The 57,367-nt window shown below is 66.5% G+C and carries 48 protein-coding genes and 1 other RNA gene (1 of these 49 cut by a window edge); 12 read left to right on the forward strand and 37 right to left on the reverse strand.

All coding sequences use genetic code 11. The features are described 5' to 3' along the window. From ACLQ7E_RS08315 to ACLQ7E_RS08330, 4 genes are all read right to left on the reverse strand, one after another. Positions 1-4,410, reverse strand: a 4,410-nt coding sequence (locus tag ACLQ7E_RS08315) for an NAD-glutamate dehydrogenase (protein WP_411732110.1), incomplete at its 3' end; no start/stop codon positions are given. 105 nt (positions 4,411-4,515) lie between these two features. Continuing rightward, a complete protein-coding gene (locus ACLQ7E_RS08320) occupies positions 4,516-5,766 on the reverse strand; it encodes a CpaE family protein (protein WP_411732111.1) in 1,251 nt (416 codons plus the stop codon). Further along, a complete protein-coding gene (locus ACLQ7E_RS08325; protein ID WP_411732112.1) occupies positions 5,763-6,419 on the reverse strand; it encodes an SAF domain-containing protein in 657 nt (218 codons plus the stop codon). The genes ACLQ7E_RS08320 and ACLQ7E_RS08325 overlap by 4 nt, the downstream gene beginning before the upstream one ends. 191 nt (positions 6,420-6,610) lie before the next feature. After that, on the reverse strand, positions 6,611-7,156 hold the full coding sequence (locus ACLQ7E_RS08330; RefSeq protein WP_411732113.1) for a hypothetical protein: 546 nt from the start codon (positions 7,154-7,156) through the stop codon (positions 6,611-6,613). A gap of 120 nt (positions 7,157-7,276) precedes the next feature. On the opposite strand from ACLQ7E_RS08330, the gene ACLQ7E_RS08335 reads away from it, so the two are divergent. Next, positions 7,277-8,062, forward strand: a complete 786-nt coding sequence (locus ACLQ7E_RS08335) for a LysM peptidoglycan-binding domain-containing protein (protein WP_411732114.1) — start codon at positions 7,277-7,279, stop codon at positions 8,060-8,062. A 61-nt stretch (positions 8,063-8,123) separates the two neighbouring features. After that, positions 8,124-8,807, forward strand: a complete 684-nt coding sequence (locus tag ACLQ7E_RS08340; protein ID WP_411732115.1) for an Rv3235 family protein — start codon at positions 8,124-8,126, stop codon at positions 8,805-8,807. Here the strand turns inward: ACLQ7E_RS08340 and secA are convergent. From secA to mtrA, 7 genes are all read right to left on the reverse strand, one after another. Continuing rightward, entirely contained in the window at positions 8,804-11,527 is a 2,724-nt protein-coding gene (gene secA / locus ACLQ7E_RS08345; RefSeq protein WP_411732116.1) for a preprotein translocase subunit SecA, read from the reverse strand. The genes ACLQ7E_RS08340 and secA overlap by 4 nt on opposite strands. Before the next feature lie 77 nt (positions 11,528-11,604). Continuing rightward, on the reverse strand, positions 11,605-12,825 hold the full coding sequence (locus ACLQ7E_RS08350; protein ID WP_411732117.1) for a winged helix-turn-helix domain-containing protein: 1,221 nt from the start codon (positions 12,823-12,825) through the stop codon (positions 11,605-11,607). A gap of 24 nt (positions 12,826-12,849) precedes the next feature. Next, positions 12,850-13,560 (reverse strand): ribosome hibernation-promoting factor, HPF/YfiA family, encoded by a 711-nt coding sequence (gene hpf / locus ACLQ7E_RS08355; protein WP_411732118.1) that lies wholly within the window; start codon positions 13,558-13,560, stop codon positions 12,850-12,852. Between the two features lie 151 nt (positions 13,561-13,711). After that, a complete protein-coding gene (locus ACLQ7E_RS08360) occupies positions 13,712-14,593 on the reverse strand; it encodes a ComF family protein (protein ID WP_411732119.1) in 882 nt (293 codons plus the stop codon). Positions 14,594-14,673: 80 nt separating this feature from the next. Next, positions 14,674-16,389, reverse strand: coding sequence for an LpqB family beta-propeller domain-containing protein (locus ACLQ7E_RS08365; protein WP_411732120.1), 1,716 nt, complete (start codon positions 16,387-16,389; stop codon positions 14,674-14,676). Beyond that, positions 16,382-18,193, reverse strand: a complete 1,812-nt coding sequence (mtrB, locus tag ACLQ7E_RS08370; RefSeq protein WP_411732121.1) for an MtrAB system histidine kinase MtrB — start codon at positions 18,191-18,193, stop codon at positions 16,382-16,384. Before mtrB ends, ACLQ7E_RS08365 begins: the two co-directional genes overlap by 8 nt. A 20-nt stretch (positions 18,194-18,213) precedes the next feature. Continuing rightward, the gene (gene mtrA, locus ACLQ7E_RS08375; protein ID WP_411732122.1) at positions 18,214-18,891 is read right to left on the reverse strand and encodes an MtrAB system response regulator MtrA; all 678 of its coding nucleotides are present in this window, start codon (positions 18,889-18,891) and stop codon (positions 18,214-18,216) included. A 220-nt stretch (positions 18,892-19,111) separates the two neighbouring features. Between mtrA and ACLQ7E_RS08380 the strand changes: the two genes are divergently transcribed. Next, entirely contained in the window at positions 19,112-20,284 is a 1,173-nt protein-coding gene (locus ACLQ7E_RS08380) for a hypothetical protein (protein ID WP_411732123.1), read from the forward strand. Here ACLQ7E_RS08380 and ACLQ7E_RS08385 read toward each other — a convergent pair. The 6 genes from ACLQ7E_RS08385 to ACLQ7E_RS08410 form a co-directional block, all read right to left on the reverse strand. Then, positions 20,281-21,336 carry a hypothetical protein gene (locus ACLQ7E_RS08385; protein ID WP_411732124.1) on the reverse strand — a complete coding sequence of 352 codons (1,056 nt, stop codon included), beginning with the start codon at positions 21,334-21,336 and terminating at the stop codon, positions 20,281-20,283. The two genes, ACLQ7E_RS08380 and ACLQ7E_RS08385, sit on opposite strands and share 4 nt — an antisense overlap. A 12-nt stretch (positions 21,337-21,348) precedes the next feature. Then, the gene (locus ACLQ7E_RS08390; protein ID WP_411732125.1) at positions 21,349-21,741 is read right to left on the reverse strand and encodes a chorismate mutase; all 393 of its coding nucleotides are present in this window, start codon (positions 21,739-21,741) and stop codon (positions 21,349-21,351) included. 187 nt (positions 21,742-21,928) lie between these two features. Then, positions 21,929-23,611 carry a dipeptide ABC transporter ATP-binding protein gene (locus tag ACLQ7E_RS08395; RefSeq protein ID WP_411732126.1) on the reverse strand — a complete coding sequence of 561 codons (1,683 nt, stop codon included), beginning with the start codon at positions 23,609-23,611 and terminating at the stop codon, positions 21,929-21,931. Continuing rightward, positions 23,608-24,582, reverse strand: a complete 975-nt coding sequence (locus ACLQ7E_RS08400; RefSeq protein WP_411732127.1) for an ABC transporter permease — start codon at positions 24,580-24,582, stop codon at positions 23,608-23,610. The genes ACLQ7E_RS08395 and ACLQ7E_RS08400 overlap by 4 nt, the downstream gene beginning before the upstream one ends. Positions 24,583-24,584: 2 nt before the next feature. Next, the gene (locus tag ACLQ7E_RS08405) at positions 24,585-25,670 is read right to left on the reverse strand and encodes an ABC transporter permease (RefSeq protein WP_411732207.1); all 1,086 of its coding nucleotides are present in this window, start codon (positions 25,668-25,670) and stop codon (positions 24,585-24,587) included. Between the two features lie 133 nt (positions 25,671-25,803). Next, positions 25,804-27,438, reverse strand: a complete 1,635-nt coding sequence (locus ACLQ7E_RS08410; protein ID WP_411732128.1) for an ABC transporter substrate-binding protein — start codon at positions 27,436-27,438, stop codon at positions 25,804-25,806. Between the two features lie 225 nt (positions 27,439-27,663). On the opposite strand from ACLQ7E_RS08410, the gene ACLQ7E_RS08415 reads away from it, so the two are divergent. Further along, positions 27,664-28,029 (forward strand): hypothetical protein, encoded by a 366-nt coding sequence (locus ACLQ7E_RS08415; protein ID WP_411732129.1) that lies wholly within the window; start codon positions 27,664-27,666, stop codon positions 28,027-28,029. Between the two features lie 238 nt (positions 28,030-28,267). Here the strand turns inward: ACLQ7E_RS08415 and ACLQ7E_RS08420 are convergent, their stop codons facing one another. The 4 genes from ACLQ7E_RS08420 to ACLQ7E_RS08435 form a co-directional block, all read right to left on the reverse strand. Then, the gene (locus ACLQ7E_RS08420) at positions 28,268-28,894 is read right to left on the reverse strand and encodes a dihydrofolate reductase family protein (RefSeq protein ID WP_411732130.1); all 627 of its coding nucleotides are present in this window, start codon (positions 28,892-28,894) and stop codon (positions 28,268-28,270) included. 697 nt (positions 28,895-29,591) lie between these two features. Beyond that, complete coding sequence (gene mnmA, locus ACLQ7E_RS08425) at positions 29,592-30,728, reverse strand: tRNA 2-thiouridine(34) synthase MnmA (RefSeq protein WP_411732131.1); 1,137 nt, start codon at positions 30,726-30,728, stop codon at positions 29,592-29,594. Next, entirely contained in the window at positions 30,725-31,960 is a 1,236-nt protein-coding gene (locus ACLQ7E_RS08430; protein WP_411732132.1) for a cysteine desulfurase family protein, read from the reverse strand. Before ACLQ7E_RS08430 ends, mnmA begins: the two co-directional genes overlap by 4 nt. Before the next feature lie 85 nt (positions 31,961-32,045). Continuing rightward, positions 32,046-32,957, reverse strand: coding sequence for a hypothetical protein (locus tag ACLQ7E_RS08435; protein WP_411732133.1), 912 nt, complete (start codon positions 32,955-32,957; stop codon positions 32,046-32,048). Positions 32,958-33,115: 158 nt separating this feature from the next. Here ACLQ7E_RS08435 and folP point away from each other — a divergent pair, with 158 nt between their 5' ends. The 5 genes from folP (at position 33,116) to ACLQ7E_RS08460 (ending at position 37,132) form a co-directional block, all read left to right on the forward strand. Then, complete coding sequence (gene folP / locus ACLQ7E_RS08440) at positions 33,116-34,099, forward strand: dihydropteroate synthase (protein ID WP_411732134.1); 984 nt, start codon at positions 33,116-33,118, stop codon at positions 34,097-34,099. After that, positions 34,099-34,890, forward strand: a complete 792-nt coding sequence (locus ACLQ7E_RS08445) for a dihydrofolate reductase family protein (RefSeq protein WP_411732135.1) — start codon at positions 34,099-34,101, stop codon at positions 34,888-34,890. Before folP ends, ACLQ7E_RS08445 begins: the two co-directional genes overlap by 1 nt. Before the next feature lie 58 nt (positions 34,891-34,948). Continuing rightward, on the forward strand, positions 34,949-35,890 hold the full coding sequence (locus ACLQ7E_RS08450) for a J domain-containing protein (protein ID WP_411732136.1): 942 nt from the start codon (positions 34,949-34,951) through the stop codon (positions 35,888-35,890). A 95-nt stretch (positions 35,891-35,985) separates the two neighbouring features. Further along, complete coding sequence (locus tag ACLQ7E_RS08455; protein WP_411732137.1) at positions 35,986-36,456, forward strand: tRNA (cytidine(34)-2'-O)-methyltransferase; 471 nt, start codon at positions 35,986-35,988, stop codon at positions 36,454-36,456. A gap of 118 nt (positions 36,457-36,574) precedes the next feature. Next, positions 36,575-37,132 (forward strand): anti-sigma factor domain-containing protein, encoded by a 558-nt coding sequence (locus ACLQ7E_RS08460; protein WP_411732138.1) that lies wholly within the window; start codon positions 36,575-36,577, stop codon positions 37,130-37,132. Between the two features lie 88 nt (positions 37,133-37,220). On the opposite strand, the gene ACLQ7E_RS08465 is transcribed toward ACLQ7E_RS08460, so the two are convergent. The 4 genes from ACLQ7E_RS08465 to ACLQ7E_RS08480 form a co-directional block, all read right to left on the reverse strand. Next, positions 37,221-37,976 carry a PIG-L deacetylase family protein gene (locus tag ACLQ7E_RS08465; protein WP_411732139.1) on the reverse strand — a complete coding sequence of 252 codons (756 nt, stop codon included), beginning with the start codon at positions 37,974-37,976 and terminating at the stop codon, positions 37,221-37,223. Positions 37,977-37,982: 6 nt separating this feature from the next. Continuing rightward, positions 37,983-38,936: an electron transfer flavoprotein subunit alpha/FixB family protein gene (locus tag ACLQ7E_RS08470; protein WP_411732140.1), complete on the reverse strand. Its 954-nt coding sequence runs from the start codon at positions 38,934-38,936 to the stop codon at positions 37,983-37,985. Between the two features lie 19 nt (positions 38,937-38,955). After that, positions 38,956-39,777, reverse strand: coding sequence for an electron transfer flavoprotein subunit beta/FixA family protein (locus tag ACLQ7E_RS08475; RefSeq protein ID WP_411732141.1), 822 nt, complete (start codon positions 39,775-39,777; stop codon positions 38,956-38,958). A 321-nt stretch (positions 39,778-40,098) separates the two neighbouring features. Next, complete coding sequence (locus ACLQ7E_RS08480) at positions 40,099-41,757, reverse strand: trypsin-like peptidase domain-containing protein (protein WP_411732142.1); 1,659 nt, start codon at positions 41,755-41,757, stop codon at positions 40,099-40,101. 272 nt (positions 41,758-42,029) lie between these two features. Between ACLQ7E_RS08480 and ACLQ7E_RS08485 the strand changes: the two genes are divergently transcribed. From ACLQ7E_RS08485 to ACLQ7E_RS08495, 3 genes are all read left to right on the forward strand, one after another. Continuing rightward, positions 42,030-44,093 (forward strand): TPM domain-containing protein, encoded by a 2,064-nt coding sequence (locus tag ACLQ7E_RS08485; protein ID WP_411732143.1) that lies wholly within the window; start codon positions 42,030-42,032, stop codon positions 44,091-44,093. Between the two features lie 155 nt (positions 44,094-44,248). Further along, entirely contained in the window at positions 44,249-44,995 is a 747-nt protein-coding gene (locus ACLQ7E_RS08490) for a PspA/IM30 family protein (RefSeq protein ID WP_411732144.1), read from the forward strand. Between the two features lie 303 nt (positions 44,996-45,298). Beyond that, entirely contained in the window at positions 45,299-47,074 is a 1,776-nt protein-coding gene (locus tag ACLQ7E_RS08495; protein WP_411732145.1) for a DUF222 domain-containing protein, read from the forward strand. Between the two features lie 92 nt (positions 47,075-47,166). Here ACLQ7E_RS08495 and ssrA read toward each other — a convergent pair. The 12 genes from ssrA to ACLQ7E_RS08555 all read right to left on the reverse strand — a co-directional run. Beyond that, positions 47,167-47,537: a transfer-messenger RNA gene (gene ssrA, locus ACLQ7E_RS08500) on the reverse strand. 154 nt (positions 47,538-47,691) lie between these two features. Beyond that, positions 47,692-48,174 carry an SsrA-binding protein SmpB gene (smpB, locus tag ACLQ7E_RS08505; RefSeq protein ID WP_411732146.1) on the reverse strand — a complete coding sequence of 161 codons (483 nt, stop codon included), beginning with the start codon at positions 48,172-48,174 and terminating at the stop codon, positions 47,692-47,694. 56 nt (positions 48,175-48,230) lie between these two features. After that, positions 48,231-49,685 (reverse strand): peptidoglycan DD-metalloendopeptidase family protein, encoded by a 1,455-nt coding sequence (locus ACLQ7E_RS08510; RefSeq protein ID WP_411732147.1) that lies wholly within the window; start codon positions 49,683-49,685, stop codon positions 48,231-48,233. Positions 49,686-49,738: 53 nt separating this feature from the next. Beyond that, positions 49,739-50,653 (reverse strand): permease-like cell division protein FtsX, encoded by a 915-nt coding sequence (gene ftsX / locus ACLQ7E_RS08515; RefSeq protein WP_411732148.1) that lies wholly within the window; start codon positions 50,651-50,653, stop codon positions 49,739-49,741. Beyond that, on the reverse strand, positions 50,650-51,477 hold the full coding sequence (gene ftsE / locus ACLQ7E_RS08520) for a cell division ATP-binding protein FtsE (protein ID WP_411732208.1): 828 nt from the start codon (positions 51,475-51,477) through the stop codon (positions 50,650-50,652). The genes ftsX and ftsE overlap by 4 nt, the downstream gene beginning before the upstream one ends. A 297-nt stretch (positions 51,478-51,774) precedes the next feature. Then, a complete protein-coding gene (locus ACLQ7E_RS08525) occupies positions 51,775-52,401 on the reverse strand; it encodes a CoA transferase subunit B (protein ID WP_411732149.1) in 627 nt (208 codons plus the stop codon). A gap of 3 nt (positions 52,402-52,404) precedes the next feature. Beyond that, entirely contained in the window at positions 52,405-53,211 is an 807-nt protein-coding gene (locus ACLQ7E_RS08530; RefSeq protein ID WP_411732150.1) for a CoA transferase subunit A, read from the reverse strand. Between the two features lie 281 nt (positions 53,212-53,492). Then, on the reverse strand, positions 53,493-54,608 hold the full coding sequence (prfB, locus tag ACLQ7E_RS08535) for a peptide chain release factor 2 (RefSeq protein WP_411732151.1): 1,116 nt from the start codon (positions 54,606-54,608) through the stop codon (positions 53,493-53,495). Between the two features lie 173 nt (positions 54,609-54,781). Further along, positions 54,782-55,168, reverse strand: a complete 387-nt coding sequence (locus ACLQ7E_RS08540) for a hypothetical protein (RefSeq protein WP_411732152.1) — start codon at positions 55,166-55,168, stop codon at positions 54,782-54,784. A 19-nt stretch (positions 55,169-55,187) separates the two neighbouring features. Further along, entirely contained in the window at positions 55,188-56,624 is a 1,437-nt protein-coding gene (locus tag ACLQ7E_RS08545) for a recombinase family protein (RefSeq protein WP_411732153.1), read from the reverse strand. Between the two features lie 89 nt (positions 56,625-56,713). After that, entirely contained in the window at positions 56,714-57,118 is a 405-nt protein-coding gene (locus ACLQ7E_RS08550; RefSeq protein WP_411732154.1) for an ImmA/IrrE family metallo-endopeptidase, read from the reverse strand. A gap of 65 nt (positions 57,119-57,183) precedes the next feature. Continuing rightward, positions 57,184-57,367: the 3' end of a helix-turn-helix domain-containing protein gene (locus ACLQ7E_RS08555; protein WP_411732155.1), read on the reverse strand. It continues 383 nt past the right edge of the window; 184 of the gene's 567 nt are visible here — the last part of the coding sequence; its start codon lies beyond the right edge, outside the window; the stop codon is at positions 57,184-57,186.

Here is a 57,367-nt window from a genome sequence, read left to right on the forward strand (position 1 = left end):
TTGCGCCCCCCCCCCGGGGGGGCGGGGGGGGGCCCCCCCCCCCCCCGGGGGGCCGGGGCCCCCCCGGCCGCCCCCGCGCTCGGCGTCCACCCCGCGCAGCAACGAGCCGACCTGCGGGCGCAACGACTGCACGGTCGGTGCAAGCTTGGCCACGGCGCCGTCGACCGGCTCCTCGCGGTCCACGTGGTGGATGTACCAGCGGGTGGCACGGTCCAGCAGCCGGCGCAGGTCCAGGTGCAGGCGGCACCAGTGCTGCGCGTCGAAGGAAGCTGGCAGCTCGTTGATGGCAGCGATCTGCTCGTCGAAGGAGTAGATCTCACGCAGCGCCACGAAGGCCTTGGCGACCTGCGCCTCGTCGGCGCCCGTCTCCTCCATGACCCGGAACGCGTAGGTGGTGCCGCCGATGTTGACCATGTCGTTGGCCACCACCGTGGCGATGATCTCGCGGCGCAGCGGGTGGTTAGCCAGCTCCGCGCCGAAGCGCTCGGCGAGCTGGGTCGGGAAGTAGTTGCGCAACGTGGCCGCGAAGTGCGGGTCATCGGGCAGGTCGGACGCCGCCAACGCCCCTGCCAGCTGGATCTTCGCGTACGCCACCAGCACCGACAGCTCGGGGGTGGTCAGCGAACCGCCGGCGGACAGCCGGTCCTCGAGCACCTCGGTGGAGGGCAGGAATTCCAGGTCCCGGTCCAGCTCCGCATGTTCCTCCAGCCAGTCCATGAGCCGTTCGTAGGCAGGGGACATGGCCGCCAGTTCCTGCTTGTCGTTGAGCAGCAGCACGTTCTGGTCGAAGTTGGTCTTCAGCACCAGGCGGGAGACCTCGTCGGTCATCGAGTGCAGGAATTCGGCACGCTCACCGGCCCCCAGCTTGCCGGCAACGACCATGCGGTCCACGAAGATCTTGATGTTGACCTCGTGGTCCGAGCAGTCCACGCCGGCGGAGTTGTCGATGGCGTCGGTGTTCAGGATGACCCCGTGCAGCGCCGCCTCGATGCGCCCGCGCTGGGTCAGGCCCAGGTTTCCGCCCTCGCCGATGACGCGGGCGCGGACCTGTGCCCCGTCCACGCGGATGGCGTCGTTGGCGCGGTCCCCCACCTCGGCGTGCGACTCGTCCGAGGCCTTGACGTAGGTGCCGATGCCGCCGTTGTAGAGCAGGTCCACCGGTGCGCCGAGGATGGCCTTGAGCAGTTCGTTCGGGGCCATGGAGCTGACCGTGGTGCCCAGGCCCAGCACCTGGCGCACCTCGGGGGAAATCGGGATGGACTTCAGCGCTCGGGAGTACACCCCGCCGCCGGCGGAGATCAGGTCCTTGTTGTAGTCGGCCCAGGAGGAGCGGGGCAGCTCGAAGAGCCGCTGGCGCTCGTCGAACGAGGTTCCCGGCTCCGGGCTGGGGTCCAGGAAGATGTCGCGGTGGTCGAAGGCTGCCAGCAGCTTGATGGTGCGGGTGCGCTGCATGCCGTTGCCGAACACGTCCCCGGACATGTCGCCCACGCCGACGGCGGTGAACTCCTGGGTCTGGGTGTCGACGCCGAACTCGGTGAAGTGGCGCTTGACCGATTCCCAGGCGCCGCGGGCGGTGATGCCCATGGCCTTGTGGTCGTAACCCACCGAGCCGCCGGAGGCGAAGGCGTCGCCCAGCCAGTGGCCGCGGTCGGCGGAGATCGCGTTGGCGATGTCCGAGAAGGCCGCGGTGCCCTTGTCGGCGGCGACCACCAGGTAGGTGTCGTCCCCGTCCAGGCGCACCACGTTGGCCGGCGGCACGACCCGCTCGCCGTTTTCGTCGGCGACCAGGTTGTCGGTGATTTCCAGCAGCGAGCGGATGAAGATGCGGTAGGCGGCCTTGCCCTCTTCCAGCCAGCCGCCGCGGTCCACGACGGGGTTGGGCAGTTGCTTCGCGTAGAAGCCGCCCTTGGCGCCGGTCGGCACGATCACCGCGTTCTTCACCATCTGGGCCTTGACCAGGCCCAGCACCTCGGTGCGGAAGTCCTCGCGGCGGTCACTCCAGCGCAGGCCGCCGCGGGCGACCTCGCCGAAGCGCAGGTGTACGCCCTCGAGGCGCGGGGAGCAGACCCAGATCTCGTACTTGGGGCGCGGGAACGGCGCGTCGGTGATCTTCCCGGGCATCAGCTTGAAGGCCAGCGCGGTCGGATCGTTGTAGTAGTTGGTGCGCAGCGTGGCCTCGATGAGGTTCACGAAGCGGCGCAGCAGCTTGTCGGCATCCAGCGTCGGCACCTTTTCCAGGGCCTCGGCAAGCACCGCGTGGGCGGCCTCGATCGCCCAGGCGGATTCCTCGGCACCCAGGGCCGGGTCGAACGTGCCCTCGAAGAGCGCGATGATCCCGTGGGTGACCTCCGGGTTGCCCACCAGGGCGTCGGACATGAAGGTGTAGGAGTTCGAGATGCCCAGCTGGTGCAGGTACCGCGAGTAGGCGCGCAGCAGCGCGACCTGCCGCCAGGACACGCCCTCGAGCAGCACCAGGCGGTTCATGTGGTCGGACTCGGCCTCCCCGGTGACGATGGCGCTGTAGGCCTGGGCGAGCAGCGGCTCGGCCTCCATCGGGTCGATCCCGGCGGGGAACTTCAGGCCGAGGTCGTAGAGGTAGCGTTCATCGGCGCGGGAGGGACTGACGGCGAAGGGACGCTCGTCAATGACCTCCAGACCCAGGTCCTGCAGCACCGGCAGGATCCGCGAGAGCGAGAGCGGGGCGGTGAGGTAGAGCTTCATCCGCGCGTTGATTTCGGAGTCCTCGTCAACCTCGGGTACGTAGAACCTCACCACCGGCCCGGCATGGCCGGGCTGTTCGTACACGCCGAAGCGCTCGATGTCCGCCAGTGCGTCCTCGACCTCGAACTCGACGCGGTAGGCGGCCGGGAAGGCCTCGGCCCAGCTGGCGGCCAGTTCGGTGCCCTGCTCGGGACCGTAGCGTTCATTGGCGGCCACGGCGATTCCCTCGGACCAGGAGCGCACGGCGGCGACGAGGCGCGTTTCCAGCGCCGCGCGGTCCACCACCGGGGTCAGCCCGTGGCGCTGCAGGCGGATCCGGTAGAACAGCCGGACCAGCGAGGATTCGCTCATGCGCGTCTCGAAGTCCATGGACTCGGCATTGAAGGCAGCGCCGAGCTCCTTCTCGATGCGCAGGCGCACGCCGGTGGTGAAGCGGTCGCGCGGCAGGTAGACCAGCGCGGACATGAAGCGCCCGTACACGTCGGGGCGCAGGAAGAGCGAGGTGCGGCGGCGTTCCTGCAGGCGCAGGATGCCCAGCACCGTGGTGGTGAGGTCCGCCACGGAGATCTGGAAGAGCTCGTCGCGCGGGTAGGTCTCCATGATGGTGACGATGTCCTTGCCGGAGTGCGAATCGGGGGCGAACCCGGCGCGCTTGAGCACGGCCTCGACCTTCTCGCGGACCACCGGGACGCTGCGCACAGAGGAAGTGTAGACGCTGGAGGCGAAGAGCCCGATGAATCGGCGTTCGCCGTTGACGTTGCCCTCGGCGTCGAAGCGCTTGACACCCACGTAGTCCAGGTAGATCCCGCGGTGCACGGTGGAGCGGGAGTTGGCCTTGGTGATCACCAGTGCACGCTTGTCGCGGGCCATGGCCCGGCCGCGCTTGGTCAGGTGCTGGAGGCCGCTTACCGGGACCGCATTGCGCATCAGCCCCAAGCCCGATTCGAATTGCAGGCGCAGCACGTCTTCGTTGTTTTCGTTGATCAGGTCGTATTCGCGGTATCCCAGGAAGGTGAAGTTCCCGTCATCCAGCCAGTGCAGCAGGTCAATGGCGGCACCCAGGTCGGGAATGTCGCCCGCGCCGGTGACGGCGGAGAGCGAGTCGGCGATCTCATGGACCTTGTTGCGCATCGGCACCCAGTCCTCCACGGCTGCCCGCACGTCCTTCAGGATGCGCTCGAGCCCGGAGACCAGCGCGGAGACGGCCTCGTCGCTCGGGTCCCCGCCCAGTTCCACGGAAATCCACGATTCGATGGCGGTGTCGCGGTTTTCGGCGACCAGTGCGGAGATCGAAGGCATGGCGGCGGTGTCGCCGCTGGCCAGGTGGCTGTTTGCGGAAACGGTGTGGAAGTTGGTGACGTGTCCGTCGGAAGCGTCGCGGGCCACGAGGAACGTGGGGTGCACGACCACGTTGATGGCGAGTTTTTCCCGCACGATTTCAGCGGTGACCGAGTCGACCAGGAACGGCATGTCGTCGGTGACCACGTAAGCCATGGTCGTTCCTGCATGTCGGGTAACCGCAACGCGGGCCGTCTTCGGTTCCCGCTTCCAGCCTACGGCCAGGTGGGCCCCCACCCGCGATTCAAGTTTCTGCGGCGAGTATGCCGCCGCGTCCTCAGCTGCCAACTGCCCGTAGTAGGTACTTACCAAATCGGGCGTGAGTGTCTCAGCGATGAAAGTTTCGGACATGCTGGACTCCGACGAGTTCAAAAGAACGCCTCCGTGGATCGAGTGTGCGTTTCGCGCCGTTGCGAACCGCTTGTGTTACAACACTATCCCGCCAGGTTACGAACGTCACATCGAAGGCGTGAAGCGGCGCAAGATGGGCGCCTTGGCCTTGATCCGGTGTCCGGCCAGGGCCGCGATCGCCACCCGAAGTCCGGAATGCGGGGCGATTTCTGCTAGGGCGCTGCCTCCCAATAGGGCGGCGTCGACCGCCGCGGGGTCGTGGGGCAGGTACCCCGCGACGGGGACCTCGGGCCCGAAGCGCGCCCACGTCTCGGCCAGCGCCTGGCGCGGGGAGGCACCCACGTTGGCCGCGGAAACCTTGTTGAAGAGCACCTTCACCGCCAGCTCCCCCAGCACCTCGTGCATTTCCTCCAGCGCCCGGATCAGTCGCGGCACCCCGATGCTGTCCGCCGCGCCCACCGCGTAGATCTCATCGGCGATGCGCAGCATCGCAGCGGTGACGCCGTTGCGTTGCGGTGCCGCCGTGTCGAAGGAAAGTTCCTCGTCGAGCTCCAGGGCGGCCGCGACGTCGATGACGATCGTGTCGCAGCCCTCCTGCAGCGCCAACACCGCACGCCGCAACGCGGTCGGGCGCAGCTCCGGCCAGCGGCTGGCGCGCGGCAGCCCGGTGGCCACGCGCATGCGGGCCCCGGCGATCACCACCGGCGCACAGATGCGTTCCAGCTTCGTGGCATCGAACCTGCCCGAATCCACGGTGCGGCAGATCTGGGCGATACCCGCGGCCTCGTCGAGCAGGCCCAGCTGCACCGCCTGGCTGGCTCCGTACGTGTCGGCATCCAGCAGCACCACCTCTTGCTCGCCCAGTGCGCATTCCACGGCATAGTTCAGCGCCAGCAGGGACCGTCCCGGGGATCCGACAGGGCCCCAGAAGACCACGACGCGGGCGCGCTTCTGGGTTGCCCGGTTCGCCGGTTCGCTCGCCTGGGCCTGATTCGGGCCGCGCTCGCGGTGTCCCAGCTCGGCGCGGGCCCGGCCGACCAGGATGCCCAGCTCGGCCGCAGGGGTGTCGGTCGCGGCCACGTAGGCGCCGGCGGCACCCAGCCGCTTGCCCTGTGCCGCGTCGTCGCAGAGCACCACCACCGGCACGCCGCGCTCGATCATCGCATCGATGTCCTGGGTTTCCACCTCTTCCGGCGGCCCGGCCAGGATCACGGCATCGGCCAGCCCGGTTTCGCAAAGCGCAATCACCTCGGTGATCTCGGCGCAGCTGCGGGCCACGGTGAGCACGCCGCGGTGGCTCTCCAGCCGGTCCACCACGGTGCCGTCGTCCCCGTGCACCACCACGGAAATGTTCATGATGCACTGGCCCCGGGGTTGAAGACCACGGTGATGCGGGCGTCGTTGGCCATGGCCTCGAGCAGATCGGCCAGCCCGGTGTCCACCACCAGGATCTCGACCAGGGTTCCGGCCGTGCCGCCGAATCCTGTGGCGCGTTCGGTGCGAGCGGTGACTTCCGCTGCGGGAAGCAGCAGGGTGGGCGGGGCGTAGGCGTTGGCTGAGCGGTCCTTGAGGGACACCCAGACATCGACATGGGCCCCGGAGGTGATGGCCGAGGGCAGGGCATCGGGCAGGTCCATGGACACCGGGCGGCGGTTGGTGCCGTCGTCCAGGCCCAGCGCGCTGCGCGGAAGCAGTTGACCGGCGCGGATCAGGGAATTCGCCCTCTTCCCGGCCAGCAGGCCCGCGTCCGCAGGCACATAGCCCGCCTCCAGCGCGTCAAGCTTCACGTTGACGACGTTGAGTTTCTCCGCGGTGATTTCCTCACCCAGGGAAATGTCCGACTTGGCCGAATACATGGGCGTGGTGCGGTCCATGGAACTGGTCAGGGCAACCACCCCGACGCAGGAGGCCAGCACGATGAGGATGCCCAGCAGCAACCGGGGGTCCTTCCAGCTCGGTTTGCCCAGCCGGCTTGCCGCCACGGCCACCTGATCGTGCGCCTTGTCCATGTCCAAATGCCCCCTCCGCCGCCCATCCCCGCACGTGGTGATCCGTCTGTTGCCCGGCTCGCACGATTGATGGAATGCTCCAACCACGGGACCACTGGTCCCTTTCCGATCCTTGGGGGCCACCCTACGCCGCGTCGGCGACCGGTGAACAGGGGGCGCGCAACAATGGTGGATAACTACCCGGCGGACCTTCACTCCTCGCGGCGCACCCGGGCCAGCGCAGCGAAGGGAATCACGGTCCGGCCCAGCAGCACGGTGGACCGGCGGAATTCGTCGCGTGAATGCAGCGCCACCTCGAGGAAGTCCTGGCCCACCTGATCCAGGGTTCCGCTGGCCAACAGCTGGCCGTCGACCCCGCCAATGCTGATCCTGGCGCGATCGCGCACCAGCACGCGCAGCGCCTGGGCGAATCCGACCCGGCGCTCCCCCGGCGGGGACCCGCTTCCAGCCTCGAGTGCTGTCCACCAGGCCAACGCCTGGATGGGGATAAGCTCCTCGCTGCCGCCGTGGTGGAGCACCAGCCAGTCCTTGCCGATGCCCGCCAGCCGTCCGCCGATGCGTTCCGCCCCGAGCAGCTGCACATCGATGCGCGTGTCCAGGTGCCGGGCCAGTCGCTGCATCAGGGTCTCTCGGGCACGTTCGATCCGCACGAATTCCTGGATTTCACTGTTCTGGTTGCGGGCTTCATCGGCCTCGAATTGCGCTTCAAGATCCGCAAAAAGCGATTCCCATCTCATGAGCACACCCTAGATGCTCAAAAGTTTCCCGCCTACCCCCTAGATTCCTCAATCATGAAGTGTCATCATGCTGTTACAAACAACAACAAATGACATCAAACAGTATCCAAGGAGACCAACATGCGCCCCCAAGACGTCCGCGACGCCCTGTCCGTCACCGGCGTCGTCGCCCTGTCGCTGGGCATGCTTGGCGCAAGCATGGGCATCTGGCGCTCGCTGGAAACGCGCTCCTTCACCGAAACCATGCTCGATGCACGGTCTCTGGAACAACTCACGGGACTGGCCCTGGGCCTGCTGGGAGGGCTGATCCTCGCCTGGCTGCTGGCGTGCCTCGGGCTGGCCGTGGTCGCCCGCCTGGCCTCCGCCCGCGGCCACCGACGCCAGGCAGTGACCCTCGCCGGCCTCGTTCCCGGATTCGTTGCCCGGCTGGCACTGGCGGGCCTGGGCGGATCCATTGTGCTTGCAGCCGGTTCCGTCGGCGCCGGACCCGCCAGCGCCGGCGTCGCCGTTGCCGCCCCCACGCTGCCGCAACCGGACCGGGAGGTTGCTCCTGACGCCGGCCTGGTCCACGAGGCCGAGGCACGGCCTCCCGGATCCGTGGACCCGGCCGGCGTCGAGACGGAATTGCTAAGCCCCGGATGGGTCCCCCACCGCGTTCCGCTGCCGATGCAACGACTCGTCGGGGGCGGCAACACACGCACGGCCGCCGAAGTGGTGGTGCGCCCCGGCGACAGCCTCTGGGCCATTGCCGCCCGGAACCTGCCGGCCGACGCCACCGCCGAGGAAATCTCCGCCGCCTGGCCGCGCTGGTACGCAACCAACCGCCGACTCATTGGCCCGGACCCCAACCGGCTGGACGTCGGCATGGTGCTCGAGGCACCGCGAACCGCGCCGCTGCGGTCCTGACCCGCAGGCCCGCCAACCACCCCTCCGACCTTTTGCACCATCCGCCCACCAGGAGCCCACCATGTCCCTCACAGCGATCATGCCGTCCACCGCGAACGCCGAGCCGTTGCTCTTGCATGAGAACGTCTTTGCAACGCCAGGTGATGCCACCGCGCCGCCGAACAAGGTCAGGCGCTTCCCCGAGGCACTGCGCGCGGGCGCGGCACCTCGCCGGCGGCGTGGTCTCCGTCCCGAACCCGGAACCGAGTCACCGCCGCGCAGCTTCTTGTCACCGGCGGAGCTCGAAGCCGATTTCCACGCGGAGTTCGGGCGCGAATTCGAGAACGATTTTCCGGAAACGACCCCCAACCCCGCGGCCCGGCTTGTCCTTGAACAACTTTTCCCACCCACGAATGCGCTGTTGAGCGTGGAGGAGTCCGTTGCGGCGATCGTGCACGCGGCCGCACCCGCGGTCCTGGAGGTGTTGGCCGGCGCCCGCCCGGCACGCCAGCTGCATCACGCCCTGAGCCCCACGTGCATGAGCAAACTGGAACAGCACATGCGTCTGGGCGCGGTCCATCGGACCGACCCGGAAGCCTGCTGCTATTCCAATCCACGGGTGATGCGCATGCGCATCACCCAGGTCCTGCCACTGGTCTTCGAGGCCGCCGTGATCCTGCGGGACATGCAAAAAGTCCGTGCCACCGCCCTCAGAATAGAACGGTGGCACGGACGCTGGCAGGTTACCGCCCTTGAAATCGGTTAGCGGCGCTTGCCCTTTTTCTTCTTGTTTCCGCCGGCCGGCTTCGTGGATTCCGCACCGGACGTGCGCTCGGTGTGGGTGGCCGCCTCGCCGCTCTCCTCCGGCGCCGTGTAGCGCAGGGTGGCAGGGCGGGCGGGGGCATCGAGCCCCGGGGTGTTCAGCACCGGTTCGCTGGTCATGGAACGGGCGTCGGTGACACCGGGCAGGGAAATCGCCGGGGCCTGCCGGGTTTCCACCTCGATGTTGAAGAGCATGCCGATGCTTTCCTCGCGGATGGATTCCATCATGGTCTGGAACATCAGGAAGCCCTCGCGCTGGTACTCGACCAACGGGTCGCGCTGGGCCATCGCGCGCAGGCCGATGCCCTCCTTGAGGTAGTCCATCTCGTAGAGGTGTTCCTGCCACTTGCGGCCGATGACCGACAGCACCACGCGACGCTCAAGCTCGCGCATGTTTTCCTGGCCGACAGCTTCCTCGCGTGCCGCATACTGCAGGCGTGCATCGGAGAGGATTTCACGCTCGAGCAGCTCGGGAGTGATGGCGTCGTGGTGCCCGGCCTCCTCGGCGACCTCCTCCAGGGTGATGGAAATCGGGTAGAGCTGCTTGAGGTTCACCCACAGCCGCTTCAGGTCCCAGTCCTCGGCGTGGCCCTCGCCGGTGGCCTCGGTGACCATGGCCTTGACCACGTCTTCGAGGAAGTGCGCGACCTTTTCATGCAGGTCCCCGCCCTCGAGGATGCGTCGGCGGTCGCCATAGATGGCCTCGCGCTGGCGGTTCATCACGTCGTCGTACTTCAGCACGTTCTTGCGCTGCTCGGCGTTGGTGCCCTCTACCTGTGCCTGCGCCGTCTCGATGGCCTTCGAAACGATCTTGGATTCCAGGGCCACGTCGTCCGGCATCGAGGGGTTGTTCATGATGCGCTGGGCGGCGCCGGCGTTGAAGCGGCGCATCAGCTCATCGGTCATCGACAGGTAGAAGCGCGACTCGCCGGGGTCGCCCTGGCGTCCCGAACGGCCACGCAGCTGGTTGTCGATGCGGCGGGATTCGTGGCGTTCGGTGCCCAGCACATAGAGTCCGCCGGCGTCGGAGACTTCCTGGGCCTCGGCGTGCACCTGCTTCTTGGCGGCGGCAAAGACGTCGTCCCAGACGCGCTCGTATTCCTCGGAGTTCGTCTCCGGGTCAAGTCCGCGGCGTTCCATCTCGGCGACGGCCAGGAACTCGGCGTTGCCGCCGAGCATGATGTCGGTGCCGCGTCCGGCCATGTTGGTGGCCACCGTGACGGAGCCCTTCTTGCCTGCCTGGGCCACGATCGCCGCTTCGCGGGCGTGCTGCTTGGCGTTGAGTACCTCGTGGCGAATGCCCTGCTTGGCCAGCAGCCGCGCCAGGTATTCGCTCTTCTCCACGCTGGTGGTGCCCACAAGCACCGGCTGGCCGGTGGCGTGGCGCTCGGCAATGTCCTGCACCACCGCATCGAACTTTGCGATCTCGTTCTTGTAGATCAGGTCCGCTTGGTCCTTGCGCAACAACTGCCTGTTGGTGGGAATCTCCACCACGCCGAGCTTGTAGGTGCCCATGAATTCGGCCGCCTCGGTCTGCGCGGTACCGGTCATGCCCGAAAGCTTTTTGTAGAGGCGGAAGTAGTTCTGCAAGGTCACCGTCGCCATGGTCTGGTTCTCGGCCTTGATTTCCACCCCTTCCTTCGCCTCGATGGCCTGGTGCATGCCCTCGGAGTAGCGGCGCCCGGCGAGCGAACGCCCGGTGTGCTCGTCGACGATCATGACCTCGCCGTTGATCACGACGTAGTCCTTGTCGTTCTTGAACAGTTCCTTGGCCTTGATCGCGTTGTTCAGGAACCCGATCAGCGGGGTGTTGGAAGCCTCGTAGAGGTTGTGGATGCCCAGGTAGTCTTCGACCTGTTCGATGCCCGGTTCCAGCACGCCGACGGTGCGCTTCTTCTCGTCGATCTCGTAGTCGACGTCGAGCGTCAGGCGGGCGACCAGCTTGGAGAATTCGGTGTACCAGCGGTTCACGTCTCCCGTGGCCTGACCGGAAATGATCAGCGGGGTACGGGCCTCGTCGATGAGGATCGAGTCGACCTCATCGACGATGGCGAAGTTGTGGGCGCGCTGGACGAGCTCGTCGGAGCTCCAGGCCATGTTGTCGCGCAGGTAGTCGAACCCGAACTCGTTGTTCGTGCCGTAGGTGATGTCCGCTTCGTACTGCTTGCGCCGCATCTCCGGGTCCTGGTTGGACAGGATGCAGCCGCTGGTCAGGCCAAGGAAGCGGTAGACGCGTCCCATCAGGTCCGACTGGTACTCGGCCAGGAAGTCGTTGACGGTGACCACGTGGACACCCTTGCCGCTCAGGGCGTTGAGGTAGGCCGGAGCGGTGGCGACCAGGGTCTTGCCCTCGCCGGTCTTCATTTCGGCAATGTTGCCCATGTGCAATGCGGCGCCGCCCATAAGCTGGACGTCGAAGTGGCGCATGCCCAGGGTGCGGTCGGCGGCCTCGCGGACCGCGGCAAATGCCTCGGGCAACAAGTGGTCCAAGGACTCGCCGTCGGCGATGCGCGCCCTGAACTTGTCTGTTTCACCACGCAGCTCCGCATCGCTGAGGGCACGGAATTCGCTATCAAGCACGTTGATGGCGTCTGCGTATCCCCGCAACGTCTTCAGCGTTTTCTTGTCGCCGGTACGCAGGATACGTTCAAGCAGTGATGCCACGAGGCAGCTCCCAAATCTCAAGCACAGGAATTCTGGCGTGTTCAGTCTACGTGAGAGATTGCTTTCACCTGTGGCTTTTAGCTGGATTCAGGCGAGCTTAGTGAAAACTCCAAGGCTGCTGCCAGATTCCCCTGTGCCGAAACCACCACCTCGCCGAGCCCCAGCCAACGCGCCATGAGGCGCAATTCGGACGCCAGTTCGGCCGCGGTGTTCCCCGGAGCGCCGGCCTCTGCGAAGGCCCCGCGGACCAGAAGCTGCTTGTTGGCCCGGTCTGCCTTCAAATCGACCCGGGCGACCAGATGTTCGCCGAGCAGGAAGGGAAGGACGTAGTATCCGTAGACGCGTTTGGCCTCGGGGGTGTAGATCTCCAGGCGGTAGGTGAACCCGAACAGCTTTTCGATGCGGCGGCGGTTGAACACCATCGAGTCAAAAGGGCCCAACAGTGCCCTTCCGGCGGCGGCCCGGGGAACAACGGTGCCGGGCAACAGATAGAAGGTGTCCTGCAGCCCGGTCACGCCCACCTTTTCCAGGACCCCGTTCCCGACCAAGTCCTCAAGCACCTCGGCGCTTTGGCGCAGCGGCAGCCGGAAATAGTCGGCCAGGCAATGCACGGTGCCCACCCCGTGTGCCCTGGCGGCGGCCAGCAGCAGCCGTTCCATCCCCCGGCGGCGCTCTTGTTCCGTCGCGGGGCCTTGGGGTTCGGGGAACACCCGGTGCAGCGAGGTGTAGCGGCGTTCAAACGCACCATTCCGGCCCTCGGTGCTGATCATTCCCTCCGCAAACAATGCCTCCAGGGCGCGCTTGACCGCGGACCAGTTCCAACCCCAATTCTCCTGGTCCCTGACGTGCTCGTGGCCAAGTTCAGCGGAGACCTCACGGGAGGTCAGCGCCGTGCCCTTGGCGAGCAGATCCAGGATCCGGAGCGCCAGCGCGCGCCCGTTGTCGTCGATGGTCTTCATGCTTCCGGGCCATGAACGTTGTTGCCACGGCACGAGGTCGCGGAAATGTTCGCTGCGCACCAGCGAGGCCTCGTGCGCCCAGTATTCAACGACCTTCCGCGGGCGTTGCACAGCGAGCCGATCCAGCAGGTCCGGGGCGTAGGGACCCAGCCGGGAAAAGATCGGCAGGTACTGGGCACGGGCCAGGACGTTGACCGAGTCGATTTGGATCAGTTCCAGACGCGCAAAGGTCCGGCCCACCGCTCCAAGGTTGATTGGTGCGGTGGGCCGGACCTTATGCAGCCCTTGGGCTGCCACGGCGATCCGACGGGCCTGCGATGCGGAAAGAATCCTGCTCATGAACCCATCGTAGGTCCCGCGGTGCTAGGCGTTGGCCGGTTCCGGATCGCGGTATCGGCGTGTCTCCAGCGTCGCCTCATCGGTGGCGTCCGGGTCCAGGGTGATGGTGCCGTAGGAGTACTGCTGGTTGCCCTTGCCCTTGCGGGCGTAGACGACCGAGTGTGCCCCGGTTGCCGCATCCACGAAGAGATAGAAGGGGTGCCCGATCATTTCCATGCGGTCAACGGCATCGTCGACGCTCATGGTCTCCGCAGGGAAGACCTTGCGGCGGATCTCGATGGGCGGCGCGCCGTTCTGGTTGGCGTCGGCGGCCTGTCGGGCTTCTTCGTCCTGCTGGGCAAGGCGCGTCGATTCGTGCAGCGGAAGCGAGCTGTCGGCCGGTTCTAGGCGGCTGGTGGCCTGGTGGACGGCCGTCGGGGTCTGGCGTCCGTGGTGGATCTTGCGACGATCCCTTGCCTTGCGCAAACGTTCGAGAAGCTTTGCGAACGCGGTGTCGAAGGCGGCGAACTTGTCCGCGGCCTTGGCCTCGGCGCGGATCGCGGGGCCACGGCCCAGGACCGTCAATTCGACGGTCAGAGCAGTGTCCGCGTTGCGTGCGTGCTGCTCCTTGGTGACCTTGATGTCCAAGCGCTGGATCTTCGTTGCAAGCTGATCGACCTTGTCGATCTTCTCGTCCACGTACTCGCGGAACCGATCCGTAACACTGACATTGCGTCCGTTGATCGTCATCTCCATGGTGTCCTCCATCATTGCTCAGGTGACACATCAGCGACCGAGGAATTCACTCCTTCCGGTCGCTGAAGATGGGTTCGTTTCCCCTTGAAGGGTGCCCATACCTCACCCTATGACAGATGCCACAATAATCAAGGATGTACGGATTATTACTTCATCGCGTTGAGCGAACAGGACGTTTTTCGTCCGGGGCCGGTGTCGCGGCCAGCACCACGGCACCGCACACCGGAAGCCCTGCCTCGGCCAGCGCGCGTTGCGCCTCGGCCAGCGTCGAGCCGGTGGTCAGCACGTCGTCGACGAGAAGGACCTGGACGCCTTGGGCGGCGAGGCGGGCCAGCGATCGCCTACCGGTTGTGCACATGGAATTTCTCACCGCACCCCGGGCGCGTCGCCCCTTGCCCTTCTGGGCCGAGGTGAATTGCCGCGTTGCCCGGTAGCGCACCAGCCGGGCCACCTGGATCCGTCCGGGAAGCACCCGTGCCCGCCGCAGCCCTCCCAGCAACAGGCCAACCGGGAAATATCCGCGCCGGTTCCGCGCCTGCAACCTGGTGGGCACCGGCACCAGCACCACCGGCACCCCGGGCGCGGCCAAGGTGTCCATGGCGGACTTCACGGCACGGGCCAGCGGCGGCACCAGGATCCGTGCCAGGCCCGGCATCTGGTGGTTCTTGTAGGCGAGGATGACGGCGGCCAGCTCGTGATCGTAGGCGCCGGCGGCAACCACGGGCAGGGGCTCGTTGCGCTGGTTCAGCGGCAGGGCCTCGGCCCGGTGCTCGACCCGCCGGGGATGGAGGCACGCAGTGCGCAGGGCCCTGGCGCAGCGCACGCACACTGGCGCATCCGGACGCCGGCAGCAGACGCAATCCACCGGCAGCAGCAGGGCCGCGGTGCCACGCACCGCCGAGCGCACGGCGTACGCGGCCCCGTTCACCCACCATGCATCGAGGCGCCGGAGCCAGTGCCGGGCAGGAGTGTCCCCGGCGGGAACCGCCCTTTTGTAGATGGCATCCGGATCGGGCCGAACCCGGTTTCTCATGCCCTCCAGCATGTGCCCGCGTGCCACGTCGGCGCATCCCGCCACTGGCGGGCTGTGGAGAACCGCGGCCCGGGCATGGCTCAGCCCGGGTAGGACAGGTCCCGCACCATGTCTTCCATGATGTGCCAGGAGTTGCCCACGCGCGAGTGGATGTCGTCCTTCGTCTCGGCGTAGACCGGGCGGCGTTCCCCGGGTCCGGCGGACAGGCCGACCATGCCCAACAACGGCAGGTATTTCACCCGGGTGCCTGTCAGGCTGATCTCTTCGGCCGCGACCTTTTCGGTGGTGCTCGTGGAGGAGACGATCACCGAGACATCGGAGTTCCAGACCGCATGGGTGGCCGGGACCTCGGGGTAGATGGGCTTCGGCGGGGCGAAGCCGCGCGGGGCGCCGTCGGCATCACGCAGGATCCCGCTGATCGCCACGCTCGTTTCGCCGTCCTTGGACGAGACGATCAGGGCCCGGGTGCCGTCGCGCGAGACACGCAGCGAGCTGACCTTGGCGTCGGCGAGCCAGTCGGCGGTGATCGGCCGGACCTTGCCGTTCAGTGCGGTGTCCGCCGGCACCGCCAGAACCCTGGTGGTCGAGGAATTGTCGACGGTCCAGGTCCACCCGTGGGCGTCCATGGAGGGCCGGACCAGGTCCTTGCCGGTGGCGACCACGGAGCTGCTGCCGTCCTCGTCGACGACGACGAGGGTGGAGAGGGACCCGTCCAGGAACGCATAGCGGTTGCCCAGCGGGCTCATTGCGGGCAGTCGCGGGTGGTAGCCGGCGATGTCGCCGATGCCGCCCACCAGCCGCAGGGACTTGCCCTTGAGGTAGTACAGCGCGTGGTCAACGACCCCGATCTGGGTGTCGGGCACCGCGGGGTTGATTTCCGCAACCACGAATTCAGGGTCCTTCGGGCCTGCCTTGACCTCGGACTGCTCGTCGGTCATCACCACCGAACGCACGCTGCCCAACCCGCCGAGGGTCAATTCAAGCTGCTGCTGCATTTGCTGCCGCGACAATTCGGTGGAGTCCAGGAACGTTGCCGAGCTCAAATCGACGGTGGCCCGCTGCGACTCGATCGGCACCGAGGAACGGACCAGGCCGCTTCCGCCCGGGAAGGCGGAGACCACCGCATTTTCCAGGTAGTCGGCCGGGCCTGCCAGCAGCGCCTCGACCACGGCTGCGGCGACGCCCGTGCGGGTCGGGAACCAGCGCACGTCGGGGACGGCATAGTGGAAGCTGACGTCGTAGAAGTACAGGGTCTGCGCGGCAAAGAGGTGGGTGAAGTTGGCCGTATCCAACATGATGCCGTCGGGCAGCTGGGAGATGCGCCATTGCCCGTCGACCTTCTCCAGGGACACGTCAAGGGCCCGGGTGGTGTGCGGCGGCATTTCGGTCATGATGCCGGCCGCGTCGATCTCGGAGACGACCTCCAACTGGATGGTGTAGCTGTTGGCCTTGGCCCCGGGAATCACCGAGGGGCTGTCGTCGTAGACCAGGGTCCGCACCGAGCCCTTCCAGATGCCCGACTGCTTCGGGTTCAGGTAGTCGCGGGCGACCTTGTAGTCGTCCTGCGCCGCGACGCCGGCCTGGATGAAGCCCTCGACGATTTCCCGCGCACTCATGTCGGGCTTCGGCCCGGGGGCGGTGAACTGCACGTCGCCGTTCTCCGCGGCGTTGCTCCCGTCCAGGGCGATGGACTGGACAGGTGAGTTGCGCGGGATCTCCGAGCAGCCGGTGAGCACCAGCACGATTCCCAGGAGCACCGCCAGCATCCTTGCGGGCATGGGGCGTTTCCTAGTCATGGAGGTGGTGCCTTCCTGGGGTGTGCGCCGGGGTGCCGGGCGCGGGTGCGTCGGGGCCCGGGGATTCCTCGGGGATCAGCGGCGGGGCGGGCTTGAAGCCGATGGCCGGGATCTCCCCGGTCAGCGGGAAGGAGACGACCATGCCGCCATCCAGCACCGCGTCGGCCAGCACGATCGGTTCCAGCGGCAGCGGCGAGGCAACGATCTGGTTGCCCAGGATCCGCGGCAGCGTCAGCCGGAAACAGGATCCGACGCCGCGCTCACCCCAGGCCTCGAGCCTGCCCTCGTGCAGCCGGGTGTCTTCCATCGCGATGGACAGGCCGAGGCCCGAGCCGCCGGTGGTGCGTGCGCGGGCGGGGTCCGCCCGCCAGAAACGGTCAAAGACCCGGCCGGCGGAATCCGGGCTCATGCCGATGCCGCGGTCGCGCACGGTGATCGCCACCGCGTTCTGGTTCCCCGCCACGGTGATGTCGATCGGGTTGCCCTCGCCGTGTTCCACGGCGTTCATGACCAGGTTGCGCACCACGCGTTCGATGCGGCGCGCATCCATTTCCGCCACGGCTCCCCCGGACGGGGTGCCCAGGCGCAGCACCGAGCCCATGGCGTCGGCGTGCGGGGTGGCCGCGTCGATCACGCGCCGGGCCACCGTGACCAGGTCGTTGGGCTCGGCATCGAGCACCGCCACCCCGGCGTCGAAGCGGGAGACCTCCAGCAGGTCGTTGAGCAGGATCTGGAAGCGCTCGACCTGGTTGTACAGCAGCTCGGCGCTTCGCTTGTTGATCGGGTCGAAGTCCTCGCGCGCGTCGTGCAGCACTTCTGCGGCCATCCGCACGGTGGTCAGCGGCGTGCGGAGCTCGTGGGAGACGTCCGAGACGAAGCGCTGTTGCATCTGCGAGAGCATGGCAAGCTGGTTGATCTGGTCCTGCAGGGACGCCGCCATGTGGTTGAACGAGTTGCCCAGCCGGGCGATCTCGTCCTCCCCGGAGACGACCATGCGTTCCTCAAGCTGACCTGCGGCAAGCTTCTCCGAGACCTGCGCGGCGGCCGCCACGGGACGGACCACGGCACGGGTCACGTACCAGGTGATGCCGCCGACGACCAGCAGCAGCAGCCCGCCGACCAGGCCCATGGCCCGGTTGATGAAGTCGAGGGTCTTTTGCACGCTGGTCAGGTCGTAGACCAGGTAGAGGCCGTATTCGCGCCCCGGCGGCAAGGTCACCTTGGTGCCGAAGATCAGGCCCGGCCCGGCGCTGGCCCCGGTGTTGACCTCGATGGACTGCCAGTAGGTGGCGTTGGACTCCTGGATCTGGGCGGCCAGCGCCTCCGGGACGATGCGCGAGGTCAGGTTGCCGCTGGCGGTGGGGCCGACGTACAGGTTGTCGGCGCCCGGCAGCGGGACCAGCACGAAGTCGCGCGGCACCAGGGCGGTGTCGCCCTCGAGGATCTTCAGGGTGCTGGTCACCAGCGAATGCGTGCTGGAGCGGTCGGTGGTGGCGGCCGAGTCGAAGATGGCGCGCACCTGGTTCAGCCCGCGCAGTGACTCGGATTCGACCTGGTTGAAGCGTTCCTGGAACAGGCCGGTGGCGATCTGGTTGGACAGGAACGCACCGGCACCCAGCAAGGCCAGGGCGGTGAGGAGCACCGCGGAGGTGACCGTGCGGAAAAGCAGCGAGCGGGTCCAGCGCGAACGCAAGGTGTTGCGCGTGCGCACCAGGGCCGCCAGCGTACGGCGGTGCCAGGGGGACGTCCGGGGATGGTGCGCCGGGGTTGCGGGTTCGGCCCGGGCCGGCTCGACGGTGTCCATGCTTCCCGTCATCTCCTGGCTCAGGCCTGCCCCGCCTTGTATCCCACGCCGCGGACGGTCAGCACGACGCCCGGGTTTTCGGGGTCCAGCTCAACCTTCGAGCGCAGGCGCTGCACATGCACGTTGACCAGGCGGGTGTCCGCGGCATGGCGGTAGCCCCACACCTGCTCAAGCAGCTGCTCGCGGGTGAACACCTGCCACGGCTTGCGGGCCAGGGCGACCAGCAGGTCGAATTCCAGCGGGGTCAGCCCGATGGGCTCCCCGGCGCGGGTGACCCGGTGGCCGGCGACGTCGATGCTCAGGTCCCCGATCTTCAGGGTCTCGGGGGCATGCTGTTCGCCGGGGCGCAGCCGGGCACGCACGCGGGCGACGAGTTCGGCGGGCTTGAATGGCTTGGGGACGTAGTCGTCGGCGCCGGATTCCAGGCCGCGGACCACGTCGGCGGTGTCCGACTTGGCGGTCAGCATGACGATGGGGACGTCGTCCTCGGCGCGGATGAGCTTGCAGACCTCGATGCCGTCAAGCCCCGGAAGCATCAGGTCAAGAAGCACCAGATCGGGCTTGACCTCGCGGAAAACACCCAATGCCTTGGCACCGTCGTAGCAGAACACGGCCTCGAAGCCGTCGTTCTGCAACACGATGCCGATCATTTCGGCCAGCGCCTCGTCGTCGTCGACAACCAGGATGCGTGCCTTCATAATCTGCCCTTCCGTAGCCCTGCGCTGGGCGCTGAGATGACCACGCGCCCGGATACCTCAAGAGTACATGAGCAAGCCGGGCAAATCGCCGCGGAAACGGCAATCCACCTCACCATTCACCTCGTTTGCCTCGGCGCTAGACTGGAGCCAACCCAAGGGTCCGGCGCCTGGTTCCGGATCCCTGTGCCACTGGCGGGGACGCGAGGGAGAGCGGGATGCGATGAGTACACACGGAGATTCACCGGCGCCGGGTCCCGAGGACCCCTCAGGCACTCCGGGAGGCTGGGGCCAGCCCCCGCCCGGGTGGAACCAGCCGCCGGGCGGCGGCGGACCCCAGAGCCCGGCCCCGCAACCCGGTCCATCTAGCTGGTGGCCGGCGCCCAAGCCCGGCGTGGTGGAATTGCGGCCCCTGGGCTTCGCCGACCTGCTCGATGCCATCTTCGCGGTGGTGCGTCGCGCCCCGCTGGCCACCGTCGCCAACGCGGTGCTCGCCCAATTGGTGCCGGCCCTGGTTTTGCTGTTGCTGGTGCAGTGGTTGGATATCTCGATCGTTGCCCTGGAACGCGCCCTGGAGGACTTCGCGTCCGCCCCGGACGCCGCCACGCTTGGACCTGTCCTGTGGGCGGAGGCATTCCCCCACCCCTGGCCGGCCTATGCGGGCGCCGCCGCGGCCGTGCTGATCGTGCAGCTGCTGGCCAATGTGCTGGTCGTGGGACCCGCCACGGTCGCGGGAATGCGAGCGGTGCTCGGGCTGCCGACCGGCTGGGGCCAGGGACTGGCACTGGCGCGCGGCGGGATGCTGCGCATCGCCCTGTGGAATGTGCTGCTCGGTGTCGCGGGCATGGTTCTCGTCGCCGTCCTGGTGGCGGTTGCGCTGCTGCTTGCCAGCGCGGTTGGCATCGCGGTGGCGGCGCTCGCGGTGTTTGGCATGTTCCTGGTGCTGGCGCCGCTGTACCTGTGGATCGCCATCCGGATCTGTCTGGTCCCCACGCTGCTGGTCACCCGGCCGCCGGGGATCAAGCGGGCGGTGCGCTCTTCGTGGTCGCTGACCCTGGGATCCTGGTGGCGGGTCCTGGGGCTCCTGCTGGTGATGGCGGTGGTGCTCGGCATCATCGGAGGGATTCTCTCGCAGCTGGCCGCGGTGCTCGGCGGCCAGCTCTTCGGCGCCGCGGCTGACCCCGATGCCCTGGTGTTCCTCGGCATCGTGCTCAATACCCTCATCGGCGCGCTGGGCATGGTGCTGACCCAGCTGATGCTCACCATGTTGCAGGTGGACCTGCGGATCCGCCGCGAACGCCTGGACCTGGCGCTCGCCACCGAGGCGTTGCACCCCGGGAGCAGCCATCCGATCCCCGGATACGGGGCGCCGGGTGCGGCAGCAACAGGCACCTAGCCGTCGACGCGGACCTGGTTCAGCGCCTCCGCATAGGCGGCCAGGCGCCCGAGCACTGCGGTGGCCTTCGCCGGGGACAGCTCCCCAAGCCCCGCGGTGGGGCTCAGCACCAGTGCGCCCAGGGCCGCATCGGGCAGGCCGAGCTGGCGCCAGGGCCGACGGATCGCGTTGACCGCCTCGACGACGCCGGGCGGCTTCGATTCCGGGTCCACGCAGCCCAGCCAGAAGCGGCTGCCCGATTCCACTGCGGCTGCCACCAGTTCCCAGCCCGGCACGGTGAGCGAGGCGGCGTTGGCGCCCAGCCCGTCGGCGCCGGCCTCCAGTGCCGTGGCGGCAAGCGTCGTCCAGGTCCCGGGCTCGGCGTCGGCGCCGATGACGACCTCGGCGGCACCCGCCCCGTGCAGCCCGTCGACAAGTTCGCTCCACCAGCCGCGAAGCTCTGCGGCGGGGACCGAACGCAGCGTGCGGTAGCCGCTGGAGGTGGGCAGCGTCCCGTTGAGCACCGAGCCGGCGTCCGGCTCGTCGATGTAGACGGTGATTTGTTGGGCTCCGGTGGTCCGGGCCAGGGTCTGCAGGTGCCGCACCGCGCCCAGGGCCAGGGACTGGGCCAGGTCGCGGCGCGCCCCGTGGTCGGACACGGCGCGTTCACCGTGGTGCAGGTGCAGGTTGGCGGCCATCGTGGCCGGGCCCGGGAACTGGATCTTCAGCTCGGTGCCGGGTTTTTCCTCGGCTCCGATGGCATCCGCCAGCACGTTCATGTCGGTGCGCAGCGCCGAGGCGGCGCGCCTGGCATCGATGCCGGGCGCGGCGGCCAGCCGCCAGCCGTGCGGCTGCAGGTCGACGGCCAGGTCCTCGAGCAGCTGCGCGCCGCGGCCGATCGGGTCCGAACCGATGCCACGGGCGGGAAGCTGGTGCAGGTGCGGCAGGTTCGGTGCACCGATCTCGCCGCGGATCACCAGCAGCGATTCCATCGGGTCGGTGCCTGGCATGGGGCCGTGCGCGCTGGCCCGGACCTGGCGCTCGGCAGGTTCCCGGAGAATATCTTGGTCCATCGGGGGCATCAACTAGTTTCCGGACTCGGCGTGCGTTGCGGAAATGTTGTTGTGGTGCCTGATGACCTCGGAAATGATGAAGTTCATGAATTTCTCGGCGAACTCCGGGTCAAGGTGTGCCTCCTGGGCCAGCCGGCGCAGGCGCTCGATCTGCGCCTTTTCCCGTCCCGGGTCGCTCGGCGGCAGCGCGTGTACGGCCTTGAGGTGGCCCACCCGCTGGGTGGCCTTGAAGCGTTCTGCCAAGAGGTAGACCAGGGTGGCGTCGAAGTTGTCGATGCTGCTGCGGATGGACAGCAATTCGGCCATGACCTCGTCCTGGACCGTGTCGGCCAGGGAGCTGGCAGCGGGGTCGTAGGCGCCGGTCTCTGCGTTGTCCGCGGCCTGCGGGTTCTTCTGTTGGCTCATGCTTTCAAGTCTAGGGTTGCCCGCTACATTGCGCCCAACCGTGACGCGCGGGCCGCCCGCCAATCAGCTTTGGGCTGATATGTTCCACCCCGGCCAGTCCCCCGCCGCAGCATCGGGCGAAGGCAACGGGGGGCGGCCCACCGCGGTGGATCACCCCCCAGAGGCCCCGCCGGCGGCGGGGCCATCGTCACCCGGCCCTCAGGAAGGCCTCGCGGCGGATCGCCTGCTCCACCGGATCCGGGACCGGCAGCGAGGCGATGAGCCTGCGGGTGTACGGGTGGTGCGGGTCGCCCATGACCTGGTTGCCGATGCCCTCCTCGACGAGCTTGCCGCGGTACAGCACCCCCACCCAGGTCGAAAGCATGTCGACCACTGCCAGGTCGTGGGAGATGAACAGGGCCGCGAAGCCCAGCTCGGCCTGCAGCTCCTTGAACAGCTCCAGCACCTTGGCCTGCACCGAGACATCCAGCGCGCTGGTCGGTTCGTCGGCGATCAGCAGCTTCGGGTCAAGGGCCAGCGCCCTGGCCAGCGAGGCGCGTTGGCGTTGTCCGCCGGAGAGCTCGTGCGGGAAGCGGGCGGCAAACTCCTTGGGCAGCTGCACCGCCTCGAGCAGCTCGTCGACCCGCTTGCGGGCGGCCCGGGCATCCAGCGCCTTGTGCACGAAGAGCGGCTCGGCGACGCATTCGCCGATGCTCAACTGCGGGTTGAAGCTGGCAGCCGGGTCCTGGAACACGAACCCGATGTCCTGGCGCAGCTTCTTGAAGGTGCGTTCCTTGAAATCGAGCATCTCGTAGCCCAGGACCTTCAGCGAACCGGAGCTGACCTTGTTCAGCCCGGCGATGGCCCGGCCGATGGTGGTCTTCCCGGACCCCGATTCACCCACCAGTCCGTAGACCTCACCGGCGCAGATCTGCAGGGAGACATCGTCCACCGCGGTGAACGAGGGTGTTCCCATGCGACCCGGGTAGACGATGGACAGGTTTCTCGCCTGGACCAGCACCTCCTTGTCCTGGCCGGAGCGTTCGGTCATCCCGGCGGAGGCCGAGTGCCGGCCCAGGTGCGGCACCGCCGCCAGCAGCGCCTTGGTGTAGTCCTCGCGCGGAGCGGCAAAGAGCTCGGCGCTCGGCGCGCTCTCCACGATCTTCCCCTGGTACATCACCACCACCCGGTCTGCCAGGTCGGCGACCACGCCCATGTTGTGGGTGATCAGCACGATCCCGGTGTTGAAGTCGTCGCGCACCTCGCGCAGCAGCTCCAGGATCTCGGCCTGCACCGTGACATCCAGCGCCGTCGTCGGCTCGTCGGCCACGATCAGCGCCGGGTTCAGGGCCAGGGCCGCGGCGATGATGACGCGCTGCTTCTGCCCACCGGAGAACTGGTGCGGGTAGTAATTCACCCGCTTCTCGGGTTCCGGGATGCCGACCTTGCGCAGCACCTCGATGGTGCGGGCCTTGGCTTCCTTCCTCCCGACCTTGCCGTGGGCGCGGATGCCCTCGGCGATTTGCCAGCCCACGGTGTACACCGGGTTCAGGGCGGTGGAGGGTTCCTGGAACACCATGGCGACCTCGTCCCCGCGCACGGCGCGCAGTTCGCGGGCGCCCAGGGTGAGCATGTTGCTGCCCTTGAGCACCACCGCCCCGCGGGCCACGGCGGTCTCTGCGAGCAGCCCCAGGATGGTGCGGGCGGTCACCGACTTGCCGGAGCCGGATTCGCCGACGACCGCGACGACCTCCCCGGCGGCGACCTCGAAGCCGACCCCGCGCACCGCCGGGACCTCCCCGGCGTCGGTGGTGAAGGTGACCTCGAGGTCCTTGATTTCCAGGACGGTGCCCTCGGCGCGGCCGATCACGTCCCTGCGGTGTGCGTTCATGCTGTGGCCTTTCCGCCGCGACGCTTTGCTTTTCGGCGTATCCGCAGGCGCGGATCGGCCAGGTCGTTCATGGATTCGCCGACCAAGGTCAGCCCGAGCACCGTAAGCACGATGGCCGCGCCCGGGAAGACGCCGGTCCACCAGATGCCGCTGGTGGCGTCCGCGAGCGCCCGGTTCAGGTCAAAGCCCCATTCTGCGGCCGCGGTGGGTTCGATGCCGAAGCCCAGGAAGCCCAGACCGGCCATCGTCAGCAAGGCCTCGGAGGCGTTGAGTGTGAAGATCAGCGGCAGCGTGCGGGTCGCGTTGCGGAAGATGTGGCGGGACATGATCCGCACGTTGGAGGCGCCGACGACCTTGGCCGACTCGACGAAGGGCTCGGCCTTCAGCCGCACGGTTTCGGCGCGGATGACGCGGAAGTACTGCGGGATGAATACCACGGTGATGGAGATGGCAGCCGCCATGATGCCGCCCCACAGGCTCGATTGCCCTTGGGAGATCACGATCGACATCACAATGGCCAGCAGCAGCGAGGGGAAGGCGTAGATGGCGTCGGCCAGCACCACCAGCACGCGGTCCAACCAACCGCCGATGTAACCGGAGACAAGGCCCAATGCGACGCCGATGAAGATCGAGAAGACCACAGCCACGACGATGACGCCCAAGGCAGTCTGGGCGCCCCAGAGTGTGCGCGAATACACGTCGAATCCGCCTACGGTGGTGCCCCACAGGAATTTTTCTCCCGGGGGGTCCTGGGTGGGGAAATTGCCCTGCGCGTCGGAAAGTTGCGCGAACCCGAAGGGTGCCAGGACCGGGGCGAGAAGGGCGGTGAGCAGGAAGGCGACGGTCAGCACCAGTCCCGCCACCAGCATCCCCCGCTGGAGCCCCGCGCTCATCCGGTAGTGGGAAACGATCGGCAGCCGCGTCCACAGCGGCTTTTTGGCCCCGATGGCCGTAGGGGTTGTTGTGCCCATGGCTAGAACCTCACTCGGGGATCGATGAGCGCGGCAATGATGTCCACGATGAAGTTGGTGACCGCAACGATGACCGCCAGCAGCACCACGATGCCCTGCACGGCCACGAAATCGCGGGCCGTGAGGTATTCGGCCAACATGAAGCCCAGCCCCTTCCATTCGAAGGTGGTCTCGGTGAGCACCGCGCCGCCCAGAAGCAAGGCGATCTGCAGGCCCATCACGGTGATGATCGGAATCAACGCCGGGCGGTAGGCGTGCTTGGTCAGGAGCCGGTATTCGGAGACGCCGCGGGAGCGGCCTGCCTCCACGTAGTCGCGGCCCAGGGTGCCGATGACGTTGGTGCGCACCAGGCGCAGGAAGACCCCGGCGGTGAGCAGGCCAAGGGCGATGGCCGGCAGGATCGCGTGCTCGACGACATCTCCCGCCGCGGCCAGGTTCCCCGAGCGCAGCGCGTCAAGCAGGAAGATGCCGCTGGGGTTCTGCAGCGAGGTCAGGGCGAGTTCGGCATTGATGCCGGCCCGCCCGGCAATGGGCAGCCAGCCGAGCCACACGCCGAAAACGAGCTTGAGCAGCAGCCCGGCGAAAAACACCGGGGTGGCGTAGCAGAGGATGGCGAAGACGCGCAGGATGGCATCGGGCCAGCGGTCGCGGAGCTTTGCGGCAAGCAGGCCGAAGGGGATGCCGATCAGCAGTGCGATGACCAGGGAGTTGAACGCCAACTCGGCGGTGGCCGATCCGTACGTGGCCAGCACCTCGGAAACCGCACGGTTGTCCGTGAGGGTCCGGCCGAAATTGCCGGTGAAGACCTGTCCGAGATATTCGAGGTACTGGACGATGACGGGCCTGTCGTAACCTGCGGTGGCGATGCGTTGGGCCAGCTCATCTGGGGTAAGCCGGCCACCAAGGGCTGCGGTGATCGGGTCGCCGGTGACGCGCATGAGGAAGAACACGAGCGTCACCAGGATGAAGATGGTGGGGAAAATCAACAGGAAGCGGGTGACGAGGTAACGTACAAAGCTGCCTCCCGTCTTGGTTGCCGTTGCGGCCGGCGTCGGTGGTGGCGACGCGGCTTCGGCGAGGTCGGTCATGATGGCCATTGATGGTGCGTCCTAGCTAGGTTGGGGCGGTGGGCGGCGGGCCCCGACATGGCCCGCCCCGGTTACCCTCCGCTGGAGGGGAACCGGGGCCGGGGCGTCGGCGGAGCCCGCCGAGGTTGGATGCCTACTTGGAAATGACACCCAGACGGAACTTGAAGGAAGCGTCTAGGGTCGTCTCGACGCCCTTGACGTCGGCTCCCGCAACGGCAACCTGGGCACCCTGCAGCAGTGGGATGGTGGAGAGGTCGACGGCGACCTTCCTCTGGATATCCTCGATCGTGGCCGTGCGCTTCGCCTCGTCGGTTTCCACGCGCTGCTGGGCGATCAGTGAGGCAACTTCCTCGTTGTCGTAGCCGTTGCTCAAGAAGTTCTTCTTGACGAAGAACGGGGAAAGGTAGGTGTCGGCATCCGAGAAGTCCGGGTACCATCCCAGCTGGTAGGCCGGGTAGTCGGCGATGCGCGCCTTCTGGTACGCAACCCACTCGGTGGACTTCAAGTCGACCTTGAACAGGCCTCCGGTTTCCAACTGCTTCTTGACCAACGCGTATTCATCGCCCGAGCTCGGGCCGTAGTGGTCCCCGTTGTATTGCAGCTTTAGGTCGATCGGGGTGCTCACTCCGGCTGCCTCGAGGACTGCCTTGGCCTTGTCCAGCGACGGCTTTCCGTCCTGCCCGTACATCTCCTTGAGGGGTTCGATGGCTCCTGTAAAGCCTTGCGGAACGAAGGAGTACGCCGGCAGGTAGGTGCCCTTGTAGACACTGGTGGCAATCGCCTCGCGGTCCACGAGGTTTGCTGCCGCCTGGCGGACGGCCAGCGCCTTGGCCGCATCGGCGTCATTGGTCTTGGCCCCGAACGGCATGCTGTTGAAGTTGAAGACGATGTAGCGCAACTCGCCGCCCGGTCCCGTGTGGACCTTGACCTTGGGGTCCTTGCTCAGGTCTTCGACATCCGTGGATGAAAGCGCACGGAAGGCGACGTCGACGTTTCCTTGCTGCACGTCGAGCTTTAGGTTGTTTGAATCCGCGTAGTACTTGATGGTGGCCGCGCTGTTCGCCGGAGTGCCGAGCATTCCCTTGTAATCTGCGTACGGCTTGAAAGAAACCAGCGAGTTCTTGGCGTAGCTTTCGATCGTGTACGGTCCATGGAAGGCCTTGGCGGCAACGATGTCATCGTCGGGGAGAAGCTTGTCGGCGGGAAATACCTCGTCGTCAACGATCGGCCCGACGGAGCTGGTGAGTACCTGCGGGAAGGTCTGGTCGTTGCCGCTCTTGAGCTTGAACACGATGGTGGTGGCATCCGGGGCCGTGACGCTGTCCAGGTTTCCCAGCAGGGCCGACGGTCCGTTCGGGTCGGCGATCTTCACCTGGCGGTCGAAGGAGAATTTGACGTCCTTGGAGTCCAGGACCGTGCCGTTGGCCCACTTCAAGTCGGGCTTGAGCTTGACGGTGTACTCGGTTGGCGTGGTGAACTCGGCCGATTCGGCAATGTCGTTTTCCGGGACCGCCGAGCCCGGTCCGGAGTTAAGAAGGAACGGGAAGACCTGGGTCATGACCATGAGCGAGGCGTTGTCATAGGAGCCGGCCGGGTCGAGCGAGGTGACCTTGTCCGTGGTTCCCACGGTGATTGGGCCGCCGGCGGGAGTTGTGCCCCCGGTTCCGGCGTTGGGGGTTGAGGCCGGGCCGGTGCAACCGGTCAGCGCCAGGGCGGAGATGCCGATAACGGCTGCGGCGAGGCGCATCCCGTTCTTTTTTCGGGACATGAGCATTCCTTTTCTGTCAGCGAGCACGTGTGGTGATAAAAAACACATGCTTCATACATCCTAGGTGATCGCCGTCACTAAGCGCCATCACCTGTGGCATTGGACCGAATTGAAATGGAAATGCAACCAAGTGTCCGTTTGATTCGGCCCCGTGGCGTCCCCGCCCCCTGCTCACCATGCCCGTCCGTCCTCGCGCCCCGGCGAAGTGGCCTAGGGTTAAGCACGATGATGACACGAAGAGACGCTGCGATTGCGTTGGATATCCCCATGGAAATGGCCAAGCGGCACGGCATCCCGCCGCGCCTGAGCGAGGCCGCGTTCGCCGAAATGAACGCCAATCCCCCGGCCTGGCTGATCCAGTCACGCGCCAACCGCACCGGCAAGCGACCCGTGTGGGTGCACCTGACCTGCGCCGTTTGCGGGTTCACCGAGGCCGAGCGGCCCAAGAAGTGGTGGCCGGAATTCGACTTCGTGCACTGCGCCGAGCACGGCCCGGCTCAGCTGCCCCGGCTCGAGGCGGGCAAGACGCGCCTGGAGTACCCGGACATCACCACACGCCTCTACGGAATCGTCGACGAGGCAAAGGCCTAACCGCCACCTATTGCATTCCCACGTCCCGCCTTCCGAACGCATCCTGCGGCCGGAAGGCGGGACGTTTGCGTGTGGGATGCGACACGGGGATGAAACAACGTCCCGCAGATAGTGGTGCCATGAACTGAAGTCGCTTCCTACGCCGAATGCCCAAGTCCGACGGCAGCGGATGTCCCCGATCACGTTCGCAGCCGTTCGGGCGGCCTCTGGTCCGACCACGGATTCCGGCCACTGGAACTCAGCCGTCAGCCTCGGAGCGGACGGTTTCGGCACTGTTCCCCGTCTGTGGAAGTCCGTCAAGTCGCCGGTAGCGAACCAGCATCGCACCAGCACTAAACACTTTCGGCGGCTCCACCAACTCGAAGCGCGTTGGAGCCGTTCCGTCGGGAAAGAGTTTCTTTCCTTCCCCGATCACGACCGGACACACCCACAGATTCACCCGGTCGACCAGACCTTCTCTAAACAGGGTCTGCAGCAGGTTCGCGCTCCCCCAGATGTGGATCTGCTCATGCTGCCGGTGCAGGTCACGAACCTCCGTGGCGGCGTCGGTGATCTGCGTGCTGGCATCCCACGTCAGCGCGGGTGCTCCGCGGGACGCGACGTACTTGGGCACCTTGTTGAAAACGCGTGCGAGCTCGTCGGACGCGCTCGGCCAGTAGCTGCGGAAGATGTCGTACGTGGTGTGCCCAAGCAGCAGTGCGTCGGATCCTTGGACGTCAGTGACCAGCTGTTCGTAGGACTCCTGGTCACCATATGGTTCCTCCCACCCGGCGTACTCGAAGTCCCCGTCTTGTTCGTTCGGGCCTCCGTTGGCCTGGATCACGCCGTCGAGCGTGATGTTCATGTTGACGTGCAGCTCTCCCATGTCGCCAGCTCCTCATTACTCCCGTTGCACTCTTCCGGACCACCTCTGCAGCCAGTATCGGACCGGTACCCCGGTTCAACAACAGCCTTGGAGATTTCGGGTTGGATTCTTTGGTTGGGCATGATGGACCGTCAACCCACTGTCGATGCGGTGGTCGGGCAGCTCGCTTGCGAAGCGCCCAAAAAGAATAGGGACTCGGCCTGGAGAATCTCCGAAGCGCCGCCGAATCCCAATCTGCCGGCTGTCCACACTGGATTCCGCCGAATTCGAGCCCAGAGTCGGGTTCCGGCTTCCTACTCACCATGGCACGCGCGATCAGGCTCCATCGGATCTTGATTTCGCATCGCTACGACAATGACTGAGTGCAACGGCTAACGTCACGGTCTTGAAGACTGAGGTCCTGGGAATATGTCACTGAGACACTGCGCGAAGTCCTACCGGCGTGTGACGGTCGTTGTCTCTCGATCCCGGCAGGGGCTCCCATGGAACGCCGGCCCATGTGCCACCTTGGGACTGTCGGCTGCGAGAAGTGGCGCGTTATTTCGGCCTAAAATCACTGACGGTCCAGTGGAATCGCAACGGGCTCGGCACAGCGGTAGCTGACGTACGCCCGTACGGCCTTTTGCGTCAAACATCAATGCTCGGTGCGGAGATTTCCGCACCGAGCATTGATCAGTTGAAAACTGCTTGGGGTCCGTCAGGACACCAGGGACGGGTCCCAGGCGGTCGAGCGGGCCGAATCGATGGTCGCCTGGCCCAACACGCGGGTGCCCTGGTAGATCACCATGGTCTGGCCGGGTGCCACCCCGCGCATCGGTTCGATGAGCGTGGACACCAGGACGTTGCTGCCGTCCTCCTGCGCCTCGACGCGGGCACGGGCATCGACCGGGTCCCCGTGGGCGCGCACCTGGACCATGCAGTCGAATTCGGTGCCGGCTGTCGCATCGGCGATGGGCAGCCCTGCCCAGGAGATCCGGATGCCGCGCAGCTCGTCCACTGCCAGCAGGGCCTCGGGGCCCACGATGACCTTGTTTTCCTTCGGGCGGATTTCCAGCACGAAGCGCGGCTTGCCGTCGGACGCCGGGGTGCCGAGCTTCAGGCCCCTGCGCTGACCGACGGTGAAGGCGTGTGCGCCCTCGTGCTCGCCGAGGGCCTTGCCCTCCTGGTCAACGATCTCGCCCTTGGTCATGTCGATGCGCTCGGCCAGCCAACCGCGGGTGTCGCCGTCGGGAATGAAGCAGATGTCATGGCTGTCGGGCTTGTTGGCCACCGAGAGCCCGCGGGCCTCGGCCTCGGCCCGGACCTCGGCCTTGGAGGGGGTCTCGGCCAGCGGGAAGATGCAGTGCTCCAGCTGCTCGTGGGTCAGCACGCCCAGCACGTAGGACTGGTCCTTGGCCCAGTCGGCGGCACGGTGCAGCTCCGGGTTGCCCTCGGAATCGCGGATCACCTTGGCGTAGTGCCCGGTGCAGACCGCATCGAAGCCCAGCGCGATGGCCTTCTCCAGCAGGGCGGCGAACTTGATGCGCTCGTTGCAGCGCATGCAGGGGTTGGGCGTGCGGCCGGCCTCGTATTCGGCGATGAAGTCGTCGACCACGTCTTCCTTGAAGCGCTCGGAAAAGTCCCAGACGTAGTACGGAATGCCGAGCTTGTCACACGCCCGCCAGGCGTCGTTGGAGTCCTCGACGGTGCAGCAGCCGCGGCTGCCGGTGCGCAAGGTTCCGGGCATGCGGCTCAAGGCCAGGTGGACGCCGACGACCTCGTGGCCGGCCTCGACTGCGCGTGCCGCCGCAACGGCCGAGTCGACCCCGCCGCTCATTGCTGCCAAAACCTTCATCGTGTAAACCCTGTCCCTGCCGTTTGGATGCTGCTGACTTGTGCGGCCATGCCCGCCTTTTTTGCCCGTGCATAGGCCTCGGGCAAGGCGGCCACCAACTTCTCAACGTCGGCGGAGCCGGTTGTATGCCCGAGCGTGAAGCGTTGTGCGCCACGTGCCGTCGCCTCATCCCGCCCCATGGCCAACAGTACGTGGGAAGGGCGCGGGACCCCGGCGGTGCAGGCCGAGCCGGTGGAGGAATGGATCCCGAGCATGTCCAGCACGAAGAGCAGCGAATCGCCCTCGCAGCCCGGGAAGGTGAAGTGCGCGTTGCCCGGCAGCCGGGTCCCTGCGTGTCCGGGGTCCGCGGTGCCGTTGAACACGGCCTCGGGAACCAGCCTGTCGACCCCCTCGACCAGTGCGTCGCGCAGCGTGGCCAGGCGCTCGGATTCGGCCTCCAGGTTGGCAGCTGCCTCGGTGGCCGCCGCGGCGAACCCGGCGGCGGCGGCGGCGTTCAGCGTGCCCGAGCGCAGCGCGCGTTCGTGCCCGCCGCCGTGCTGCACGGGGGTGAGCACAACATCGCGGCGCACGAAGAGGGCGCCGATTCCCACCGGCCCGCCGATCTTGTGCCCGGAGACGGCCATGGTGGCCAGCCCGGAGTCGGCGAAGCGGGTCGGCACCGAGGTGAAGGCCTGGACGGCGTCGGAGTGCACCGGGATGCCGTGGGGGTCGGCGAGCGCGACGACCTTGGCCAGGGGCTGGACGCTGCCGACCTCGTTGTTGGCCCACATGACGGTGACCAGTGCAATGTCGTGGGGGTTCTTCGCGATTTCGCATTCGAGGGCCGCGAGGTCGATGACCCCGTCGGCGTCCACCGGCAGCCAGGTGACATTCGCCCCCTCGTGGGCCTGGAGCCACTCCACGGTGTCGAGGACAGCGTGGTGCTCGATGACCGAACAGATGATGCGGGTGCGTGAGGCGTCGGCGGCGTTGCGGTTCCAGTACAGGCCCTTGAGGGCGAGGTTGTCCGATTCGGTGCCGCCGGAGGTGAAGATGACCTCGGAGGGGTGTGCCCCGGCGGCGGCGGCCAGCTGTTCGCGGGCTTCCTCCGTGACGCGGTGGGCGCGGCGGCCGGCGCCGTGCAACGATGAGGGGTTGCCTGTCTGCGCCAGCTCATGGGTCATGGCCGTAAGCGCGGGGCCCGACATGGGTGTCGTTGCTGCGTGGTCTAGGTATATGGGGCTCGTGGACACCGAACAATTCTAGCCCTGTTGCCGGTTTCCGGGGCGGAGTGATTGCTCACAGCGCCCCGCCCGCTCCCTGGCACCCGCGGGTTGGCTAGTTGCCCTCCCCCTGGAAGTACTCCCCCGCCAGTTCCTCGGGGTCGAAGGGTTCGGTGTCTGGCTCCGGAAGCTCGTTGCGCGTGTCTCCCGCTGCATCGAGCCGGGAGTCGGCATCGACCTCCCAGGCCTCGATGCCGGAGCAACCCAGCAGGGCGTCGATGAGCTCGCGGCTGCCGCCGACGATGGTGGAGTCCTCATACAGCTCGGTGGACAGCAGCCAGGCGCGGTCCCGGGGCCAGGCCAGGTTGGGCGACTGTCGCTGTTCGCCCAGGGAGGTCCGTGCCCACAGCGGGCTGGCCAAGTCGTCGGCATCGCCGCAAAAGACGTAGAACGAGCGATAGCCGGAGCCGATCTGCAACGTCGGGGCGTTCCTGATCTCATCGGAGAATGCCGGTGCCTTGGCCTGGGCTGCAAGCTCCACGGCGCGCTGCGCATTCTCCTGGGCTCCCAGGGCAGGGTCGTCCTCGATCACCACCTCCACCTGGTCCCCGCCGTGGATGAACGCGAGCCCGTTCCACAGCGCCAGGTGGATTTCGCCGGGGGTCCCGGTGTGCGCCGCCAGCACCGGGGCGATGGCGCGCAGCTCGTCGGCCCCCAGTCCGTCCCAGCCCGGGGCCTCGCCCTCCCAGGAGTCCTCGGCCAGCGGCACGCCGTCCTCGCCGATGCCGGAGAGCGCGGCGAATTGCGCCAGGGCGTGCATGGTGCTCCCGCGCCGCTTGGCGATCGCATCCCAGCGCACCGGTTGTCCGTCCGGGCCCATGGCCGGGTGGAAGATCCGTGCATAGGCGGCAAAGCCGCGCGGCACCTGCCCGGCGACCAGGTTTGCGGTGTCCGCGTCCCTGCCTTGTTCCTGCAGGGCCTGCACAATCCATGCGCCGGCATCGGGTGCGACGAAGTTCAAAGTCATTCATACAGGGTACCGAAGCCCGCGCCCGTGGCGCGCCCGACCGTCCGCCCCTGGCGCCCGGATCGACAGCGGGGTCGGCAGCGGAGAGCCAGCCGCATCCTTCCAAAACCTTCTAAAACTGGTAAGAATGGTCTAACAGATCATTGCAAGGAGCCCGCATGAGCATGTATCTACCCGCACTTCGCCATCCGGTCCACCGCTTTGCGCACCGCAGCATCGATTTCAGCACGCAGGTCGCATTGATGGCGATCATCAACCGCACCCCCGACAGCTTCTACGACTCCGGGGCGACCTTCGCCCTGGGCTCCGCGGTGGATGCGGCGCTGGAGGCAGTCGATGCCGGGGCCGACTGGATCGACATCGGCGGGGTCCCTTTCTCCCCCGGACCCGCCCTATCCTGGCAGGAAGAGGCCCAGCGCATCGTCCCTGTCATCGAGGCCGTGCGGGCGCAAAGCGACGTGATCATCTCCGCCGACACGTTCCTGCCCGAGGTCGCCTCCGCCGCCATGGCCGCGGGGGCCGACGTCATCAACGACACCACCGGGCTGAGCAACCCCGAGCTCGGGCGCGTGGTGGCGAAGGCCGGGGCGCACCTGGTCATCACCCACTCGCTCGCTGCACCGCGCACCATCTACCCGCGCCCGACCTACGACGACGTTCTCGCCGAGGTCACCGGGTACCTGCGCCGGAAGGTCGACTTCGCCCGCTCCCTGGGGATCGCCGAGGAGAAGATCATCGTGGACCCCGGGCACGACCTGAACAAGAACACGCTGCACACCCTGGCCATCACCGCCGGGTTCGAGGCCATCGCCGCACTTGGCTACCCGAGCCTCGCGGCGGTTTCCAACAAGGACTTCATCGGCGAGTCGCTCGACCTGCCCAAGTCCGAACGCACCGCGGGTTCGATGGCCGCCGCCACCATGTGCATCATGAACGGGGCACGGATCATCCGGATGCACAACATCCCCGAATCGGTCTCCACCATCCGGATGCTCGAGGCCGCCATGGGCTGGCGCGAGCCGGCCTACCTGCTGCACAACATGGGCGACGTCAATCCCCCGGCACACCCCGGTCCGCCGCTTGCCGGCGCCGCGTTCCTCGACAGCCCCTCCTCCCGCCCGGCCGCCAGGGAAGACGCCTGATGCGCCGCCTGCTGCCGGAGCCGGCCGACGACCTCGACGACGCGGCGCTGCTCGGTTCCTACGCGCCCCCGTCAGGCGCGGACCCCTTCGTCCGCTTCAATTTCGTCTCCTCGATCGACGGGGCCGCGACGCTCGGCGGCCTCTCCGGGGCCCTGGGCACCACGGCGGACAAGCGCGTGTTCATGCTGCTGCGCCGGGCGGCCGACGTGATCCTGGTCGGTGCCGGGACCGTCAGGGCCGAGGGCTACGACGGGGAGCTGCTCGATGCCCCGTCGCGCGCCTGGCGGCTGGAGCGCGGCATGGCCGAGCGTCCAGTGCTGGCGGTGGTCTCCGGGCACCTGGACCTGGATGCCGAGGGTGACCTCTTCACCCGGAACCCCGGCGAGATCCTGGTCCTCACCTCCGCTGCGGCGGACCCCGGGCGGGCAGCTGCCCTGGGCGCGGTGGCCGAGGTCATCGCCTCCGACGCACCGGGTACCGCCATCGACCCCCGGTGGATCATCCAGACGCTGCATGGCAGGGGCCTGCGCGTGATCCATTCCGAGGGCGGGCCCACGCTCCTTGGCGACTTCCAGCGGGCCGACGCCGTGGACAGCCTCTGCGTGACCTTCTCCCCCCTGCTGGTGGCCGGGGACTCGCGCAGGATTGCCCGCGGCACCGCCACGGACACGCCCCGCGAGCTGGCGCTGCACCTCTTGCTCGAGGAGGAAGGCGGCCTGCTGGCCGAATACCGCCGGCCGCAAGCCGGCGGGAGTGGTCCCTCCGGGCAAACCACCACCGGCAACCGGTAGGATCGCTTGAGCAACATCGCGCATCGATGCCTGCTCTCCCGATCCGAAAGGCAGCCACGTGGCCCAGCGGCAAACCCACTACGAGGTCCTGGGCGTTGCCCCCACCGCCAGCGCCACCGAGATCAAATCCGCCTACCGCCGGGCTGCCCGGCTGACCCATCCGGACCATGGCGGAGACGCCGGGGACTTTGCCCGCGCCACGCTGGCCTACGAAACGCTCATCGACCCGGCGGCCCGCACCCGCTATGACCGCAGCTACGGCACCGAATCAAGCTACCTGCGCGGCAAGGCGCCCGCCCCCGGGGCCCCCGGCGGCATGGCGGGCGGCGGCATGGCGGGCGGCGGCTCGATGCGCTTTGAGACCGGTGGCGCCCGCCCCTCGGCCACCGATGCCACCGTCTATGTCCCGGACCTCGATGCCCCCGGCGCCATCGACAGGGCGACATCCATCCGCCAGATGCACGGCACCCCGCGCAAGCGCGGGATCTTCGGCGCCCAGGCCCGCCTGGCGCGCGAGAACCGCACCGTGCAATTGCTCACCCGCCGGGTGCTGCCGTCGCTGCCCTCCGCGCGCCTGGTCAACGGGCTGCACGGCCCGGGCGGCGGCTACATCGACCACGTCATGCTCGGCGGCTACCGGCTGGCGCTGATCCACTCCATGATGCTGCCCAAGGGCGTCTACCGCTGGGACGGGGCCTCGCTGCTGCGCGACGGCAAGCACATCGACCCTCCGCGCATCGCCCCGCTGGTGCATGACATGCAGCGGCTTTTCCCCGAGCTGAACGTCACCGGCTGGACCGTCATCCTGGCCCCGGACGGGAACCTGCACGAACCGGTCATCGACTACGCCCACGGCGGCGAACCCGGGCCCATGAATGCGCTGAACGTCGTCAACGCCATCAACCTGGTGCGGGAAATGAAGATGTTCCTGGGCACCGGTCCCGCCCCGCATGTGGTGGATCGCACGATTTTGGCTCGCCTGCTCGGCGGAATGTACTAGCCACGGGGGCCCCCATGCCCCGCACGGGGGCCCGGGGCCGCGCCACGGACCGGGCCCTGCCACTGGCGGGGCCGGCGCACCGTAAACTGGGGTGCGTGTTCCGAATCCTTTTTTACACTCCCGAAATTCCCGGCAATACCGGCAACGCCATCCGCCTGGCCGCAGTGACCGGCGCCGAGCTGCACCTCGTCGAGCCGCTGGGCTTCGACTTCGAGGACTCCAAGCTGCGCCGCGCCGGCCTCGACTACCACGACCTGGCAGTGGTCACCGTCCACAAGGACCTGGCCTCCGCCTGGGAGGCCCTGGCCCCCTCGCGTGTCTTTGCCTTCACCTCCGAGGGCGAAACGATGTACACCGATGTGTCCTACGAGCCGGGCGACGTGCTGCTCTTCGGCCCCGAGTCCGTCGGCCTGCCCGCCGAGGTGAAGACCGATGGGCACGTCACCGCGACAGTGCGCCTGCCCATGCTGGAGGCCCGCCGTTCGCTGAACCTGGCCAACTCGGCATCCATCGCGATCTACGAGGCCTGGCGCCAGCACGGCTTCGCCGGCACCGGCACGCGCTAGGCACCGCATCCGTGCCGCCGGGTTCCAGCCGGCACACACTAAATACCTAGGCTTCTGGCCTATGCTTACACGTGGCATTCCCCTGCCACTCCACTCGATTTTCAAAGGACGGCAACTCATGACCGGCACCGATCCCGCCACCCCCGGGCACCGCGGCGACGAAAACGACGAGGACCTCGGCATGGATCTTGTCGATGCGGTGTCCACCGATGCCGAGCGCCCGGCCCGGCGCCCGCTCAAGAGGTGGATGTTCGTGGTTGCCGCCCTGGCCGTGATCGTCATCGGCCTGGTCGCCGGCCTGGTGAACCTGCTTCCGACCAACTACGTCTCCAAGGTCGAGCGCGCCTCCGACCAGGTCGTCGTGCAGGTGGACCTGGAGGGCGGCGGGCACGCGGTGCTCACCACCTCGGCCAAGGCCGACGCCGGCATGGTCGAGCTGACCGACCTGCCCCGACTGGACCCGAGCGAGACCTACTCGGTGTGGCTCATCGAGGCCTCCACTGACCGGCCCACCCTGCTGGCCAACGTCGCCACGTCCGAGGAGCCAGTCCAGGAGGGATTCAACGGCGTCGACAAGATCGCCTCCGTCATGGTCTCGCTGGAGCCCTCCGACGGCAGCAGCACCGCCCCGAGCACCGAGCCGCTTGCAGTGCTTGATTTGCCCGAGGCCAAGTAGCGCACCGTCCGCGCACCCGCGCCGCATGCGACCGTGGGCCGTCTCCCCTCAAGAGGGAGACGGCCCACAGTCGTTTAATGCGTCGGCGCTAGAAGCCGGCGATGGTGTCGGCGGCGTTGACCGCCACCACATGGAACGCCTCGGCCAGCGCGCCTGGCGCAAGCCCTGCCTTGGCACCCTGGCCCTCGCACTGGGCGCGCACATAGCGTTCCATGGCCGGGACATCGGGGTGCTGGCTCAGGTGCTGGCGCAGCGCCGCCAGCTTGAGCTCGAACACCTCGGTGATGTCCACCCGGTGGTTTTCCCGCGCTTGCGGGGCACCGTAGAGCCACAGCCACGGAAGCTTGTAGGCCTCGAGGCCCGCCTCCAGCAGCTCCGGGTAGGCGAACGGGTTCTCCACCGCCGGGTAGATGGCGCGGGTCACCGCCTCGCCGCAGGCCAGGTGGTCAGGGTGCGAGCGCTGGATCCGGTCCCAGTTCCGCTCCGGGTGCATGGCCAGGACCACGTCGGGGCACAAGGTGCGGATCAGCGCCACCACCTGCTTCATGACGCGGTGGTTGGGCTCGAGGAACCCGTCGGCCTCCCCCAGGAAATGCACGGTGTCCACGCCCACCAGGGCGGCCGCGGCCCGCTGCTCGGCATGCCGGGTGGCGGTGATCTCCGCCGCGGTGCGCGCATCGAATCCCCCGGCGTCCCCGTCGGTCATGATGCAGTATTCGACCTGCACTCCGGCGGCGGTCCAGGCCGCCACGGTGCCCGAGGCGCCGAAATCCAGGTCGTCGGGGTGCGCGCCGAAGCACAGCACCCGTTGGACCCGCTGGGTCGCGGGGTCAAAGATGCCCATGCCCGCCTAGCCCTTGCGCCGGCGGATCTCGGCGGCGGCCTGCGGCAGCACCGTGGCCAGATCGCCCACGATGCCCAGGTCGGCGATCTCGAAGATCGGTGCGTCGGGGTCCTTGTTGATCGCCACGATGGTCTTGGCCATCTGCATGCCGGCCTTCTGCTGGATCGCCCCGGAAATGCCGGCGGAGATGTACAGCTGCGGGGAGACCGTCGTGCCGGTCTGTCCCACCTGTGCGGAGTGGTCGATCCAGCCCGCGTCGGTGGCCGCGCGCGAGGCGCCGATGGCAGCACCCAGGGCGTCGGCCAGGTCCTCGACGGGGCCGAAGTCCCCATCGACGCCGCGGCCGCCCGCGACCACGAAGCGGGCCTCGGAGAGTTCCGGGCGCCCGGTGGCGGTGTGCGGGGCGGTCGCGGTGATGCGGGCCGCCGGGGCGGAGTCGCCGAGCTCAAGCTCGTGCACCGGCGCAATTGCTCCGGCCGCGGGCTGGACCTCGGGCACCTCGATGCTGTTGGGCTTCAGCGTGATGAGGGCCGGACCGCGGGTGACCTGCGCCTTCACGGTGTAGCTGCCGGCGAGCACCGACTTGGTCACGGTGAGTTCGCCGTCCACGTCGATGGCGTCGGTGATGACCCCGGCGTCCAGGCGCACGGCGGTCCGTGCGGCGATTTCGCGTCCCTCGATGGTGTTGGGCAGCAGCACCGCCGCGGCCCCCGACTCGCGCACCGCAGCCTCCAGCAACGAGACGGCCGGGGCGATGAGCCCTGCCGTGTCCAGGCCGCCCGCGGCCGCGTAGAACCCGGTGGCGCCCGCGGCGGCCAGCCCGGCCAGCGCCGCGTCGTCTGCCGGCGCGCCCAGCACCGCGGCGGCCTGGCCCAGGCGGGCGGCCAGGGCCAGCAGTTCGCGCTGGCCCTTGCTTGGCGTGCCGGCGGGGGCGTGGATGTATACCAAAATGTTCGACATGTTTTTCCCCTTGTGGGTGCTAGATCAGCTTGGCGTCGGCGAGGAAGTCCACCAGCGCGATGCCGGCCGAGCCGGAGTCGGTGATGATTTCCCCGGCGGTGCGCGGCGGGCGCGGCGCGGCCTCAAGGACGCGGGTCGCGGACCCGGCGGCCCCCACCGAGGATGCGGCCAGGCCCAGTTCGGCGAGCGTGAGCGTGGTGATCTTCTTCTTCTTGGCCGCCAGGATCCCCCGGAAGTTCGGGTAGCGCGGCTCGTTGGCCTGGTCGGTGACCGAAACGAGCACCGGCAGCGCGGCCTCCAGGGACTGCGCACCGTCCTCGCCCTCGCGCACCGCGGCCAGGGTGTTCGATCCGGGTGCCAGCTCCACCTTGGAGAGGTTGGTCAGCTGCGCCACGCCCAGGCGTTCGGCCAGCTGCGCGGGAACCAGCGAGGTTTCGGCGTCGGTCGAGGCCATGCCGGTGAGCACCACGTCGAAGCCGCCCAGCTGCTTGATGGCGGTGGCCAGCACCAGGGAGGTCGCCCCGGCGTCGGAACCTGCAAGCGCGGGATCGCAGATGTGCACACCCTTGGCGGCACCCATCTGCAGGGACTTCTTTACGGCATTCGCTGCCGCTTCCGGCCCCATGGTCATGGCCGTGACGGTGTTGCCTGCCTTGTCTCCGCCGCGGGACTCGGCCAGGGCCAGGGCCGCCTCGATGGCGTACTCGTCGAGTTCCGACAGGACGGAATCTTTGCGGTCCAGTCGATTCCCCGGACCGGTCAGCTGGCGCTCGAATTGGACATCTGGCACGTGTTTGACCAACACGAGAATGTTCAAGGGCGTGCCGGTGTTCTGGCTCATTGCTGCCTTTCTGAAAACTTGGACAGATCTTCGTGGGAAAGTGCGGCCGGTGCGCACGCGCTGCCGCCAATGGCGGGCGGGACCGGCCCTTCTCCCCCGTATATCGTATCGGTGCCCGGAGTGGCCCGATCCCATGCCACGGACGCCGCGTGCGGCAGGTTCGCGGCCCCGACGCCAAGAACGCGGCGTGCCGGCAAGGGGAACTGGTCTCCTTGCGGGTACGCCGCCTTCGGGCACATTTCGCCGCGTTGCGGCGCATTTCTTCGTGTTTCGCCCTGCGAGACACGACATGTTGCGCCGTGTGTCGCCGGGTGTCGTGTGTCAGGCGGCCGGGGATTCCCCGACCGTCACCGTGGCCGTGGCCTCGGACCCGCCGCGCGTGTAGTGGATCTCCGCGGTGCCGCCGGCGGGGAGCTCGCGGATCACGGCGGTCAGCGAGGTGCTGTCGGAGATGGTGCGGGTGTCGACCCCGGTGATGACGTCGCCGACCTTCAGGCCCGCCTTGGCCGCCGGGCTGTCCGCGACGACCTTCTTGACCTCGGCGCCGACGCTGAAGGAGGAGGAGCCGCCGCTCTTCACCGCTGCCGGCTTGGCCAGCACCTCGACCCCGAGCAATCCGTGCGAGGCCGAGCCGTCGGCGATGATGTCGTTGGCGATGCGCTTGGCGTAGTCGATCGGGATCGCGAAGCCGACGCCGATCGATCCGCTGTCAGAGGAGGCGTCGGCTCCGGAACCGGAGGAGGCGATGGCGACGTTCACGCCGATGATGTCCCCGTTGACGTCCACCAGGGCGCCGCCGGAGTTGCCGTGGTTGATCGCGGCATCGGTCTGGATGACGTTGATGAAGATCGAGCCGGCGGACCCGGACTGCTGCTGGTCCTCTTCCTCCGGGGCGCCGGGGAACTGGAAGTTGAATTGGTTTCCCTCGTCGTTTTCCTCCGCGCCCTCGCCCTCCTTGGGCACCGCCGAGGAAGCGACGGAGATGGTGCGGTTCAGCGTGGAGATGATGCCGTCGGTGACGGTGCCGCTCAGGCCCAGCGGGGCACCGATGGCAATCGCGGTGTCCCCGACGTTCAGGTCGCCGGAGGCGCCGAGGGTGGCCGGAACCAGGAACTGCGCTTCGATCTTGATCACGGCCAGGTCCGAAAGCGGGTCGGTGCCAACCAGGGTGGCGTCATGCACCTTCCCGTCGGACGTTCGCACGGAGATCGCCGGGCTGCCGGTGGTGCCGCCCAGGGTCACCACGTGCGTGTTGGTGAGGATGTGGCCGGCCGTGTCCAGGATGATGCCGGAGCCCGAGCCTGCCGACCCGGCGCCCGAGACGTCGATGGTCACGACGCTGGGGCTGGCCTTGGCCGCCGCTGCCGTGACGGCGGTGACGTTCTCCGGGTTGTTGATGACCACGTCGCCCTGCGGCGTTTGGCTGCTGGTGGCAACCGTCCCGTTGGAGGACATCACGTAGTTGGCGCCAACCGCGCCGCCGGCGCCCACCAGGGCGGCGGCGATCATGCCCACGATCAGGGCGCCGGAGGTGAACTTCTTCGGTGCGTTGTTCCGCGCCGGGGGCACGGGGGGAGCGAAGGCCGAGGCATGGTCCTCGGCGGTCGGGGTCCCGTAGGGCGAGGCGGCATGCTGCTGCGGCGAGTTCCAGGAGTGTTCCTGTGCCGGCTGGGATGACGGCTGCTGCGGCTGCGGCTGCGGCTGCGGCTGCGGCTGCGGCTGCGCGGCATCGGCGGCACCCTGGGCCGGGGTCCCGGTGTGGCGCGGCAGTGCCTGGGTGGGATCGGCGGCACCGTCGATCTTGGCCACGGGCGTCTGCCCGGCGGCCTCGGCAGGATCCCCGGCCGCGGGCTGCACGGCATCCGGCCCGCTGGCGGGGGTGCTCGGCGGTGTCACGGGGCGCGGCGGCACGGCACCGGATTCGGGCTGCGACTCGCCGTCGCCCGGGGTGCCCGGGTTCTTGGACTCGTTCTCGCTCATGGCTGTTCTTCCAATCCCTGAAGGTGGGTAATCCTGCGTTTCCTGTTTACAACTATGCCCTTTTGGGCTGTGGCGGCGAAAAGGAGCACCTGAGTGTCAGCTGTGAGAATGCGCTATTCCATAACCCCCGGCCCGATGCACCGGCGATTCTGTGGACTCGCGCCCATCGCACCCATAGAATCAACATCGACAGCAGAAACCGGAAAGTTGCCAGTAGCCACGCTCCCGACCCGGTGTTTCTGCGGCCGACCATGCAAGGGTGAAGGAAAAATATGAAGTCGCTCCCCCGGCGGATGGCACTTGTTGCCGCCGCAGGAATCTTGTCCCTGTTCATGCTTGCACCGCCGGCCTCGGCCGACTCCCCAGTGCAGATTCCCCCGGGCGAATTCGTGGTGGACCAGGCCCGGGCCCTGGGGTCCGACGCCACCGAGGTGACCGACGCGGTGAACCAGCTGCGCCTGGACACCGGCCAGTCGCTCTTCGTCATCTACGTGGACACCTTCTCCAACCCCGACGACCCCGACGACTGGGTCCGCGAGGTGGCCGAGACCAAGCAGATGGGCAGCAGCGACTCGATCCTGGCCATAGCGGTCGAGCAGCGCCAGGCAAGGTTTGTCTCCCAGGAGAACGGCGACATCGTCGAGCACGACCAGGAAATCTTCACCAAGCTGGTCAGCCCGCAATTGTCGCGGGACGACTGGGCCGCCGCGGCATTGGGCGCTGTCACCGGCATCGAGAACGTCGTCGCGGGCAACTCCCCCACCGGGGATGAGGCGTCGAGCGGCTCCGACAGCTCGGGTGGATCCGGCGGCGGCGCCGGATGGATCCTGGTCGGCGGCGTCGCGATCGTCGGCGGTGCCACCGCCTGGGCGCTGGCGCGCCGCAAGAAACTTCCCTCCGGTCCCCCGCCGGTGGCCGTGGGCCCGGACGGCAAGCCGCTGGATCCTCTGGCCTCATTCACCATCCCCGAACTGCGCACCAAGGCCGGTAGCCTGCTGATTGCCGCCGACGACGCCATCCGCTCCTCCGAGCAGGAGGTCGGCTTCGCCCAGGCGCAATTCGGCGAGGACGCCATCAAGCCCTTCGCCGCAGACATCGCCGCCGCCAAGGAGCACATGTCCGAGTCCTTCAAGCTGCAGCAGCAGCTCGATGACCATATCCCCGACACCGAGGAAGACCAGCGTTCCTGGCTCGGGGAGATCATCCGCCGCTGCGAGGCCGTGAACGAGACGCTGGAGCAGCACACGGAGGAATTTGCGTCGCTGCGCGAGCTGGAACAGAACGCCCCCGCGGCCGCGGCCTCGCTCAAGGCCCGGATCGAGCCGATACGCCAGCGCGTCGGCACCGTGCAGGCCCAGCTCGCCGAACTCGCCACCCGCTACACCGAGGGCGCGCTGCACCAGGTCCACACCAACATCGCCGAGGCCACCGACCGGCTGGACTTCGCCAACACCGCGGTGCTCACCGCGGAGGCGAAGATCGCCGCGACCGAATCCTCCGAGGCCGCCGTGGCGGTGCGGGCCGGAGAGGACGCAGTGCACCAGGCAACCGTGCTGCTCGACGCGGTGGCCCATGCCGGAGACGACCTGGACAAGGCCCGGGCCGACCTCGAATCCCTGGTTTCAACCGCTGCCAAGGACCTGGCCCAGGGCCGCGCCCTGGTCGCCAACGGGTCCAACCCGGAACTTGCGGGTTCCGTCGCCGTCCTGGAGGCAGCGCTTTCCTCGGTCCAGTCCCAGGTCGGCAGCGGCCTGGTGGACCCGGTGGCGCTCGTGTCCGAGGTCGATGCAGGTCTCCGCCCGCTCAATGAGCAGCTGAACCAGATCCGCGACCAGCGTGAACGCGCCAACCGCGCGGCCGAATCCCTGCAGGCGGCCATTCGCACCGCGCAGATGAAGATCAGCGGCACCGACGACTTCATCAGGGCCCGACGCGGCGGCGTCGGCGCCACCGCACGCACCCGCCTGGCCGAGGCCCAGCGCAACCTCGAGGAGGCCCTGCGGCTGGCCCCCTCGGATCCGTCCGCAGCCTTGTCCCATGCCGAGCACGCCTCCGCGCTGGCCGACCAGGCCGCACGCGAGGCTGAAAACGATGTCGAGGGCTTCGGCGGCGGTTTCGGCGGCGGAGGCTTTGGCGGCGGCCGCGGCGGCGGCAGCGGGCTTGGCGGCGCCATCCTCGGCGGCATCCTCATTGACTCCATCTTGCGCGGCGGTTCGCATTCCGGCGACTCCGGCGGCGGCCTCTTTGGCGGCGGCGGCTTCGGCGGCTTCGGCGGAGGAGGCGGCGGCGGAGGATTCGGCGGCGGCTTCGGCGACGGCGCGGGAGGCAGCTTCTAGGGCCCGCCCTCGCAGGCGCACCGTCGGCCCCTTGCTGCCGGTGCCACGGAACCCGGCCATCCGCTCCGTGCCCCCAGATTGCAATACAGCGGTTCCGGCACCGGAAACGCGCCAAAGTAAATAGTTCACCAAGTCAGTCAACGAAAGGTCTCACCGTGGTAAAGCAGTCTATTTTTGGTCGTGTCGCCCAGCTGGCCAAGGCCAACATCAACGCCATGCTCGATTCGGCGGAAGATCCGCAGAAGATGCTCGACCAGATGGTGCGCGACTACACCGATAACATCGCCGAGGCCGAAACGGCGGTGGCGCAGACCATCGGCAACCTGCGCATGATCGAGGAAGACTACAACGAAGATATCCAGGCGGCCTCCGATTGGGGCAACAAGGCACTGGCAGCCTCGGGCAAGGCCGATGAGTTCCGTTCCGGCGGCGACGGCGCAAATGCCGACAAGTTCGATTCGCTGGCCAAGGTCGCCATCGAGCGCCAGATGCAGTCCGAGTCGGAGGCAAAGTCCGCCGAACCGACCATCGGCTCGCAGCGGGACATCGTGGAGAAGCTCAAGACCGGTCTGGACGCCATGAAGTCCAAGCGCCAGCAACTTGTTTCCAAGCGCGACGAGCTGGTTGCCCGGGCAAAGTCCGCCCAGGCCCAGAACCAGGTGCAGGATGCGGTGAAGAGCATCGACATCATGGATCCCACCAGCGAAGTCAGCCGCTTCGAGGAAAAGATCCGCCGTGAGGAAGCCCGCGTGCGCGGCGCTGCGGAGCTTGCCTCCTCGTCGCTCGACGCCCAGTTCAACTCGCTGGAGGACCTGGGCGAGCAGACCGAGATCGAGGCCCGCCTCGCCGCGTTGAAGGCGCCGAAGGCCGCGCCCTCGATCACCACCGGCTCGGGCGCGTAGCCTCACCGGCCCAACCCACCATGGCGGCCCCCGGGCTACCGCTTATGCGGGGGCGGACGGCGGCGGAGCTTACCGGCATTGAGCCGATGCCCCTCCACCGTCCGCCCCCTTCTTGCTGCCCGGGGAACGGGACGGGCCAGGCCACGGAAGCGCCGGCCTCCCTTGGGCACCGTCCGCTTCCCCGCACAAAAGGGAGAGCGGATTGGCGTCCGGGACGCCATCGACGATGGATCGCCGCGCAGTTGTCCACAGATTTCCGTTGCCTCTGGAACAGCGGGCGCCGCATCAGCCACGCTCAATGGCATGAACACCGAGCAGTTCACCCAGATCACGAGCAACGGCCGGGGGCACCCCGGCCACGGCTCCAAGCCCGGCCCCACAATGGCCCGGGCCGATCGCCTGCGCTCACTGCTCGCCGCAGAGGAGTACTTCATCGTCACGGCCACGGAGCTGGCCACCGGGACCGCCTCCCCCACCGAGGCCGCCGCGCTGGCGCTGATCGTCGAACGCGCCCACCGGCGCACTGCCTACATCCAGATCCTTGCCGCCCAGGCCGCCCAGCGCACGCTTGCGCACGAATTGCCGGTCGAGACCTTGGAACTGATTTCCAGCACCGTGGCAGACCCCGCGCACCTTCTGGCCGGGGACGTGGAGCTGCCGGCGGATCCCGCGACCCCTCCGACCGGGCGCCCGCCCCACAAGGACACAGCTGACCTCCTGCAGCACCTGCTGGGGACCGGCTACTTCGAGGTGCGCGACCGCATCAATGCGACCAACGCAATGCTCCCCCACATCGACATCAACGGGATCAGCCACCCGGCACGGTATCCACAGCTTTCGGCCGACGCACAGGCAGGAACGATCGACCCCAAGCATGCGATCCAGGCAGCGAAGAAGCTCGACAAAGCCTCCCCCGTCATCAAGAAGCAACCCGAACCCGCACAATTGACCAGCATCATGGAAGCCCAGGTACTGGAGTCCTTGCACACCCAGGGCCCGCAGGCAGCCGGCAAGCTGATCACCGCCTGGCAGCGTTCGTTGGAGGATTCGGCTCCCAGCGAGCCCGGCAAAGAAGAGATCAGCGCCAAGACCGGAATCTTCCTCACCCGCCGCACCGAACACTTCTCGTACTTCAGCCTGTGCATGCTCAATGTCGAGGCGGAGATCTTCCTTTCCCATTTCGCCAATGCGGACAACCCGCGCACCGCCGCCGGCAACAGGGACAATCTTGCCGGCGATGCCGCCACCGGTTCCCGGAATCCGCAGACGGACGATGACGATGGCCTCCCGCAGCCCGATGACGCACCGCCCATCCCCGCATGGGCGGCGGATCCGGGAACCCCGGTCGAGGACCTCCCCCGGGCCACCTATACCGACCTTGGTCAGGCGCCCGCCCAAGGCCACGCCTCGGACTCACAAACGCAGGGCTCCCCAAGCGGACCGCCAGCCAGCGATTGGCAGTCCGACCTTCCCGGGCACGATGGGCTCACGCCGGCACGGCGTCGCCTGCAATCCATCCTCAATGCCTTGCAAAGCATCGGCGGAAACGCCGGGAAAGGCGGCAAGGGCCTCGCCCGGGCGACCCTGGTGGTTCACTGCCAGCTCGAAACCCTTCTGGGTTTGGCCGAGCAGGCCGGTATCACCGCCCACGGACTCGACATCAGTCCCGGTGAACTCAGGCGGTTGCTGTGCGATGCAGGCGTGCTGCCGATTGTCTTCAACAGCAAGAGCCAGATCCTCGACCTCGGTCGCGAACAACGTTTCGTCCCGGACGAGATTCGGCAGGCGGTTCTTGCCAGGGACGGCGGCTGTCTGGTTCCAGGTTGCACTGTGCCGCCCGAGCATTGCGAAATCTGCCACATCGATTCGTGGCAAGACGGCGGGGTGACCAGCGCCGAGAATTCGGGCCCGGGCTGCAGTGCCCACCACCATGACTTCCATTCGGGGAAGCTTATGCTGGTCCGGGACAGCAACGGCCTGCCTGCGGTCTTGCTGCCCAAGTACCTCGACCCGGAACAGATTCCCCGCCGCAATGACCACTGGCAACATCGGCGGCAAACCAATCCAAAGTTGTTTTAGGCGGTTCCGCAGCCCCCAACGGTTCCACGCATCGGAGACTCCTTGTTAACGCAAGAAAGGCCCTGCGGATCCGAAAATCCGCAGGGCCTTCATTGTGGAGATGGGGAGAATTGAACTCCCGTCCGATGTGGTGTTGCCAGGTCTTCTCCGGGCGCAGTTTGCGTTGGAATTTCTCTGCCCCAGCCGTCATGCAAACAAGCGGCTGATCCAGGCACAGTTACCTAAATTATGCAGGAAGTTCCGGTAACGCTAACTTCCCGCAGTGGCTATCTAAATGACGTTAGGATCAGGGGCGATAGCATCCCCTGGCTAACGGACTGGTCTGGCTGCTTAGGCAGCGAGAGCGAAGTCAGTGCGCTTTGAGTCGGCACTTATTGTTTTGCAAAGAGCGTTTACGAGATAACTTTGCATCCTCGGCCCGCTTCACATGTCGCGACTCACACCGTCGAAACCGATCATCCCCGTATTTTGTTGTCAACGGGCAACTTGCGTTGCCCCAACCACACGGAATAACCGTGTGCATCCAGTCTAACGCACAATCGCTCCATGTCTATTCCCCGGCCAATTTCACCCACTCGATGCAGGCTGCCGCTGAAATCTCGACATGCGAAAAATTGCTATTCACGCGCTCCACGGTTGCGTTCCCGCATTGTGCGCAGCGCCTCGCGATTGTCCTGCTTCTCACGCAGGCTCTGGCGCTTGTCGTATTCCTTCTTGCCACGCGCCACGCCGATTTCGATCTTGGCGCGACCATTCTTGAAGTACAGGCTCAGCGGCACGATCGTCAGGCCGGACTCATTGATCTTGCGCTCGATTTTCAACAGCTCTTGGCGATGCAGAAGCAACTTGCGGCGGCGGCGGGCAGCGTGGTTCGTCCACGAGCCATTGAGGTACTCCGGAATGTAAACATTCTCTACGTACAGCTCATTGCGGTAGAACTGGCCAAATCCATCAACCAGTGATGCCTTGCCCTCACGCAAGGATTTCACTTCGGTCCCGCTGAGCACCATTCCGGCTTCATAGGTATCGAGAATCTCGAAGTCATGCCGGGCCTTGCGGTTGCTGGCAACGATCCGCTGTTCAGGGTCTTTCTTAGACACGTTGGCTACTCCTCTCCGCGAGTGATTTCGTCACTTGGCGAGCTTATAGCTTACCGCTAGAGAAGTCCCAATGGGTTTACGGCCGCGCCATTGAGGATGGTTTCAAAGTGCATGTGGCAGCCTGTGGAGTTGCCCGTCGTGCCGACATAGCCAATGATTTGGCCCTGGTTGACGTTCTGGCCGACGCCAACCACAATGCGCTGCATGTGATGGTAGTTCGTGGCCAACGCCCGACCCTTGACCACACCGTGGCTGATGGTGACCTTGTTGCCGGAGGTTCCACCCCAGCCGGCCATCCAGACTTCGCCGTCCGCGGCAGCATACACCGGCGAGCCGCACTGTCCGCCAAAGCCCCAGTCGACCCCGGCGTGTACGTAACCGCCACGACCACCGTAGTCGATGGTTCCCGCGGGGGTGGGCCGCCAGCCAAAGCTTGAAGTCTGCCGCCCGCCGCTAACTGGCTTGACCAGGCCCCACGAGCTACGTTCCTGCGGCACTGCCTGCGGCGCGGGGGCAACGTACCTGGGCTTGACGTACGTGTTCCTTTTCTTCTCACGTGCGGCTTCCTCCTTGGCCTCCTTGGCCCGGGCCGCCTCTTCACGCTCCCATTTGGCCTTCGCTTCGGCCACGCGCCTGCGCTCGGCCTCCGCAGCCTTGCGTTTGCGCTCGGCTTCCTCACGGATCAGTCGTTCCTGGCGTTCCTTGATTTCCCCGTTGATCTTGACCTGGCTGGCCTCTTCGGCACGCAATTTCTGCTGAATACGCGGGCGCTGGGCGAGTAGTTCGGCGCTTAGCGCGTCGGTCTGGGAGATGATCCCGTCGAGTTCCTGTTTCTTGGACTCGGCGTCGTCACGGGCGACTTGCTCCCGCGCCAGTGCGGCATCGGCGGCGGACTTGAGGTCGGTGATCTCGGCCTCCACCGCGGCCAATCGCAACTTCGCATTGGCGTCGGTCGCCGACTGTTCCGACAGTGCATCGAGAGCGGCATTTTGCGACCGCATGGCCTGGTCGGCAAGATCCATTCCGGCCGCCAAGTTGCCGTCTGAAGTGGCGTTCAACAACAGGGAAAGGTCCGAGGAAACGCCTCCGCGCTTATAGGCTTCCGTTGCTATCTGCCCGATGATTTGCTTGGAATCCTCCAGCTTCGCCTTGCCCTCGGCAATCTTGACGTTCAACTGGTCGCGCGTTTCGCGGGCCGCCTGGACCCTCCGCGCGAGATCGGCTGCCTCGTCGGCGGCCCTGCGCACCCTGCCCTGCGCATCGGCCAAGGCTTGCTCGGCCCCGGGAAGCTGGGCCTGCAATCCACGAAGCTTCGCATCGGTGACCTTGATGTCGTCGTCGAGGACCTCCAGGTCCTCGCCAAGGTGATCGATGTTCTGTTCAACCTGGACCTTGCGGTCATCTAGCTCATCGGCGTGGGCGCCTACGCCACCGGAAACCAGGAGAGCGATCGACAACGCACCCACGGCTCCGGAACGTGCAATGCGGCACCATACTGCTTTGGCTAACATAAATGTCCTTTGAGGTCCTTGGTGAACTGAATCTTTCATAAGTAAGCGCCGCCCTAAACCTTCAAGTAGCGCCGCAAGGTTACCAACGACGATACACCAGCCAAAACCACACCCAGCAGGATCAGCCACGGTGCGACCAGAAAAACCTCGCCAGTGGAAATGAAGGCAGTGTCCTTGTAGTCAAGGGCAAGCTTGCCGTCGATGAGGAACTTCACCGCCGCCCACAAAACGCCGCACGCCAGCAATGCACCAATCAACGCCGAGATGACGCCCTCCAATACGAAGGGCAACTGGAGCGAAGACTTTGACGCGCCCACCAGGCGCATGATCCCGGTTTCGCGGCGGCGCAAATAGGCCGACAGTCGAATTGTCGTTCCAACCAGCAGTACCGCACACAGGATCATGACCCCGGCTATGCCTATGGCCACGAAGGACGCGATGTTGATGATGTAGAAGATCTTTTCGAGCAGCTCCCGCTGGTCGACCACCACATCGACGCCATCCATCGACGAGAAGAGTTCCTTGATGATCTGGTATTTTTCCGGATCAACCAGGGAAACCCGGAACGACTCCGGAAGCTGGTCAGCCGTCACGGTTTCGCTCATGGACGAGTTCTCGAACTGTTCGCGGAAGTGGGTGAGCGCCTGTTCCTTCGATTCGTATTCGAAGGTGTCCACGTAGGGCTTGACCGCTGCCGATCCCAGCATCGAATCAATTTCGCCACGTTGGCCGGTAGTTACCGCGCCCTCGGCGCAGTTGGTGCCTTCGTTGTGTTCACCGCACAGGTAAATGGCCACCTGGACCTTGTCGTACCAGTAGCCCTTCATTTGCGTTACCTGCATCTGCATGAGGGCAGCAGTGCCGACGAAGGTCAGCGAAATGAAGGTAACCAAGATAACGGAAACCACCATGGAGAGGTTTCGGCGGAGGCCAGTGCCTACTTCACCGAGAATAAATCCGAATTTCATGGCATGTCGTCCTCAGTGTCAAACGGTGCAAAGGCCTGGCTACCGGTTGACGGCTTGTGCCACGTACTGTGATCGGCCTGTCGCAATTCACGCGTGCCATCCTGATTGATCACCGGGATCATCGAGGTGTACTCGCCCGCGCTTTCATCGCGCATGATCTTGCCGAGGGACAGCTCAATGACGCGCCTCCGCATGGAGTTGACGATTCCATCGTCGTGCGTGGCCATGAGGACAGTGGTGCCGTTTTGGTTGATCCGGTCCAAGACGTTCATGATCCCGACGCTCGTGGCCGGGTCCAGGTTTCCCGTGGGCTCGTCGGCGAGCAGGATCTGCGGCTTGTTGGCAATGGCGCGGGCAATGGCCACTCGCTGCTGTTCACCGCCGGAAAGCTCGTCCGGCTGTCGCTTTTCCTTGCCCTCCAGCCCCACGAGCTTCAACACCTCGGGAACATGGTCGCGAATCGCGCTTCGACTCTCCCCCACCACCTGCATGGCAAAGGCGACGTTTTCAAAAACATTCTTCTGCGGCAGCAGGCGGAAGTCCTGGAAGACGACACCTATGCCGCGACGCAGCTTGGGCACACGCCAGGAGGGAATGCGTGCGACGTTTTGCCCGGCAACATGAACGGAGCCGCCGGTAGCGACGATTTCACGCAGGATCAGCCGGAGGAAGGTGGATTTGCCGGAGCCGGAGGCGCCAACAAGGAACGCGAAGTCACCACGGTCAATTTCAATGCTTACGTCGTCGAGGCCAGGGCGCGCGTTCTCCGAACCAAGGCGTGACTTTTGGTCGTAGACCATCGTGACGTTTTCGAATCTAATCATCGCAGCTCTGCCCGCGGGATCGCCGGCGCATGATCCAGGCACGGGACTTTGTTGAAGGAAGTTGCAAAGCCAGCTCTTGCACTCTATCCGTCCCGGCAGCACACAGTTGGCACAAAAAGCGGGTGTGTCACGAATCTGTGAGCCAGGTGAACGCGCGCTGCGTGACGGTTTCTGGACTACGCGGCATCACCCGACGGCCCCGAAAACCCTTGGGCACGACATCGGGCGGGGCCTCGACGCAACCATCGCCAAGTCTCGGTTTTTCCGTTCCGACATCGACCTTCGGAATGATTTCTACTACAGCAGCGGCGCGTCCGTTGCGGCCCGGACCTGTTCGGGCGTGACGCCGGGGGCACACTCGACCAGCCGCAAACCGGCGCCTGTGATGTCTATTACGGCGAGATCGGTAATGATGCGCTGCACCACCGCGCGGCCAGTCAGCGGCAAGGTGCACTCGGTGACGATCTTCGCGCTGCCGTCCTTGGCCACGTGCTCCATCAGGACGATGACGCGCTTCGCACCATGGACCAGGTCCATGGCACCGCCGGGGCCTTTGACCATCTTGCCCGGGATCACCCAGTTGGCCAGGTCCCCTCCGGACGACACCTGCATTGCACCGAGGATCGCGGCATCGATCTTGCCGCCGCGGATCATCGCGAAGCTCATGGCGGAATCGAAGTAGCTGGCGCCGGGAAGTACCGTCACGGTTTCCTTACCCGCGTTGATCAGGTCCGGGTCGACATCTTCCTCGGCGGGATAGGGGCCGACCCCAAGGATCCCGTTTTCCGATTGCAGCACCAGCGTGCGGTCCGCTGGAACATAGTTCGGCACGAGCGTGGGCAGGCCAATGCCAAGATTGACATAAGCGCCATCGGGCAGTTCAAGCGCGGCACGGGCCGCCATTTCATTGCGTGACCACGGCATTGCCTAGCCCTCCTTCACGTGTGAGGCGTCGTTGGATTCAGCGACGGCCGCCTGGACCGTCCGCTTTTCAATCGGCTTATCAATGTCGGGCCCGACCTCCACCACCCGGTGCACGAAGACTCCCGGCAAGTGGATCACATCGGGGTCAAGCTCGCCGGGTTCCACCAGGTGCTCCACTTCGGCGATGCAGATCTTTCCCGCCATCGCTGCCACGGGAGAGAATTGCCGCGCGGCCTTGTTGAACACCAGGTTTCCATGACGATCCCCGTATGCAGCGTGAACGAGTGCGTAGTCGGTGACGATGGCTTCCTCCAGCACGAAGGTCCCCGGCTCTCCGCCGGGCGCGAATTCGCGCTGGTCCTTGGGCTCGGAAGCCTGCACGATCTCGCCGCCGGGGCCGTATCGCTGGGGCAGCCCGCCCTCGGCCACCTGGGTACCGACGCCGGTACGCGTGTAGAAGGCAGCAATTCCAGCCCCGCCTGCACGCAGTTTTTCGGCCAGCGTTCCCTGCGGCGTCAGTTCCAGTTCCAATTCGCCACTGAGGTAGCGGCGCGCAAATTCCTTGTTTTCGCCGACGTAGGAGGACGTCATCTTTGATATCCGCCCCGCCCGCAGCAGGATGCCCAGCCCGTGTTCGTCGGTTCCACAGTTGTTCGAAACGACCTTCAGGTCACCCACCCCGGTCTGCAGCACCGCTTGGATCAGTGCGTTGGGGTTGCCCGAAAGCCCGAATCCGCCCACCGCGATGGACGCCGACTCGGGGATGTCTGCCACGGCTGCGTCGGCAGATTCGTAGGTCTTGTCTAGCATTCCTGCACTCCTGGGATTGCGGGTGGACGATGCGGCGAACCACGGGCCTGTCTGCACCAGGCCTTCCGCATGGTGGCCTTGGGCCACCGGCCCGCGAGTACCTCGTAGGCACATCGTAGGACGTCCAGGCCTGAAATTCACCCATCGGGACCCAAGCATTCCCGGAAACGAAAAAGGAGGTTCCGCAGGCACGTGGTGAAACGTGCCTGCGGAACCTCCTTGATTCTCGCTTCAACCCGGCACCAGGACGAGTGTCCTGCCAGGGTCAGGCGGGTGGCTGCCTAGGACTGTGGCCGGCGCTGGGCCGCCCGCCACCGGATTCCGGCATCGATGAAGTCATCGAGCTCGCCGTCGAACACGGCGGAGGTGTTCCCGACCTCGTGTTCGGTGCGGAGGTCCTTGACCATTTGGTAGGGGTTGAGCACGTAGGAGCGCATCTGGTCGCCCCACGAGGCCTTGACGTCGCCGGCCATCTGCTTCTTTTGTGCGTCCTGCTCGGCCCTCTTCACCAGCAGCAAGCGCGACTGCAGCACGCGCAGCGCTGCCGCACGGTTTTGGATCTGCGACTTTTCGTTCTGCATCGACACCACGATGCCGGTGGGAATGTGCGTCATGCGCACCGCCGAGTCGGTGGTGTTCACGGATTGTCCACCCGGGCCCGAGGAACGATACACGTCGACGCGGATCTCGTTTTCCGGGATCTCGACGGAGTCGTCTTGTTCAATCAGCGGAATGACCTCGACTGCGGCAAAGGACGTCTGGCGGCGGCCTTGGTTGTCGAAGGGCGAGATGCGCACCAAGCGGTGGGTGCCGGCCTCGACCGAAAGCGTGCCGAACGCGTACGGCGCATTGATTTCGAAGGTGGCGGATTTCAGGCCGGCCTCTTCGGCGTATGACGTGTCCATGACCCGCGTCGAGTAGCCATGCTTCTCCGCCCAGCGCAGGTACATGCGCATCAGCATTTCGGCGAAGTCCGCGGCATCCACGCCACCGGCCCCTGCCCGGATCGTGACGACGGCCTCGCGCGCATCGAATTCACCGGAGAGCAGGGTCACCACTTCCAGGTTGGCCAGGGCCTTGCGTACCGACTTGAGCTCGGTTTCGGCTTCCTGCAAGGCGTCGGCGTCTGCTTCCATTTCGGCGAGTTCGACCAGCACCTCCAGGTCATCGATGCGGGTGCGGATGCTCGTGAGTCGCTCAAGCTCGGATTGGCGGTGCGAGAGCTTGGAGGTGACCACCTGCGCGGCGGCCGGGTTGTCCCAGAGATCGGGAACACCGGCTTCCTCGGAGAGCATCGCAATGTCCGCACGGATGCGCGGCACATCGGAGACCTCTTCGATGGAAGCGTAGGTGGAGCGCAGTGATTTGATTTCGGCAGAAAAGTCAGTTGAAGCCATGGTAGGTCCCAGCCTACGACATTTACGGCGCCACCCTTTGCTTCGGCCCTCGTTTCTGCCCGAGGGAACCGCAACCGACGATCCCTCCAGGTCGCCGTCACCGCTTCAACCGGCGAGCGCGGGTACACGCGCCCGGTTCCCGCAGGAGGCGTGGGCCAGCTGCCTCCCGCTTTTCAGCGAGAGAGCAGCGTGCGGGCATAGGCATCGACATGGATTGACACCCCACGCGGGACCACCCAGCCGATGATGGGCGGATGCACCACGGCGCCAAGGCGCACGTGCGCCGTCACCGCATCGGGCTCCACACCGGCGCTGATGATGTGCAGGTTCGTAAAGCCTGCCCCTGCGTTGATGTCCTCGAGGTACTTTTCCGCCGCGTTCCGGACCTCGGACGGCTGCAATCGGAGTGTGGCAATGTCCTCGCCGCCCGCCGTGAGCTCGAAGTTGTCGGCCGCCGCGGCGACGGCCCCGTCTGCCACCGACAGGAGCTTGTGCGCCTGCACGTTGACCGACGTAGCCGCCAACACCACGCTGATGGCCAGCAGCGAGATGGCGATCATGCCGGTGACTCATCTCTGATTACACCTCCCATCGCCCGAGAACTGTCGCAGTATTGCGGGGCCGCGAATACTCAACCTCAACCCGACCAACCACCCTGGTCAGCAAATCCCGCTTGGTATGTAACGGAAGCAAATCCCAATTCTCAAGCAGGCCGGGAACCAGGGAAGCTGCCGGCTTCACCTCGTCCAACTCCCCCTCGCGTATTCGCCTCTCCGTGGCTTCGCGCTCGCCGAGTAGTGCGTCCCTCATGCGTTCGTAGGTGTCCTGTGGAATCGTGCCGTCAAGAAATTTGGCGGTGAGGGTGTCGAGCCGCGACGAGACTTTGAGGAGGGACCGGCGAAGGGCCGGTAGGGGGTTGCTCTTGGGTGCGGCGGGTACGGGGGCTTGTTCGGCGGCTCGGTTGATGTCGGCGGCAAGGCCGTGGATCCAGTCGAGGACGGCGGCTTCTGCTCGTGGTCCGGATATGGAGCCGCCGTCGTGTGGAAGTACCTGGTTGGTGGTGAGGCATCGGTAGTTGTATTGACTGCTGCTGTTGTTCCCGCGGCTTCCGTACATCTTTTTGTTGCAGTGCTTGCAGTAGATCATTCCGGTGAGCAGGTATTGGGTGTTTTCGCCGGATCGGTTGATTCGGCGGGCGTCGCGTCGGGTTTGGTATTCGGTCCATTCGGCGTCGGTGATGACGGCTTGGTGGATTCCGGGGAGCAACTTCTTTTGGAAGGTGATGTAGCCGGCGCCGAAGCCGCTGTCTAGGACTCGGCAGAGTGTGGTCACTGACCAGGGGCCGGGGCCGTTGGTGTAGCCGGCTGCCGTGACGATGCCCTGTTCGTTGAGCCACATGGTGAGGGTTTTGAAGCCTACGCCGTTGATGTATCGGCGGTAGAGCTCGGCGAGTATTGGGCCTGTGATGGGGTCGGGGGCGAAGCCTTCTTCTTTGCTGTAGGTGTAGCCGAAGCGGGGTTTGCCGGTGGCTGGTTTCCCTTGGCGGATTCGGCGGGCGTGGGCTTCCTTCCAGGAGTCTCCTATCCGTTCGGATTCGAAGGCGGCGAACTCGGTGAGCATGCCGCGTGCGAGGCGTCCGGTGCTGGTGGAGACGTCGAGGGGCTCGGTGGCTGATTCGATGCGGCCGCCGGCGGTTTCGACTTTGTCGGCGGCGACGGCCCAGTCGAGGCGTGAGCGTGAGAGCCGTGACCATTTCCAGAGGACGATGATGTCTGCTTTACCGTCTTCGATCATGGTCATGACTCGTTGGACGGCGGGGCGTTTCCAGGTGCGGCCGGAGATCCCGGGGTCGGCTTCGACGGCAACGATGTTGTAGCCGTGTTGCTTGGCGTGGGCGCGGCCGGCGGTCTCCTGCAGCTCGAGGCTGATTGATTCCTCTCTGGCCACGGACTGTCGGAGGTAGAGCACGGCCCTGGGCGTGGCGCCGGGGCGCTTGGTGGGTTGGCTGGTGGTCATGGTGGTGCTCCTGATGATGCTGGTCATCTGATTTTGGGTGCACGAAGGTAACGCCGAAGCGGTGGTGTGCAGGGTGGATGGTTTGGCGGTTAGGCGCAGTAGTGGTCTTGCGGCCAGAGCGTCTGGAGCTGGTCGCCGTCGAGGGTTTGGAAGCGGTCGATGAGTACTTCCTCGGTGACGGAGAGTTCCTCGGCCAGTTCGGCCACGGAGTGTGCCCATCCCGCGTGTTTTGCCAGGGCGCTGAAGGGGATGAGTATCTGCGCTGTTTCTAGTCGCACGCTGCGTTCGATGGCGCTGGGTTGGCAGCTGGTGTGCCCTCGGCGCATGTGCACCATTTCGTGGGTGAGCGCCCAGCGGCGCTCGGCTTCGTTCATGCGGGGGTCAAGCCAGATGCGGCCGGTCCCGTCGGTGGATGCTGGAGCATCCGAGTGTGGTCGTGTCCAAATGATGACGGTGTTTGCGAGCTTGCGCAGCTCCCCAATAACTTGCGGCATTCCTCGAATATATATTCGAAACAAACGGTTCAGAGAAACCATGTCATGCAAGGTTGAAAGTATGACTACTTGTCGTCGGGGTCTTGGTTCTCTTCGCCGGCGTCGCCGTAGGCATCGTCGAACTTGTCGCGGGCAAGCTTGAAGTTATCCATCGCTGCCATCTGGTCCAGCGGCAGCGGCTTCAAGTACTCCGGGTCCTCCGGTTTGATCTTCTGTCCCTGGCCAACCTCACCGCGGGGGCCGACGGCA

This window comes from Paeniglutamicibacter sp. (assembly GCF_046714615.1).
Classification (GTDB): domain Bacteria; phylum Actinomycetota; class Actinomycetes; order Actinomycetales; family Micrococcaceae; genus Paeniglutamicibacter.

Bases quoted from the DNA above. Each gene is read 5' to 3' on its own strand.
- ACLQ7E_RS08320 (WP_411732111.1), bottom strand. From the start codon at position 5,766: ATGAACATTTCCGTGGTGGTGCACGGGGACGACGGCACCGTGGTGGAC.
- ACLQ7E_RS08325 (WP_411732112.1), bottom strand. From the start codon at position 6,419: ATGGACAAGGCGCACGATCAGGTGGCCGTGGCGGCAAGCCGGCTGGGC.
- ACLQ7E_RS08330 (WP_411732113.1), bottom strand. From the start codon at position 7,156: ATGAGATGGGAATCGCTTTTTGCGGATCTTGAAGCGCAATTCGAGGCC.
- ACLQ7E_RS08335 (WP_411732114.1), top strand. From the start codon at position 7,277: ATGCGCCCCCAAGACGTCCGCGACGCCCTGTCCGTCACCGGCGTCGTC.
- ACLQ7E_RS08340 (WP_411732115.1), top strand. From the start codon at position 8,124: ATGTCCCTCACAGCGATCATGCCGTCCACCGCGAACGCCGAGCCGTTG.
- ACLQ7E_RS08350 (WP_411732117.1), bottom strand. From the start codon at position 12,825: ATGAGCAGGATTCTTTCCGCATCGCAGGCCCGTCGGATCGCCGTGGCA.
- hpf (WP_411732118.1), bottom strand. From the start codon at position 13,560: ATGGAGATGACGATCAACGGACGCAATGTCAGTGTTACGGATCGGTTC.
- ACLQ7E_RS08360 (WP_411732119.1), bottom strand. From the start codon at position 14,593: ATGAGAAACCGGGTTCGGCCCGATCCGGATGCCATCTACAAAAGGGCG.
- ACLQ7E_RS08365 (WP_411732120.1), bottom strand. From the start codon at position 16,389: ATGACTAGGAAACGCCCCATGCCCGCAAGGATGCTGGCGGTGCTCCTG.
- mtrB (WP_411732121.1), bottom strand. From the start codon at position 18,193: ATGGACACCGTCGAGCCGGCCCGGGCCGAACCCGCAACCCCGGCGCAC.
- mtrA (WP_411732122.1), bottom strand. From the start codon at position 18,891: ATGAAGGCACGCATCCTGGTTGTCGACGACGACGAGGCGCTGGCCGAA.
- ACLQ7E_RS08380 (WP_411732123.1), top strand. From the start codon at position 19,112: ATGAGTACACACGGAGATTCACCGGCGCCGGGTCCCGAGGACCCCTCA.
- ACLQ7E_RS08385 (WP_411732124.1), bottom strand. From the start codon at position 21,336: ATGGACCAAGATATTCTCCGGGAACCTGCCGAGCGCCAGGTCCGGGCC.
- ACLQ7E_RS08390 (WP_411732125.1), bottom strand. From the start codon at position 21,741: ATGAGCCAACAGAAGAACCCGCAGGCCGCGGACAACGCAGAGACCGGC.
- ACLQ7E_RS08395 (WP_411732126.1), bottom strand. From the start codon at position 23,611: ATGAACGCACACCGCAGGGACGTGATCGGCCGCGCCGAGGGCACCGTC.
- ACLQ7E_RS08400 (WP_411732127.1), bottom strand. From the start codon at position 24,582: ATGGGCACAACAACCCCTACGGCCATCGGGGCCAAAAAGCCGCTGTGG.
- ACLQ7E_RS08405 (WP_411732207.1), bottom strand. From the start codon at position 25,670: ATGACCGACCTCGCCGAAGCCGCGTCGCCACCACCGACGCCGGCCGCA.
- ACLQ7E_RS08410 (WP_411732128.1), bottom strand. From the start codon at position 27,438: ATGTCCCGAAAAAAGAACGGGATGCGCCTCGCCGCAGCCGTTATCGGC.
- ACLQ7E_RS08415 (WP_411732129.1), top strand. From the start codon at position 27,664: ATGATGACACGAAGAGACGCTGCGATTGCGTTGGATATCCCCATGGAA.
- ACLQ7E_RS08420 (WP_411732130.1), bottom strand. From the start codon at position 28,894: ATGGGAGAGCTGCACGTCAACATGAACATCACGCTCGACGGCGTGATC.
- mnmA (WP_411732131.1), bottom strand. From the start codon at position 30,728: ATGAAGGTTTTGGCAGCAATGAGCGGCGGGGTCGACTCGGCCGTTGCG.
- ACLQ7E_RS08435 (WP_411732133.1), bottom strand. From the start codon at position 32,957: ATGACTTTGAACTTCGTCGCACCCGATGCCGGCGCATGGATTGTGCAG.
- folP (WP_411732134.1), top strand. From the start codon at position 33,116: ATGAGCATGTATCTACCCGCACTTCGCCATCCGGTCCACCGCTTTGCG.
- ACLQ7E_RS08445 (WP_411732135.1), top strand. From the start codon at position 34,099: ATGCGCCGCCTGCTGCCGGAGCCGGCCGACGACCTCGACGACGCGGCG.
- ACLQ7E_RS08460 (WP_411732138.1), top strand. From the start codon at position 36,575: ATGACCGGCACCGATCCCGCCACCCCCGGGCACCGCGGCGACGAAAAC.
- ACLQ7E_RS08465 (WP_411732139.1), bottom strand. From the start codon at position 37,976: ATGGGCATCTTTGACCCCGCGACCCAGCGGGTCCAACGGGTGCTGTGC.
- ACLQ7E_RS08470 (WP_411732140.1), bottom strand. From the start codon at position 38,936: ATGTCGAACATTTTGGTATACATCCACGCCCCCGCCGGCACGCCAAGC.
- ACLQ7E_RS08475 (WP_411732141.1), bottom strand. From the start codon at position 39,777: ATGAGCCAGAACACCGGCACGCCCTTGAACATTCTCGTGTTGGTCAAA.
- ACLQ7E_RS08480 (WP_411732142.1), bottom strand. From the start codon at position 41,757: ATGAGCGAGAACGAGTCCAAGAACCCGGGCACCCCGGGCGACGGCGAG.
- ACLQ7E_RS08485 (WP_411732143.1), top strand. From the start codon at position 42,030: ATGAAGTCGCTCCCCCGGCGGATGGCACTTGTTGCCGCCGCAGGAATC.
- ACLQ7E_RS08495 (WP_411732145.1), top strand. From the start codon at position 45,299: ATGAACACCGAGCAGTTCACCCAGATCACGAGCAACGGCCGGGGGCAC.
- ACLQ7E_RS08510 (WP_411732147.1), bottom strand. From the start codon at position 49,685: ATGTTAGCCAAAGCAGTATGGTGCCGCATTGCACGTTCCGGAGCCGTG.
- ftsX (WP_411732148.1), bottom strand. From the start codon at position 50,653: ATGAAATTCGGATTTATTCTCGGTGAAGTAGGCACTGGCCTCCGCCGA.
- ftsE (WP_411732208.1), bottom strand. From the start codon at position 51,477: ATGATTAGATTCGAAAACGTCACGATGGTCTACGACCAAAAGTCACGC.
- ACLQ7E_RS08525 (WP_411732149.1), bottom strand. From the start codon at position 52,401: ATGCCGTGGTCACGCAATGAAATGGCGGCCCGTGCCGCGCTTGAACTG.
- ACLQ7E_RS08530 (WP_411732150.1), bottom strand. From the start codon at position 53,211: ATGCTAGACAAGACCTACGAATCTGCCGACGCAGCCGTGGCAGACATC.
- prfB (WP_411732151.1), bottom strand. From the start codon at position 54,608: ATGGCTTCAACTGACTTTTCTGCCGAAATCAAATCACTGCGCTCCACC.
- ACLQ7E_RS08540 (WP_411732152.1), bottom strand. From the start codon at position 55,168: ATGATCGCCATCTCGCTGCTGGCCATCAGCGTGGTGTTGGCGGCTACG.
- ACLQ7E_RS08545 (WP_411732153.1), bottom strand. From the start codon at position 56,624: ATGACCACCAGCCAACCCACCAAGCGCCCCGGCGCCACGCCCAGGGCC.
- ACLQ7E_RS08550 (WP_411732154.1), bottom strand. From the start codon at position 57,118: ATGCCGCAAGTTATTGGGGAGCTGCGCAAGCTCGCAAACACCGTCATC.